This is a genomic window from Pseudomonas sp. Larv2_ips (assembly GCF_963879675.1).
In the GTDB taxonomy this organism is placed as follows: domain Bacteria; phylum Pseudomonadota; class Gammaproteobacteria; order Pseudomonadales; family Pseudomonadaceae; genus Aquipseudomonas.
Genome location: NZ_CAWOAW010000027.1, coordinates 171,160 through 228,298 on the forward strand (window position 1 = coordinate 171,160; position 57,139 = coordinate 228,298).

Genomic DNA, 57,139 nt, shown 5'->3' on the forward strand with positions numbered 1-57,139 from the left:
CTTGTCGTATTCCTTTTTACCCTTGCCCAATGCGATCTCGCACTTGACCAGGTGCTTGCTCCAGTACCACGACAGGCAGATGCAGGCATAGCCCTTCTGCTGTACAGCGGCGGCGAGCTTTTCGAGTTCGCGGGCGTTGAGCAACAGCTTGCGCGTGCGCACCGGGTCAGCAATCACGTGGGTGCTCGCGGTGGTCAGCGGGGTGATATGACTGCCGAGCAGCCATGCCTCGCCATCCTTGAGCAATACGTAGCTGTCGACCAGTTGCAGCTTGCTGGCGCGCAGACTTTTTACTTCCCAGCCGGCCAGGACCAGACCAGCCTCGAACCGATGTTCGATGAAGTAATCGTGTCGCGCCTTTTTATTTTGCGCGATGGTCCCTGTGGGGTGTTTCTTTTGTTTAGCCATAGGGGCGGCATTATAGGGAGTTGCGAGCGTGTCGGCTACGGTCAACCTGCGTGCTTGAGCGTGTTGGACGAATCCCGGACAATACCGGCAGTTCTTTGGTTTTTTTCTCTCGCGGATTGGGCTGTTCTTTCGCGATGTTTGCCTCAGCAGTGGAAATAACGCTCACATGACGACGCATATTCAACGTTCGGCTTTATTGCCTTATCCGGCGCAGGCGCTCTATGACCTGGTCAACGACGTGGCGCGTTACCCGGAATTCCTGCCATGGTGCAACACCGCCGAGGTGCTGGAGAGCAGTGATGAGCACATGGTTGCCAGTGTCGGGGTGGCGAAGGGCGGCCTTAGCCAGCATTTTGTTACACGCAATGTGTTGGTCCCTGGGCAATCCATCGAAATGAATTTGCAGGAAGGGCCGTTCACTCAGCTTCATGGGGTATGGGTGTTCAAGGCGCTGACTGACAAGGCCTGCAAGATCAGCCTGGACCTGTCCTTTGATTATGCAGGGCCGATTGTGCGGGCAACGTTGGGGCCGTTGTTCAACCAGGCGACCAATACGCTGGTGGATGCGTTCTGTCAGCGGGCCAAGCAATTGCATGGTTGAGATTGAGGTGGTGTATGCCGCCGAGGACCGCCAGGTCTTGTTGGCGGTCACGGTGCCGGCGGGCACAAGCCTGAGGGCTGCGGTGCAGGCGTCGGGTATTGCGGTGCAGTTTCCAACGGTGGTCTTGGCTGATTGCCCTTTGGGCATATTCGGCAAGGTAGTTGCGGATGCGGATATGCGCGCTGTGCAGCCGGGTGACCGTATCGAGATTTACCGGCCCTTGCTGGCAGACCCCAAGGAAGTACGCAGGCTGCGCGCAGCCAAGGCGGCGATAGCCCGGCAGAAAAACTCATAACCCTGCTAAAAAGTCAGGCAACAAAAAGCCCGGCATGCCGGGCTTTTTATCGAGCGCCGCAAACTTACTGCGGGCCGGTGTCCAGAGGCTGAGGCGTCGGGACTGGAACGGTTTGCACGCCGTCCACGTCCTTCTGGATCTGATCCAGCAAGGAGCCTGGTTTGGCCGGTACTTCTGACTTCGGCTTTTCTGCTTCCTGCGCGGGCGCAGTCACATTGGTGCCGTTGTCCTTGCCCAGCAAGGCTTCATCGCGGCTTACGCCAGGCATGAAGTCACCGGACAAGCTGACGAGCTGGTCATTGCCATTAAAGATGACACTGACGCGTTCCTGCTGGCGTTCACCGCCACCAGGCTGGATGCTGTAGAGATAATCCCAGCGATCGGCATGAAAAGTGTCGGTCAGCAGGGGGTTGCCCATAATAAACCGTACTTGCCGTCGGGTCATTCCCGGGCGTAACTGGTCTATCATGTCCTGCGTGACGACATTGCCCTGCTGGATGTCGATTTTGTAAACCCCGGGGAATGAACAACCGGCGAGTGCGAGCAGTCCCACAAGGGTGAAACTGGTTAGCAAGAGCTTGGTGTTTTGCATCGGTGGGCGACTTCCACTATCTTGGCTGGGACAACGTAAACGCCGATCATACCCGTATTAAGAGAAGCTGCGAAGCAGCATCCGCGAGAAAGCTAACCATGGTTGAAAATAGCGAACTACGCAAAGCCGGTCTTAAAGTGACTCTGCCACGAGTCAAGATTCTACAAATGCTCGATTCTGCTGAGCAGCGCCACATGAGTGCCGAGGATGTTTACAAGGCGCTGATGGAGTCTAACGAGGACGTTGGCCTGGCCACGGTTTACCGTGTGCTGACCCAGTTTGAAGCCGCAGGGCTGGTGGTTCGTCATAATTTCGACGGCGGTCATGCGGTGTTCGAATTGGCTGACGGTGGTCATCACGACCACATGGTTGACCTGGATACCAATGAGGTTATCGAGTTCACCAGTCCGGAAATCGAGAAGCTCCAGAAGGCTATCGCCGAAGAGCATGGTTTCGATTTGGTGGACCATAATCTGGTGCTGTACATCCGTAAGAAAAAGTAAAAATCGACGCAGATTTGCTCTGCAAAACGATTGAAGGCGACCCTAGGGTCGCCTTCGTGCTTTCTAAATAGAAGAAATTACCGGGTTAGGCCTTGGCTGCCACGACCATTTTCTTCGCGTGGGCCAGAGACTCTTTGGTCAGGTCGATCCCGCCAAGCATCCGCGCCACCTCTTCCACACGTTCCGACTTGTTCAGTTTGGAGACGGCCGTGTGCGTCGCATCGCTGCCGCGTACTTTGTGTACAAACAGGTGTTGATGCCCTTGAGCGGCCACTTGCGGTAAGTGAGTCACGGTCAAGACCTGGCCACGTTCGCCCAAGCGGCGCAGCAACTGGCCAACAATTTCCGCAGTCGGCCCGCCGATACCCACGTCTACTTCATCGAATACCAGTGTGGGTACCCGTGAGGTTTGGGCGGTAATGACCTGGATCGCCAGGCTGATTCGCGACAGCTCGCCGCCAGACGCCACTTTTGCCAACGCCTTGAGCGGCTGACCGGGGTTGGCGCTTACCAGCAGTTCCACCTGTTCCAGGCCGTGGGGTTGCAGCTCGTTGCTGGTGTTGGCATGCAGTTCGATGGTGAAGCGCCCGCCTGGCATGCCCAGGCGCTGAATTTCTTGTTCTACCGCTCCGGCCAGGCCTGTGGCCGCCTGCTGGCGCAGGTCGCTTAATTCGCGAGCTTTTTCATGGTAGTGGCGAGCAAAGGAGGCGAGCTCGTCACCGAGGCGCTCAATGGATTCGTCATTCGCGTTCAAGGTTTCGATTTCATCCAGCAACTTCTGCTGCATCGTCGCTACTTCGGTTGGCTGGATTCGGTGTTTGCGGGCCAGGGTGTAAATAGTGTCCAGGCGTTCTTCGATTTCCTGCAGGCGCGCTGGATCCGCGTCGAAGTGATCCAGGAAGCGATTCAGTTCGCCCACGGCCTCTTCGACCTGGATTTGTGCGCTGGTCAACAGTGTTGTGGCTTCACTTAGCGAACCGGACGCGTTGTTCACGCTGGACAGTCGATTAAGGCTGGCAGTCAATGCGTTAAGGACATTGCCCGAATCACTCTCGCTGCATTGCTCCACCACTTGGCGACAGATACCCAGCAGGGTTTCGGCATTGGTGAGGTTCTTGTGCTCCTGCTCGAGCTGCTCCAGCTCTGTTTCGCCCAGGCCCAGGCTTTCGAGTTCTTCAAGCTGATAGCTGAGTAACTGATGGCGAGCGCGCTGTTCGTCGCCAGAGTTGGATAGGCGCTCCAGTTCCTGACGAGTCTGACGCCAGCGCTGGGCGGCAAGCTGTACCTGCCGGGCCAGGTCGGTGGCGCCGGCATACTCATCGAGCAGGCGGCGATGGGTATCGGTTTTCAGCAGGGATTGGTGTTCGTGCTGGCTGTGGATATCGATCAGCAACTCGCCCAGGGCTTTCAAGTCGCCGAGAGGGCAGGGCGTGCCGTTGATATAGCCGCGCGAGCGGCCTTCCGCTGTGATGACCCGGCGCAGAATGCACGGGCCTTCATTATTAAGGTCGCGCTCGGCCAGCCAGGCTTCGGCTTCCGGAATGTCTGCGAGGTCGAAGGTCGCCAGGATATCGGCCTTGTCCGCACCGGGTCGCACCACGCCGCTGTCGGCGCGGTCGCCAAGCGTCAGGCCCAGGGCGTCGAGCATGATCGACTTGCCGGCACCGGTTTCGCCTGTGATTACGCTCATCCCGCGATCCAGTTCAAGGTCCAGATGTTCAACGATGGCGTAGTTATGTACAGACAGGTGCACGAGCATGGCGGCCGCTCCGAAGCGTTAGGTCTGGTTATTTATACAGTGTTTTGTTTGAGGCTGACAATCCTGATGCTTAGCTCGATTTGCTTGATTGCAGGAGTTTCTTAGCTCAATGAGGAATGAGTGTGCAGGAATTGATCCAGAGCACGCGAAAGACTTTTGGTAACGCCTGCGCTCTTGAACCTGGAAATTGTGGCCCCATATACCGGAACAGAAGCGCGAGTTGAGTTCGCGCATGATTTTGAAAGGAGAAATCTATGGCTGACGAACAGACGCAGGATACGCAAACTCCAGACGCCAATTCGGCTGCCGGTGATGAGCTGGCGACTCGTGTGCAAGTGCTCGAAGAGCAATTGGCTGCTGCGCAGGATCAGTCTTTGCGTGTTGCCGCCGATCTGCAGAACGTCCGCCGCCGTGCCGAGCAGGATGTCGAGAAGGCTCACAAATTCGCGTTGGAAAAATTCGCCAATGACTTGCTGCCGATTATTGACAGCCTGGAACGTGGCCTTGAGCTGTCCAACCCGGACGATGAAAACATCCGCCCGATGCGCGAAGGGATTGAGCTGACGCTGAAAATGTTCCAGGACACCCTGAAGCGTTATCAGCTGGAAGCTATCGATCCGCAAGGCGGCGAGCCGTTCAATGCAGAGCATCACCAAGCCATGGCCATGCAGGAAAGCCATGACCTGGAGCCCAACAGCGTATTGAAAGTATTCCAGAAGGGTTATCAGCTTAACGGTCGCTTGTTGCGCCCGGCGATGGTGGTGGTGAGCAAGGCTCCTGCACCTGTCGCACCTTCTATTGATGAGCAGGCTTGAAATCAGTCGTAACGGCCCCATCTATAAGTCAAGCGTTTAAGTGCTACCGCAGTTAGCCACCACTGCTGCGGCAACCAAATTAAAGTTTCGGGAGAGTAAATCATGGGCAAAATTATCGGTATCGACCTGGGGACTACCAACTCCTGCGTCTCCGTGCTGGAAAACGGCGTTGCTAAAGTTATCGAAAATGCCGAAGGCGCGCGTACCACGCCGTCGATCATTGCATACGCCAACGACGGTGAAATCCTCGTGGGTCAGTCGGCCAAGCGTCAGGCCGTGACCAATCCGCACAACACCCTGTACGCGGTGAAGCGTCTGATCGGTCGTAAGTTCGACGAAGAAGTCGTACAGAAAGACATCAAGATGGTCCCTTACAAAATCGCCAAGGCTGACAACGGTGACGCCTGGGTTGAAGTAAATGGCCAGAAAATGTCGCCGCCGCAAATCTCGGCTGAAATCTTGAAAAAGATGAAGAAAACCGCCGAAGACTACCTCGGTGAAGCAGTGACTGAAGCGGTGATCACCGTTCCGGCCTACTTCAACGACAGCCAGCGCCAGGCGACCAAAGACGCCGGCCGCATCGCGGGCCTGGATGTAAAACGTATCATCAACGAGCCAACCGCAGCCGCTCTGGCCTACGGCATGGACAAGGCCAAGGGCGACCACACCGTGATCGTTTACGACCTGGGTGGCGGTACTTTCGACGTCTCCGTGATCGAGATCGCTGAAGTTGACGGCGAGCATCAGTTTGAAGTGTTGGCCACCAACGGCGACACCTTCTTGGGCGGCGAAGACTTTGACATTCGTCTGATCGACTACCTCGTTGACGAATTCAAGAAAGAAAGCGGCATGAACCTCAAGGGTGATCCGCTGGCCATGCAGCGTCTGAAAGAAGCCGCTGAGAAAGCCAAGATCGAGCTGTCTTCCGCTCAGTCGACCGACGTGAACCTGCCGTACATCACTGCAGATGCCACCGGTCCTAAGCACTTGAACGTGAAAATCTCGCGTTCCAAGCTGGAAGCACTGGTTGAAGACCTGGTTCAACGCACCATCGAGCCTTGCCGCATCGCGCTGAAAGACTCCGGTATCGACGTTGGCTCGATCAACGACGTGATCCTGGTTGGCGGTCAGACCCGTATGCCACTGGTTCAGAAGCTGGTCACCGAGTTCTTTGGCAAAGAAGCCCGTAAGGACGTGAACCCGGACGAAGCCGTTGCCATGGGTGCTGCTATCCAAGGTGCGGTGCTGGCCGGCGACGTGAAAGACGTGTTGCTGCTGGACGTGAGCCCGCTGACTCTGGGTATCGAAACCATGGGCGGCGTGATGACTGCGCTGATCGAGAAAAACACCACGATTCCTACCAAGAAATCGCAAGTGTTCTCGACTGCCGACGACAACCAGGGCGCTGTAACCATTCACGTGCTGCAAGGTGAGCGTAAGCAAGCGGCGCAGAACAAGTCTCTGGGCAAGTTCGACCTGGCTGAGATTCCACCAGCACCACGTGGCGTGCCACAAATTGAAGTGACCTTCGACATCGACGCCAACGGCATTCTGCACGTAGGCGCCAAAGACAAGGCCACTGGCAAAGAGCAGAAGATCACGATCAAGGCCAACTCCGGTCTGTCTGATGAAGAAATTCAACAGATGATTCGTGATGCTGAAGCTAACGCTGATGCGGATGCCAAGTTTGCTGAGCTGGCCGGCGCCCGTAACCAGGGGGATGCCCTGGTTCACTCGACGCGCAAAATGATCTCCGAAGCAGGCGACAAAGTGACTGCTGAAGAGAAAACCGCAATCGAAGCGGCTGTGGTTGCCCTGGAAGCCGCCATCAAAGGCGACGACAAGGCTGCCATCGAAGCCAAGGTTGAGGAGCTGTCGAAAGTCTCCGCACCGGTTGCTCAGAAAATGTACGCCGAACAAGGCCAGCCGGCAGAAGGCGCTGCGCAGCATGCAGAGCCTGAAGCCAAGCACGACGACGTTGTCGATGCCGAGTTCGAAGAAGTTAAAGACCAGAAGTAAGTTGGTCGCCCGGTTGACCGCTATCAAGCGGTGACTGGTAGGATGTCGCCGCGCGGGAGCTTGCTCCCGCGTTGGCGTGTCTGGGGTATGCGAATTTTTACAGCATGCGACAAGGTTCGGATGCTGGCGGTGTGATCGGGAATGCTCCTGCTTCCTGGCGACAGTCACCGCGTTTTTGGCCGGGTACCTGGCTAAAAGCAGTAATGACCAGGATCGTTGAATTGACGTGAGTTGGGTCCGGGCCTGTATTGGGGCTCAACGAGTTTGGCGAGGCTCAGGAGGGTCTGGCCGAACGTCCTTAAGAGTGCAAAGACTTATGGCAAAGCGTGACTATTACGAAGTATTGGGTGTGGAGCGCGGCTCCAGCGAGGCAGACCTGAAAAAGGCTTACCGTCGCCTGGCGATGAAGCACCACCCGGACCGTAATCCGGATAGCAAAGAATCCGAAGAGCTGTTCAAAGAGGCCAATGAGGCCTACGAGTGCCTGTCTGATCCCAACAAGCGTGCGGCCTACGACCAGTATGGTCACGCAGGTGTTGACCCAAGCATGGGTGGCGGTGGTGCTGGTTTTGGTGGTCAGAACTTCTCCGATATCTTCGGCGACGTATTCAGTGACTTCTTCGGCGGAGGCCGTGGCGGCCAGCGTGGCGGCGCTCAGCGTGGCAGCGATTTGCGCTACACCCTGGAGCTGAACCTGGAAGAAGCCGTGCGTGGCACCAGCGTCAATATCCGTGTGCCGACGCTGGTCAATTGCAAACCGTGCGATGGCTCGGGCGCGAAGAAAGGCTCCTCGCCGATCACCTGCCCAACCTGCGGCGGTATTGGCCAGGTCCGTATGCAGCAGGGCTTCTTCTCGGTGCAGCAGACCTGCCCGCGTTGCCATGGCCAAGGCAAGATCATTTCCGATCCTTGCGACTCCTGCCACGGCGAAGGCCGCGTTGAAGAGTACAAGACCCTCTCGGTGAAAGTGCCGGCGGGTGTCGATACCGGTGATCGCATTCGCCTGTCGGGCGAGGGTGAGGCGGGTACTCAGGGCGGCCCTACGGGCGACCTGTATGTGGTGATCAATGTGCGCGAGCACTCGATCTTCCAGCGCGATGGCAAACACCTGTTCTGTGAAGTGCCAATCAGCTTTGTCGATGCGGCCCTGGGTGGCGAGTTGGAGATTCCGACGCTCGATGGTCGGGTCAAGCTCAAGATTCCCGAGGGCACGCAGACCGGCAAGCAGTTCCGTATTCGTGGCAAAGGCGTTGCGCCGGTGCGCGGTGGCGGTGCTGGCGACCTGATGTGTCGCGTAGCCGTGGAAACACCGGTCAACCTCGGGCGTCGTCAGCGCGAGCTGCTGGAAGAGTTCCGCAGTTCGTTGGAAGGTGATGACTCCCATTCGCCGAAAACTACCGGCTTTTTCGATGGCGTGAAGCGCTTCTTCGGCGACCTGTAAGGAAGTGAGTATGCGACGTATAGCCGTAATGGGCGCTGCCGGGCGCATGGGCAAGACGCTGGTCGAAGCGGTGCAGCAGCGCTCGCCGGCCTCCGGGCTGACGGCGGCGATTGTTCGCCCGGGCAGCACGTTGATCGGTGCGGATGCGGGTGAGCTGGCCTCGCTGGGGCGCATCGGCGTTTCGTTGTCGGGCAACCTGGAGCAGGTGGCCGACGAGTTCGACGTGCTGATCGATTTCACCCTGCCGGAGGTGATGCTGAAAAACCTGGCGTTCTGCCGCAAGGCGGGCAAAGCCATGGTGATCGGTACCACGGGCTTGAGTGCTGAGCAGAAGCAGTTGCTGGTGGAGGCGGGTAAGGTTATTCCGATCGTCTTCGCTGCCAATTTCAGTGTGGGCGTGAATCTGTCGCTCAAGTTGCTGGACCTGGCTGCTCGTGTGCTGGGTGATGAGGCGGATATCGAGATCATCGAGACCCATCATCGCCACAAGATCGACGCGCCGTCGGGTACCGCATTGCGCATGGGTGAAGCGATCGCCGATGCGTTGGGGCGTGATCTGTCGAAAGTCGCGGTGTATGGCCGTGAAGGTCATACCGGGGCGCGTGCACGTGACACCATCGGTTTCGCCACTGTGCGCGGTGGCGATGTGGTGGGTGATCACACCGTGCTGTTCGCCTCCGAAGGCGAGCGCCTGGAGATCACACACAAAGCCTCAAGCCGCATGACATTCGCCAAGGGTGCGGTACGTGCTGCCCTCTGGTTGGAAGGTCGTGAGGCGGGGCTGTACGACATGCGGGATGTGCTGGATCTGCACTAATCAGTAGCTAAAACGGGGGGTCAGGATTATCCTGAGCCCCCGTTTTTACCCGCTAAGCGACTTCCTGTCGCATTCCCCTGCCTTTAAGGCTCATTAGCGGTGGACCAAAAAAGCCTTTTTCTGTAAGCTACAGCTTTAGTGTGTCCACTAAAAGCGCGCAGAATAATTCAGTGAAGAAGCGGGGTGACGTGTCCATACGTCACTCCGCTTTTTTACAACCTGCGATCGCCCTTTCAGGCTTTATTTACGGGAGGTCTTCTTGACTAAGCCAGCCATACTCGCCCTTGCTGATGGCAGCATTTTTCGCGGCGAAGCCATTGGAGCCGACGGTCAAACCGTTGGAGAGGTAGTGTTTAACACTGCCATGACCGGCTATCAGGAAATCCTTACCGATCCTTCCTACGCCCAACAGATCGTTACCCTGACCTATCCGCACATCGGCAACACCGGTACTACACCGGAAGACGTCGAGTCTGATCGTGTGTGGTCGGCTGGCCTGGTCATTCGTGACCTGCCACTGGTTGCGAGCAACTGGCGTAACACGATGTCGCTGTCCGATTACCTGAAAGCCAACAATGTGGTGGCAATCGCCGGTATCGACACGCGCCGCCTGACACGCATCCTGCGTGAAAAAGGCTCGCAGAACGGCTGCATCATGGCGGGTGACAATATTTCCGAAGAAGCGGCGATCGCCGCAGCGCAAGGCTTCCCCGGTCTGAAAGGCATGGACCTGGCGAAAGTTGTCAGCACCAAAGAGCAGTACGAGTGGCGCTCCACTGTCTGGGATTTGAAGACCGACAGCCACGAGACCATCGCTGCAGCTGACCTGCAATACCATGTGGTCGCCTACGACTACGGGATCAAGTACAACATCCTGCGCATGCTGGTAGAGCGCGGTTGCCGCGTGACCGTAGTGCCGGCGCAAACCCCGGCCAGCGACGTGCTGGCCCTGCAGCCGGACGGTGTGTTCCTGTCCAACGGCCCGGGTGATCCCGAGCCTTGCGACTACGCCATCAAGGCGATCAAGGATGTGCTGGAAACCGAGATTCCGGTATTCGGTATCTGCCTCGGTCACCAACTGCTGGCCCTGGCCTCCGGCGCCAAGACTCTGAAAATGGGTCACGGCCACCACGGCGCCAACCACCCTGTGCAGGACCTGGACACTGGCGTTGTGATGATCACCAGCCAGAACCACGGTTTTGCGGTGGATGAAGCGACTTTGCCGGCTAACGTTCGTGCGATTCACAAGTCGCTGTTCGACGGTTCCCTTCAAGGCATCGAGCGCACTGACAAGAGCGCGTTCAGCTTCCAGGGCCACCCTGAAGCAAGCCCGGGCCCGAACGACGTAGCGCCGCTGTTCGACCGTTTCATCAATGAGATGGCCAAGCGACGCTGACTGAGCGGCTTGCGGGCGGCCCCGAATCTCGGTGGCCCCCGCAGGCTCTTCAAAGAGTGTTCAAGACGGCTTGCCGACTGACCTGCGGATTTGAGTGACAAACCCATGCCAAAACGTACAGACATAAAAAGCATCCTGATTCTCGGCGCTGGCCCGATCGTGATCGGCCAGGCCTGCGAATTCGACTACTCCGGCGCCCAGGCCTGTAAAGCCCTGCGCGAAGAGGGTTACCGCGTCATCCTGGTGAACTCCAACCCGGCCACCATCATGACCGACCCGGACATGGCCGACGCCACCTACATCGAGCCGATCAAATGGCAGACCGTTGCCAAGATCATCGAGAAAGAGCGTCCGGACGCGCTGCTGCCAACCATGGGCGGCCAGACCGCACTGAACTGCGCCCTGGACCTGGAGCGCGAAGGCGTCCTGGAAAAATTCGGCGTAGAGATGATCGGCGCCAATGCCGACACCATCGACAAGGCTGAAGACCGCTCGCGTTTCGACAAGGCCATGAAGTCCATCGGCCTGGATTGCCCGCGTTCCGGTATCGCCCACAGCATGGAAGAGGCCAATGCGGTCCTCGAGAAGCTCGGCTTCCCGTGCATCATCCGTCCGTCCTTCACCATGGGCGGCACGGGTGGCGGTATTGCCTACAACCGTGAAGAGTTCGAAGAAATCTGCGCCCGTGGTCTGGACCTGTCGCCGACCAAAGAGCTGCTGATCGACGAATCCCTGATCGGCTGGAAAGAGTACGAGATGGAGGTTGTCCGCGACAAAAAGGACAACTGCATCATCGTCTGCTCGATCGAAAACTTCGACCCGATGGGCGTGCACACCGGCGACTCGATCACCGTTGCTCCTGCGCAGACCCTGACGGACAAGGAATACCAGATCATGCGTAACGCCTCGTTGGCGGTACTGCGTGAGATCGGCGTGGAAACCGGCGGTTCCAACGTTCAGTTCGGCATCTGCCCGGACACCGGCCGTATGGTCGTGATCGAGATGAACCCGCGTGTATCGCGTTCTTCGGCGCTGGCATCGAAAGCCACCGGCTTCCCGATTGCGCGTATCGCTGCCAAGCTGGCGATCGGTTACACCCTGGACGAATTGCAAAACGAAATCACTGGCGGCGCTACGCCGGCATCTTTCGAGCCGTCCATCGACTACGTCGTGACCAAGCTGCCACGGTTTGCCTTCGAGAAATTCGCCAAGGCTGACGCTCGCCTGACCACCCAGATGAAATCCGTCGGTGAAGTCATGGCCATCGGCCGGACCTTCCAAGAGTCCCTGCAGAAAGCCCTGCGTGGCCTGGAAGTGGGTGTTTGCGGTCTGGACGAGAAGCTCGACCTGAGCAACCCGGAAAGCATGAGCGTGCTCAAGCGCGAGCTGACCGTGCCGGGTGCCGAGCGCATCTGGTACGTGGCCGATGCTTTCCGCGCCGGCATGACTGTCGAACAAATCTTCGGCATGAACATGATCGACCCGTGGTTCCTGGTGCAGATCGAAGATCTGATCAAGGAAGAAGAGAAGGTCAAGACCCTTGGTCTGTCCTCCATCGACCGCGACCTGATGTTCCGCCTCAAGCGCAAAGGTTTCTCCGATCAGCGTCTGGCCAAGCTGCTGGGTGTGACCGAGAAGAACCTGCGTACGCATCGTCACAAGCTGGATATCTTCCCGGTCTACAAGCGCGTTGACACCTGCGCGGCCGAGTTCGCCACCGACACTGCGTACCTGTACTCCACCTACGAGGAAGAGTGCGAAGCCGCGCCGTCGGGCCGCGACAAGATCATTATTCTGGGCGGCGGTCCAAACCGTATCGGCCAGGGCATCGAGTTCGACTACTGCTGCGTACACGCCGCTCTCGCCCTGCGCGAAGACGGGTACGAGACCATCATGGTCAACTGCAACCCGGAAACCGTTTCCACTGACTACGATACTTCCGACCGTCTGTACTTCGAGCCGGTAACTCTGGAAGACGTGCTGGAAATCTGCCGGGTCGAGAAGCCAAAAGGCGTGATCGTCCAGTACGGTGGTCAAACTCCGCTGAAACTGGCTCGCGCTCTGGAAGCAGCCGGCGTGCCGATCATCGGCACCAGCCCTGACGCCATCGACCGTGCCGAAGACCGTGAGCGCTTCCAGCAGATGGTTGAGCGCTTGAACCTGCGTCAGCCGCCAAACGCCACCGTGCGCAGCGAAGACGAAGCCATCCGCGCAGCCAGCAAGATCGGTTACCCGCTGGTGGTGCGTCCGTCCTACGTGCTGGGCGGCCGTGCGATGGAAATCGTCTACGAAGAAGAAGAACTCAAGCGTTACCTGCGTGATGCAGTGAAAGTGTCCAACGACAGCCCAGTGCTGCTGGATCACTTCCTCAACTGCGCCATCGAGATGGATGTGGATGCTGTCTGCGACGGCACCGACGTAGTGATTGGCGCGATCATGCAGCACATCGAACAGGCGGGCGTTCACTCCGGTGACTCCGCATGCTCGCTGCCGCCATACTCGCTGCCGGCGCACATCCAGGACGAGATGCGCGAGCAGGTCAAGAAGATGGCTCTGGAACTGGGCGTGGTCGGCCTGATGAACGTACAGTTGGCGCTGCAAGGCGAAGACATCTACGTGATCGAAGTCAACCCGCGTGCTTCGCGTACCGTGCCATTCGTTTCCAAGTGCATCGGTGTTTCCCTGGCGATGATTGCTGCCCGTGTGATGGCCGGTAAGACCTTGAAGGAAATCGGCTTCACCAAGGAAATCATTCCTAACTTCTACAGCGTGAAAGAGGCGGTGTTCCCCTTCGCCAAATTCCCTGGTGTGGACCCGATCCTGGGCCCAGAGATGAAGTCCACCGGTGAGGTGATGGGTGTGGGCGACACCTTCGGTGAAGCGTTCGCCAAAGCCCAGATGGGTGCAAGCGAAGTACTGCCGACTGGCGGTACCGCGTTCATCAGTGTGCGTGATGATGACAAACCGCTGGTTGCAGGCGTAGCCCGTGATCTGATCAACTTGGGCTTTGAAGTCGTGGCCACCGCCGGGACCGCCAAGCTGATCGAAGCTGCCGGCCTGAAAGTGCGTCGCGTGAACAAGGTGACGGAAGGCCGTCCGCACGTGGTCGACATGATCAAGAATGACGAAGTCACCCTGATCATCAACACCACCGAAGGTCGCCAGTCGATCGCGGACTCCTACTCCATTCGTCGTAATGCCTTGCAGCACAAGATTTACTGCACCACTACCATTGCTGCTGGCGAAGCCATCTGCGAAGCGCTCAAGTTCGGTCCGGAAAAGACCGTGCGTCGCTTGCAGGATCTACACGCAGGATTGAAGGCATGACCAAATACCCAATGACTGTCCAGGGCGCCAAGGCCCTGGAAGAGGAACACGCCCATCTGACCAAGGTCGTCCGTCCGAAGCTGAGCCAGGACATCGGTACGGCTCGCGAGCTGGGTGACTTGAAGGAAAACGCTGAATACCATGCTGCTCGCGAGCAGCAGGGTATGGTCGAAGCGCGGATCCGTGACATCGAAGGCCGTATGCAGAACGCGGTGATCATCGACGTCACGACCATCCCGCATACTGGCAAAGTGATTTTCGGTACCACCGTGGAAATCGCCAACGTCGAGACGGATGAGCGCGTTGTTTATCACATCGTCGGCGAGGATGAAGCTGACTTCAAACTCGGCAAGATCTCGGTTGGTTCGCCTCTTGCCCGCGCCTTGATTGCCAAGGAAGAGGGTGATGTGGTGGCGGTGAAAACACCTGGCGGCGTAATCGAGTACGAGATTGTTGAAGTTCGTCACATCTGAAAGACGGCGCCCGCTTCGTGCGGGCGCCATGCTTTGGCAGCTTGCCCAGATGCTTTGGGTGGGCGGCGTGTGGTTGTTACACATTGGTTTGCTGCCGACGCTGGGACTGATTGGCCTGGCGCCGTTGTTGATCGATGAAATCGACGGATTGCTCAGCGCGCTGCTGGTAGGTTTTGCGGCGGCGTGCGTGACGCTCCAGGTGCTGGTGCTGATCAAGGCCGAAGGCTTGGGGAGTTTGTGGCGGGATATTCGCGGCCAACTGCTGTTGATGGCGCTGTACGCATGCGCAATGTTTTGCGTGGTGCATACGTGGCTGCCGGAAGCGTTGCGCTGGCAGCTATTCAGCTATCTTGTGCTAGGGTTCTCCGGCTTGGTGCTGGTGTTGCAACCGGCGCCAGGATGGAGTGGCGGGGCGCGCGAAGCACGCCCGTGACCCTTTTATTACTTGAAGCGGTGTACGTTCGACAGTTGCTTGTTGACGCTGAAGTTCTTGCGATACAGCAGTGCCATCTTGCCAATGACCTGAACCAGATCCGCTTTGCCGACCTTGCACAGTTCTGCAACGGCGGCCAAACGCGCTTCGCGGTCAAGGATGTTGACCTTGATCTTGATCAGTTCGTGATCGCCCAATGCGCGTTCAAGTTCGGCTAACACACCTTCAGTCAAACCGTTGTCTGCCACAATCAGAACTGGTTTCAGATGGTGGCCAATGGATTTGTACTGTTTCTTCTGCTCTTGAGTGAGCGGCATAATCTGACCCCTGCGTCTGATCTTGTAAAAAGCGGCGGCCAGTTTACCCGAGCGAGTCCGGGACCGCCCAGTTAATCACGACCCGTTTTATTTTTCGAGGTGGCCCGTGGCCCGTTCCAAAACTAGCCTTAAGTGGCTGCAAGAGCATTTCAACGATCCTTACGTCAAAAAGGCGCAAAAGGACGGGTACCGTTCGCGGGCCAGCTACAAGCTCCTTGAGATCCAGGACAAGGACAAATTGATTCGCCCCGGCATGAGCGTTATTGATCTTGGCGCGGCCCCTGGTGGTTGGTCCCAGGTGACCAGTCGTCTGATTGGTGGGCAGGGCCGTTTGATTGCTTCCGACATCCTGGAAATGGACAGCATCCCGGATGTGACCTTTGTTCACGGTGACTTCACCCAGGACGCCGTGCTCGCAGAGATCCTCGAGGCGGTGGGAAATTCGCAGGTAGACCTTGTGATTTCCGACATGGCCCCCAATATGAGTGGATTACCGGCCGTCGATATGCCGCGCGCAATGTTCCTGTGTGAACTGGCGCTGGATTTGGCGGGTCGGGTGTTGCGTCCGGGTGGGGATTTTCTGGTGAAAGTCTTCCAGGGCGAAGGTTTTGACGAGTACCACAAGAACATTCGCAAGTTGTTCGACAAGGTGCAAACGCGCAAGCCAGACTCTTCTCGGGACAGGTCTCGAGAGCAATACCTGTTGTGCCGCGGCTTCCGCGGTGTTGAAGGTGCGGCGAGTGAAGAGCGTTTTTGAGGAATTCGAGGAAGGCGATAGGTTTTTTTATATCGCTTTCGTCACGAAGCTTTACGAATATTGTGTAGTCAAAGTTTCACAAAGGGTTACAGACGGCGCCTGCCAGAGTTGTAGGTAATGTAGTAAGTTAGGCCGGTGAATATCATGCGAAGCGCGCGCCAGTAGCGGAGCTTGCTTCAGAGGGTAGTTAATTGAACGATATGGCAAAGAATCTGATCCTGTGGTTGATCATCGCGGCAGTCCTGGTGACGGTGATGAACAACTTCTCCAGCCCTAACGAGCCGCAGACCCTCAACTATTCCGACTTCATCCAGCAAGTTAAGGATGGCAAGGTCGAGCGCGTAGCGGTTGATGGCTATGTGATCACCGGCAAGCGCAACGATGGCGACAGCTTCAAGACCATTCGTCCGGCTATTCAGGACAACGGTCTGATTGGCGATTTGGTGGATAACCACGTAGTCGTCGAAGGCAAGCAGCCTGAGCAGCAGAGCATCTGGACTCAACTCCTGGTGGCCAGCTTCCCGATACTGGTGATTATCGCTGTGTTCATGTTCTTCATGCGCCAGATGCAAGGCGGTGCGGGAGGCAAGGGTGGGCCGATGAGCTTCGGCAAGAGCAAGGCACGCCTGCTCTCCGAGGATCAGGTGAAGACAACCCTGGCTGACGTTGCAGGTTGCGACGAAGCCAAGGAAGATGTTGGTGAGTTGGTCGAGTTCCTGCGCGATCCGGGCAAGTTTCAACGCCTGGGTGGCCGTATTCCACGCGGCGTATTGATGGTTGGTCCTCCGGGTACCGGTAAAACCTTGCTGGCCAAGGCGATTGCCGGCGAAGCCAAAGTGCCGTTCTTCACCATTTCCGGTTCTGACTTCGTCGAAATGTTTGTTGGTGTGGGTGCCAGCCGTGTTCGCGATATGTTCGAACAGGCCAAGAAGCACGCACCGTGCATCATCTTCATTGATGAAATCGACGCTGTTGGTCGCCATCGTGGTGCTGGCATGGGCGGCGGTCACGATGAGCGTGAGCAGACCCTCAACCAGTTGCTGGTTGAGATGGACGGCTTCGAAATGAATGATGGCATCATCGTCATTGCTGCGACTAACCGCCCTGACGTATTGGACCCTGCGCTGCTGCGTCCAGGTCGTTTTGACCGTCAGGTGGTGGTTGGCCTGCCGGATATCCGCGGTCGCGAACAGATTCTGAAGGTGCACATGCGCAAAGTACCGATGGGCGACGACGTGGCGCCTGCCGTGATTGCTCGTGGCACGCCAGGTTTCTCCGGTGCAGACCTTGCCAACCTGGTGAACGAGGCTTCGTTGTTCGCTGCCCGTACCGGTAAGCGCATCGTTGAAATGAAAGAGTTCGAGCTGGCAAAAGACAAGATCATGATGGGCGCCGAGCGCAAATCCATGGTCATGTCTGAAAAAGAGAAGCAGAACACCGCTTATCACGAAGCCGGTCACGCCATTGTGGGTCGTGTTGTGCCTGAGCATGACCCGGTTTACAAAGTGTCGATCATCCCTCGTGGTCGCGCGCTGGGTGTCACCATGTTCCTGCCGGAAGAGGATCGTTACAGCCTCTCCAAGCGAGCGCTGATCAGCCAGATCTGCTCGCTGTACGGTGGCCGAATTGCTGAAGAAATGACCTTGGGCTTTGACGGTGTGACCACCGGTGCCTCCAACGACATCATGCGCGCCAGCCAGATTGCGCGAAACATGGTGACCAAGTGGGGCTTGTCGGAGAAACTTGGTCCATTGATGTATGCCGAAGAAGATGGCGAAGTGTTCCTGGGGCGTGGCGGCGGCGGTCAAAGCGCCAGCTTCTCCGGTGAGACGGCCAAGCTGATCGACTCCGAGGTGCGCAGCATCATTGACCAGTGCTACGGCACTGCCAAGCAGATCCTGACTGACAACCGCGACAAGCTGGATGCAATGGCTGATGCGCTGATGAAGTACGAGACCATTGACGCCGACCAGATCGACGATATTATGGCCGGTCGTACGCCTCGTGAGCCTCGCGACTGGGAAGGCGGTTCAGGCACCTCTGGCACCCCGCCAGTGGTTCAGAACGAACGCCCTGAAACCCCGATCGGTGGCCCTGCGGCTGACCACTAAGGTTTGAAATGACTTCTGCGTCGTCCTCCACCCGGTTGCCTTGCGGCAACCGGGTTCTTGATTTGGCCCATACACACGTCATGGGCATTCTTAATGTAACTCCTGATTCCTTTTCCGACGGCGGCCGTTTCAGTCAGCAGGACGCTGCGTTGCGTCACGCCGAGGCTATGGTGCTGGCGGGGGCAACGTTGATTGATGTTGGTGGCGAATCGACTCGCCCCGGAGCGCGTGTTGTTTCTCCCTTGGAGGAGCTGGAGCGCGTTGCACCGATAGTTGAGCGTATCGCCCGCGAGCTTGATGTGATCATCTCGGTTGATACATCCACGCCGGCAGTAATGCGTGAGACGGCGCGCCTGGGTGCGGGCCTGATCAACGATGTGCGCTCCCTACAACGAGACGGAGCTCTGGATGCCGCGGCGGCAACCGGCCTGCCGGTGTGCCTGATGCATATGCTGGGAGAGCCCGGCAACATGCAGGACAGCCCGCATTACGACGACTTGGTGAGTGAAGTGAGTGGATTTCTTGCTGAAAGGATCGCTCAGTGCGCCAAGGCGGGAATCGCTGCCGATAAGATCATCCTTGATCCCGGGTTTGGCTTTGCCAAGACGCTTCAGCACAATTTGAGCCTCTTTAAACATATGGAAGCCCTGCACGCCCTTGGTCGGCCTTTGTTGGTCGGTGTTTCGCGCAAGAGCATGATAGGGCTGGCCTTGAACCGCCCGGTAGGCGAGCGGCTGTACGGCGGTCTGGCGCTTGCTGCGCTTGCCATGACCAAAGGCGCGCGAATTTTACGCGTGCATGATGTCGCCGAGACAGTCGATGTGGTGCGTATGATTGCCGCTGTAGAATCAGCCGAATAAGAATGACGGAGCACTTATGACTAAAAAATATTTTGGCACCGACGGTATTCGCGGTCGGGTCGGTGAATTCCCGATTACTCCTGATTTCATGCTCAAGCTGGGCTGGGCGGCAGGCATGGCGTTCCGCAGCATGGGCGCTTGCCGGATTCTGGTGGGCAAGGACACCCGTATTTCGGGTTATATGTTCGAATCCGCGCTGGAGGCGGGTTTATCCGCCGCCGGTGCTGATGTGATGCTGTTGGGGCCAATGCCGACGCCTGCGATCGCTTACCTGACGCGTACCTTTCACGCTGAAGCCGGTATCGTGATCAGTGCGTCGCACAATCCCCATGATGACAATGGCATCAAATTCTTCTCGGGCCAGGGCACCAAGTTGCCGGACGAGATCGAGTTGATGATTGAAGAGTTATTGGATGCACCGATGACGGTGGTTGAGTCCAGCAAGTTGGGCAAGGTGTCGCGTATCAACGACGCATCGGGCCGTTATATCGAATTTTGCAAGAGCAGCGTGCCGAGCAGTACCAATTTTGCCGGGCTGAAGATCGTTATCGACTGTGCCCACGGTGCAACCTATAAGGTGGCTCCAAGTGTGTTCAAAGAGCTGGGTGCGGACGTGACGGTGCTGTCGGCGCAACCGAACGGCTTGAACATCAATGATAATTGCGGCTCTACCCACATGGGGCAGTTGCAGGCGGCCGTTCTGGCTGAGCATGCCGACCTGGGCATCGCCTTTGATGGCGATGGCGACCGCGTGTTGATGGTGGATCACACCGGTACCGTGGTTGATGGCGATGACCTGCTGTTTATCATTGCTCGCGACCTGCATGAGCGTAACAAGCTGCAAGGTGGTGTCGTCGGCACATTGATGAGTAATCTTGGGCTTGAGCTCGCTCTGGCTGAGCTGGGTATTCCGTTCGTACGCGCCAACGTCGGTGACCGGTATGTGATCGCCGAGCTGCTGGAGCGTAACTGGCAGGTGGGGGGTGAAAACTCCGGGCATGTTGTCTGCTTCCAGCACACCACTACGGGCGATGCCATCATTGCTGCTCTGCAAGTGTTGTTGTCGTTGCGTCGCCGTGAAGAGAGTCTCGCTCAGGCGCGACAGGCGCTGCGTAAGTGCCCGCAGGTTCTGCTCAATGTGCGTTTTGCCGGTGGCGAAAACCCGATTGAGCACCCAGCTGTCAAAGACGCATGCGAGCGCGTGACCCTGGCAATGGCGGGGCGTGGGCGGGTGCTGTTGCGCAAGTCCGGCACAGAGCCTCTGGTGCGAGTCATGGTCGAAGGTGAAGACGAAACACAGGTTCGTGGCCATGCCGAAGACCTGGCAAAACTGGTAACTGAAATTTGCGCCTGAATTCGGCTTGCCAGTGATGATGTGGTTGGGTAACATCTGCGCCCACTTTGACCGACGAGGTACAGCATGCGTCGCACTATGGTAGCTGGTAACTGGAAGATGCACGGTACCCGCGCCAGTGTCGCTGAGCTGATCAATGGCCTTCGTCACTTGGCCTTGCCTAGCGGTGTTGATGTTGCGGTTTTCCCGCCTTGCTTGCATATCAACCAGGTTGTTGATGGCTTGAAAGGTAAGTCGATTCAGGTCGGCGCGCAGAACTCTGCGGTGGAGCCCATGCAAGGTGCGTTGACCGGCGAGATTTCGCCGAGTCAGCTGGTAGATGCGGGTTGTTCCTATGTGCTTGTCGGGCACTCCGAGCGCCGTCAGATGATGGGCGAGCGTGATGGGACGCTCAATCGCAAGTTCGCAGCAGCACAGGCTTGTGGCTTGATTCCAGTGTTGTGCATAGGGGAGACCCTGGAGCAGCGTGAATCGGGCAAGACTCTTGAAGTTGTCTCGCGTCAGCTGGGCAGCATCATCGAGGAGCTGGGTGTTGGTGCGTTTGCAAAGGCAGTCATTGCTTACGAGCCGGTCTGGGCCATTGGCACCGGGCTGACTGCTACACCGCAACAGGCGCAGGATGTGCACGCAGCCATCCGCGCTCAGTTGGCGGCAGAGAATTCTGAAGTCGCGCAAGGTGTGCGGCTTCTATACGGCGGCAGCGTGAAGGCGGCCAATGCGGTCGAACTGTTCGGCATGCCGGATATCGATGGGGGGCTCATTGGTGGAGCTTCCCTGAATGCAGATGAGTTCGGTGCGATCTGTCGCGCCGCGGGAAACTGAAAAAATGCTGGAAACAGTCGTAGTCGTTTTTCATCTGTTGGCTGCCCTGGGCGTAGTTGCCCTGGTTTTGTTGCAACAGGGTAAAGGTGCGGATGCTGGTGCGTCTTTCGGTGCAGGTGCTTCAAATACTGTGTTCGGAAGCCAAGGTTCCTCTACCTTTCTTAGTAAGTTTACTGCTATACTTGCCGCCGGTTTCTTCATAACCAGCTTGGGGTTAGGTTACTTTGCTAAAGAGAAAGCTCATGTGCTGACTCAAGTAGGTCTCCCAAATCCAGCAGTGTTGGAAGTACCAAAAGCAAAACCGGCTTCTGATGATGTCCCGGTGCTTCAAGAGCAAAAGTCGGCTACTCCAGCGACTGACGTACCTCCAGCTCAAGAGCAGAAGTAAGAAGGGTTGTAAACGCTGTATTGCCGAGGTGGTGGAATTGGTAGACACGCAACCTTGAGGTGGTTGTGCCCATAGGGTGTAGGGGTTCGAGTCCCCTTCTCGGTACCAATTATCAGGAGAGCCCGCTGTTGCGGGCTTTCTTGTAGGTGGAAGGTTACATTGACCCTGTAAGGGATCGGTCGTATACTTCCGCCCCAGCTTTGTCGCGGGGTGGAGCAGTCTGGTAGCTCGTCGGGCTCATAACCCGAAGGTCGTCGGTTCAAATCCGGCCCCCGCAACCAGTTTTAGCGGAGCCCCTTTTAAGGGGCTTTTTGTTAGCTGGACACTTTCAACGCCGCTGTTCGACGGCGTTTCAAGGATGGGCGTTTCGCCCATTTTTTTATTTTGCACAGCATGCACATACATGCACGAGGGGGTTCAGGTGTCGAGCAAGCTAGAAGAGTTGCAGGCCTTGCTGGCCCCGGTGGTCGTGGCCCTAGGCTATGAATGCTGGGGTATTGAGTTTTCGGCTCAAGGTCGCCACTCAATGTTGCGCGTTTATATCGATAAAGAGGGCGGCGTGCTGGTGGACGATTGTGCCATTGTCAGCCGTCAGATCAGCGGTGTCCTGGATGTTGAAGATCCGATTTCCGTTGAATACACCCTCGAAGTTTCCTCGCCTGGCATGGAACGCCCACTGTTCACTATTGATCAGTTTGCAAAATTTGCCGGTGAACAAGTGAAGATCAAGCTGCGTTCTCCCTTTGAAGGGCGACGCAACTTTCAGGGCCTTCTGCGCGGTGTAGAAGAACAGGATGTCGTGGTGCAGGTAGAAGACCATGAATTCCTGTTGCCGATCGATATGATCGACAAGGCCAACATTATTCCCAGTTTTGACTGAGACGCGGATCCCGCGGATCCAATGGCTTGCGAAAGGCGAGGCGTACGATGAGCAAAGAAGTACTGCTGGTTGTTGAGTCGGTATCCAATGAAAAGGGCGTACCGGCAAACGTGATTTTTGAAGCGCTGGAGCTGGCCCTGGCCACTGCTACCAAAAAGCGTTTTGAAGACGAAGTTGATCTGCGTGTGGAAATCAACCGCCACACCGGTGCCTATGAGACTTTCCGTCGCTGGACGGTCGTCGAAGAAGCCGATCTTGATGATCCGGCCATCGAAACCTGGCCGAGCAAGGTTGCTGAAACGCACCCTGGCGCCAAGGTCGGTGATGTCGTCGAAGAAAAGATCGAATCGATCGAATTCGGCCGTATTGCTGCACAGACCGCTAAGCAGGTCATCGTGCAGAAGGTTCGCGAAGCTGAGCGCGCTCAAGTCGTTGACGCTTATCGCGAGCGCCTGGGTGAAATCATCTCCGGTACCGTGAAAAAAGTTACTCGCGACAACGTGATCGTTGACCTGGGCAACAACGCTGAAGCGTTGCTGGCCCGCGAAGACATCATCTCTCGCGAAACCTTCCGTGTCGGCGTGCGTCTGCGTGCGCTGCTCAAGGAAATCCGCACCGAGAACCGCGGCCCTCAGCTGATCCTGTCGCGTACCGCGCCGGAAATGCTGATCGAGCTGTTCCGTATCGAAGTGCCGGAAATTGCCGAAGGCCTGATCGAAGTCATGGCTGCGTCCCGCGACCCGGGTTCGCGCGCCAAGATCGCGGTCCGCTCCAAGGACAAACGCATCGACCCGCAGGGCGCTTGCATTGGTATGCGCGGTTCGCGCGTCCAGGCAGTGTCGGGCGAGTTGGGCGGTGAGCGTGTGGACATCGTCCTGTGGGACGATAACCCGGCGCAGTTCGTAATTAACGCCATGTCGCCGGCTGAAGTGGCGGCAATTATCGTTGACGAAGATGCCCATGCAATGGACATCGCCGTTGGCGCAGATAATCTGGCTCAGGCCATTGGTCGTGGTGGTCAGAACGTGCGTCTGGCCAGCCAACTGACCGGCTGGACCCTGAACGTGATGACCGAATCGGACATCCAGGCTAAGCAGCAAGCTGAAACCGGTGACATCCTGCGCAACTTCATCGACGAGCTGGAAGTCGACGAAGACCTGGCGCAGGTGCTGGTAGATGAAGGCTTCACCAGCCTGGAAGAGATTGCCTACGTACCGTTGGAAGAAATGCTCAACATCGACGGCTTTGACGAAGACACCGTCAACGAGCTTCGCGCTCGGGCCAAGGATCGTTTGTTGACTAAAGCCATCGCTACTGAGGAAAAGCTGGCAGACGCCCATCCGGCCGAAGACCTGCTCTCGCTTGAGGGTATGGACAAGGATTTGGCGATGGAACTGGCGGTGCGCGGCGTAATTACCCGCGAAGACCTGGCCGAGCAGTCTATTGACGATCTGCTCGACATCGACGGCATTGACGATGATCGTGCCGGCAAGTTGATCATGGCCGCCCGAGCCCATTGGTTCGAGTAACTAGGCGCGGCCTGAGGAGAGAAGTGCATGACGCAAGTCACGGTGAAACAACTGGCCGATGAGGTCAAAACACCGGTAGAGCGCCTGTTGCAGCAGATGCGTGAGGCAGGTCTGCCGCACACCGCCGCCGATGAAGGTGTGAGCGACAGTGAGAAGCAGTCTTTGCTGACTCACTTGAAGAGCAGCCACAAGGCGAAAGTGGAAGAACCGCGCAAGATTACATTGCAGCGCAAAACCACCAGCACCCTGCGTGTTGCTGGTAGCAAGAGCATCAGCGTTGAAGTACGCAAGAAGAAAGTCTTCGTACAGCGCAGCCCGGAAGAAATCGAAGCCGAGCGCAAACGCGAACTGGATGAACGTCGCGCAGTAGAGAATGCTGCTCGTCAGAAGGCTGAAGAAGAAGCCAAGCGTCGCGCCGAAGAAGAAGCGCGCCGCCAGCCTGCTGCTGCGCAACCTGCTGGTACTGACGCGGTCGCCGCTCCTGTAGCGCCTGTTGAAGCTGTGCGTGAGGCTGCTCCGGTTGCCGCTGCACCTGCTCCTGCAGCAGACGCTCGCAAGCGCGACGAGCCTCGTCGTCCGGACAAACCACGTGCCGACGATAACAATCGTCGCGGTGGTGGTGGCGATGGCGAGCGTAAAAACGCTCCACATCGTGCCTCGGTCAAAGAGAAAGCGCCTGCTCCACGCGTTGCTCCACGTACTACCGACGAAGAAAGCGATGGCTTCCGTCGTGGTGGTCGCGGCAAGGCCAAGCTGAAAAAGCGCAACGCCCACGGTTTCCAGAGCCCAACGGGCCCTGTCGTGCGTGATGTGCAGATCGGCGAGACCATCACGGTTGGCGATCTCGCCAATCAGATGTCGGTCAAGGCTGCTGAAATCATCAAGTTCATGTTCAAACTGGGTACTCCAGCGACCATCAACCAGGTACTGGACCAGGAAACTGCCCAACTGGTTGCTGAAGAGCTGGGCCACAAAGTGACCCTGGTCAGCGACACCGCCCTGGAAGATTCCCTGGCCGAGTCCCTGAAGTTTGAAGGTGAGTCGTTCTCCCGTGCGCCAGTTGTGACCGTAATGGGCCACGTTGACCACGGTAAGACCTCGCTGCTCGACTACATCCGTCGTGCCAAGGTAGCTGCTGGCGAAGCCGGCGGTATCACCCAGCACATCGGTGCATACCACGTTGAAACCGAACGCGGCATGGTCACTTTCCTCGACACCCCTGGTCACGCCGCGTTTACCGCAATGCGTGCCCGTGGTGCCAAGGCGACTGACATCGTGATTCTGGTGGTTGCAGCGGACGACGGCGTGATGCCGCAGACCATTGAAGCTGTCCAGCACGCCAAGGCCGCTGGTGTTCCACTGGTTGTTGCCGTGAACAAAATCGACAAGCCGGGCGCCGATCTCGATCGCATCCGTAGCGAGCTGTCGGTTCACGGTGTGACGTCCGAAGAGTGGGGCGGTGATACGCCGTTCGTTTCGGTCTCGGCAAAAGTCGGTACCGGTGTAGACGAACTGCTCGAAGCGGTCCTGCTGCAAGCTGAAGTGCTCGAACTGAAAGCAACGCCATCGGCCCCGGGTCGCGGTGTTGTGGTTGAATCGCGTCTCGACAAAGGTCGTGGCCCGGTTGCAACCGTTCTGGTTCAAGACGGTACGCTGCGCCAAGGCGACATGGTGCTGGTCGGTTCGAACTACGGCCGTGTACGTGCCATGCTCGACGAGAACGGCAAGCCAATCAAGGAAGCCGGTCCTTCCATCCCTGTCGAGATTCTCGGCCTGGACGGTACCCCGGACGCTGGCGATGAGATGAGCGTAGTAGCCGACGAGAAGAAAGCCCGTGAAGTGGCTCTGTTCCGTCAAGGCAAGTTCCGCGAAGTCAAACTGGCCCGTGCTCACGCCGGCAAGCTGGAAAACATCTTCGAAAACATGGGCCAGGCAGAGAAGAAGACGCTTAACATCGTCCTCAAATCTGACGTCCGTGGTTCTCTCGAAGCGTTGAACGGCGCCTTGAACGGCCTGGGTAACGACGAAGTGCAAGTGCGCGTTGTCGGTGGCGGTGTCGGTGGTATCACCGAGTCCGACGCCAACCTGGCACTGGCTTCCAACGCTGTACTGTTCGGCTTCAACGTGCGTGCCGATGCTGGCGCTCGCAAGATCGTCGAGCAGGAAGGCCTGGACATGCGTTACTACAACGTCATCTACGACATCATCGAAGACGTCAAGAAAGCCCTTACCGGTATGCTTGGCAGCGACGTTCGGGAGAATATCCTGGGTGTTGCCGAGGTGCGTGACGTGTTCCGCTCGCCGAAATTCGGCGCGATCGCCGGTTGCATGGTTATCGAAGGTGTTGTGCACCGTAACCGTCCAATCCGTGTACTGCGTGAAGACATCGTTATCTTCGAAGGCGAGCTGGAATCCCTGCGCCGCTTCAAGGATGACGCTTCCGAAGTGCGTGCCGGCATGGAATGCGGTATCGGCGTCAAGAGCTACAACGACGTCAAAGCTGGCGACAAGATCGAAGTCTACGAGAAGGTTCAGGTTGCTCGCAGCCTCTAACTCGCGCACTTCCGGAGCCACGCGGCGCGTGGGCATGCAGATGCCCCGCGCAGCGTACGGACTCTAAACGCAACGCCCGGTCTGGCTTTTGTCAGGCCGGGCGTTTGCCGCTTTCAGACCCCACGGGTTTCACCGTGTGGCAGTAACAGGTAACAAGACATGGCAAAAGAATACAGCCGTACCCAGCGTATCGGCGATCAGATGCAGCGCGAGCTGGCCCAACTGATCCGTCGCGAAGTCAAAGACCCACGCGTTGGCCTGGTCACCATCACCGCCGTTGAAGTGAGCCGCGACGTAGGTCACGCGAAGATCTTCATCACCGTGATGGGCCAGGACAGCAGCGAAGAAATCGCGCAAAGCATCAAGGTGCTCAACTCGGCTGCAGGTTTCCTGCGCATGCAGTTGGCCCGCGAAATGAAGCTGCGCAGCGTGCCTCAGTTGCACTTCCACTACGACGAAAGCGTCGTGCGTGGTGCGCACCTGTCGGCGCTGATCGAGCGCGCCGTGGCTGAAGACAGCCAGCACCCGTCCACACCTGAAGACGCCAAGGAGTAAGCGGTGGCTCAGGTCAAACGTATCCGTCGCAACGTCAGCGGCATCATTCTGCTCGACAAGCCCATTGGCTTTACCTCCAATGCTGCCTTGCAGAAAGTTCGCTGGCTGCTCAATGCCGAGAAGGCCGGGCACACCGGCAGTCTCGACCCCCTGGCCACCGGCGTGCTGCCGTTGTGCTTTGGTGAGGCGACCAAGTTCTCGCAATACCTGCTCGATTCCGACAAGGGTTACGAAACCCTGATGCAACTGGGCAAGACCACCACCACGGCCGATGCCGAGGGTGATGTTCTGCAGGTTCGTGACGTGACCGTTGGTCGTGCTGATATTGAAGCTGCTTTACCCGGTTTTCGTGGGCAAATCAGTCAGATACCGCCGATGTACTCGGCCCTCAAGCGTGATGGCCAGCCTCTGTACAAGCTGGCACGTGCGGGTGAAGTAGTGGAGCGCGAACCGCGTTCTGTTACTATTGCGCGCTTGGAATTGCTCGCCCATGAAGGCGACACTGCCCGCTTGGCCGTGGACTGCAGCAAAGGCACCTATATCCGTACCCTGGTGGAAGATATTGGTGAAAAGCTCGGTTGCGGCGCGTACGTTGCAGAATTGCGACGCACCCAGGCCGGTCCTTTCAGTCTGGCCCAGACGGTCACGCTGGAAGAGTTGGAAGCAGTACATGCCGAAGGCGGCAATGAAGCAGTTGATCGCTTCCTGATGCCATCGGACAGCGGTTTGCTGGATTGGCCATTGCTGCACTTCTCGGAGCACAGCGCGTTCTACTGGCTCAATGGCCAACCGGTACGTGCCCCGGATGCTCCGAAGTTCGGTATGGTGCGGGTACAGGATCATAACGGTCGCTTCATCGGTATCGGTGAAGTGAGCGAAGACGGGCGCATCGCGCCGCGTCGACTGATTCGGTCAGAATGACCGAACGAGTGTGGCTGTTAACAGGCACGGTCAACACTCATTTTTAGATACAGGGATTTGTCCCTGGCCTGTTGAGATCACCCTTTGGGTGGTTTCCTGAAAAAAGGATTGCCTCATGGCTCTCGACGTTCAAGAAAAAGCACAAATCGTAGCTGACTATCAGCAAGCTGTTGGTGACACTGGTTCGCCAGAAGTGCAAGTTGCACTGCTGACTCACAACATCAACAAGCTGCAAGGTCACTTCAAGGCCAACGGTAAAGATCACCACTCCCGTCGTGGTCTGATCCGCATGGTAAACCAGCGCCGTAAGCTGCTGGACTACCTGAAAGGCAAGGATCTGGGTCGTTATCAGGCTCTGATCGGTCGCCTGGGTCTGCGTCGCTAATCAGCGATTGCGCTAGAGGTTGGTTGTCTGCCGTGTGTCAGTGGGATTCCCGCTGGCCCATGGCAGGCTCCCAGCCTCAAGTTTTATCTGGATACACGTTTTACCCTGGACGAGCGTCGGGCCGATTCCCGGCATTGCCCAAGAATTTCGCAAGAAGACAAGTTCCCCAAGAGCCACAAAGAAGGTAGGACACCGTGAACCCGGTTATCAAAAAATTCCAGTTCGGTCAGTCGACCGTTACCCTCGAGACAGGCCGTATCGCCCGTCAAGCCTCCGGCGCAGTGCTGGTCACCGTTGACGACGACGTTACCGTATTGGTGACCGTTGTTGGCGCCAAGACCGCTGACCCAAGCAAAGGCTTCTTCCCTCTTTCTGTTCACTACCAGGAAAAGACTTACGCTGCCGGTAAGATCCCTGGCGGTTTCTTCAAGCGCGAAGGCCGTCCTTCCGAAAAAGAAACCCTGACTTCCCGACTGATCGACCGTCCGATCCGTCCGCTGTTCCCAGAAGGCTTCATGAACGAAGTGCAGGTTGTCTGCACCGTCGTTTCCACCAGCAAGAAGACCGATCCGGACATCGCTGCGATGATCGGTACTTCGGCTGCCCTGGCCATCTCCGGTATTCCTTTTGATGGTCCGATCGGCGCAGCTCGCGTTGCTTTCCACGAAAGCACCGGCTACCTGCTGAACCCGACTTACGAACAACAGAAAGCGTCGAGCCTGGACATGGTCGTTGCCGGTACGTCGGAAGCCGTGTTGATGGTTGAATCGGAAGCCAAAGAGCTGACCGAAGACCAGATGCTGGGCGCGGTACTGTTTGCTCACGACGAGTTCCAGGTTGTGATCAACGCTGTTAAAGAACTGGCCGCCGAAGCTGCCAAGCCGACTTGGACCTGGGCTCCACAAGCCGAAGCGACTGAACTGCTGGGTGCTATCCGCTCCGAGTTCGGCGCTGCGATCTCCGACGCCTACACCATCACCGTCAAGGCCGACCGCTACGCTCGCCTGGGCGAGCTGAAGGAACAGGTTGTGGCCAAGCTGTCCGGCGAAGAAGGCCAGCCTTCTTCCAGCGACGTCAAAGCTGCCTTCGGTGAAATCGAATACCGCACCGTTCGCGAAAACATCGTTAACGGCAAGCCGCGTATCGATGGTCGCGACACGCGCACCGTACGTCCGCTGAACATCGAAGTCGGCGTTCTGCCGAAGACCCACGGTTCGGCCTTGTTCACCCGTGGTGAAACTCAGGCTCTGGTAGTTGCAACGCTGGGTACTGCCCGTGACGCACAGCTGCTGGACACCCTGGAAGGCGAGAAAAAAGACCCGTTCATGCTGCACTACAACTTCCCTCCGTTCTCGGTAGGTGAGTGTGGTCGCATGGGTGGTGCTGGTCGTCGCGAAATCGGTCACGGCCGTCTGGCCCGTCGTTCGATTGCAGCCATGCTGCCTGCTGCCGACGTGTTCCCGTACACCATCCGTGTGGTGTCGGAAATCACCGAGTCCAACGGTTCCAGCTCCATGGCTTCGGTCTGCGGTGCTTCCCTGGCGCTGATGGACGCTGGTGTGCCGATGAAGGCACCGGTTGCCGGTATCGCCATGGGCCTGGTTAAAGAAGGCGAGAAGTTCGCCATCCTGACCGACATCCTGGGCGACGAAGACCACCTGGGCGACATGGACTTCAAAGTAGCCGGTACCGCTAAAGGTGTTACCGCGCTGCAGATGGACATCAAGATCAAGGGCATCACCGAAGAGATCATGGAAATCGCTCTGGGCCAAGCCCTGGAAGCGCGGCTGAACATCCTCGGCCAGATGAACCAGATCATTGGTCAGTCGCGCACCGAGCTGTCGGAAAATGCTCCGACCATGATCGCGATGAAAATCGACACCGACAAAATCCGTGATGTTATCGGTAAAGGCGGCGCGACCATTCGTGCGATCTGTGAAGAGACCAAGGCTTCGATCGACATCGAAGACGACGGCTCTATCAAGATCTTCGGCGAAACCAAAGAAGCTGCAGAAGCTGCACGTCAGCGCGTTCTGGGTATCACCGCAGAAGCCGAGATCGGCAAGATCTACGTCGGTAAAGTTGAACGCATCGTCGACTTCGGCGCATTCGTCAACATCCTGCCGGGCAAAGACGGTCTGGTTCACATCTCCATGCTGAGCGACGCTCGTGTTGAGAAAGTGACCGACATTCTCAAAGAAGGTCAGGAAGTGGAAGTGCTGGTACTGGACGTGGACAACCGCGGCCGTATCAAGCTGTCCATCAAGGACGTAGCAGCAGCCAAGGCTTCGGGCGTTTAATTACCCCGGCCTCATGCTGAAAAAAGGACTCTTCGGAGTCCTTTTTTTATGCGCGTGGGAAAATGCCGATAAATCAGATGCTTAGTAAATCCCAAAAGCCGCAACTTGCATGCAAGGACGGTCTGCTTCATGCAAGTTGCACGATTCCGAAGATTGGCGCTTTTTATAAGTCATTGTTTTATAAGGATTTAATTCGAAAGCGTGACTTGGCACACTGCCTGCAATAACCCTGTTAACGCTGCAGCATCAAGGTTTACCCACTGCAGACTTTCAATAAAACAGGAGTTACTCGTATGAAGAAGTTCGCTCTCGCTACTGCTACCGCTCTGACCCTGGCCATGGGTGCTAACGTGGCCTTTGCTCAGACTTCCCAAGCTCCAATGACCATGGCCGCTGGCGAAGTGACCAAAGCCAAAGAATCCACTTCGGATACTTGGATCACCACCAAAGTCAAAGCTGACCTGCTGACCGAGAAAGGCATTCCTGGTTCGGACATCAAGGTTGAAACCAACAAAGGTGTGGTTTCCCTGTCGTCGACCGTAGCGATCTCTGATTCGCAGAAAGCCACTGCAGTAGCAATCACCAAGCGCATCAAAGGTGTGACCGCTGTATCTGCTGACGGCCTGCTGGCAGGCGGCGCAACTAAAGCCGACAACGTCGACAAAACCAAAGGCGCAGCAGCTGACGCCAAGGGCGCCACTTCCGATACCTGGATCACCACCAAAGTAAAAGCTGACCTGGTAACCGAGAAAGGCATTCCTGGCACCGACATCAAAGTCGAAACCAACAAAGGCGTAGTGTCTCTGTCCTCTTCCGTCGCAGTGACTGAAGCACAGAAAACCACCGCGGTGAATATCGCCAAGAAAATCAAAGGCGTTAAAGCTGTATCGGCCGATGGCCTGAAAGCAGAGTAACGCTCCACTGTTCGTCTGAACTGAATGGCGGCGGCTTAGGGTGAGTTAGATATCCACCCAAGGCACCTCTGGAGTTCATGCGACCGACCACACGGATGTGGTCATTACAGGCCCCGGCACTTGTGTCGGGGCCTGTTCTATTCTGAGCAGAAAAAAACCCAAGTCGATTACACACAAATGTGGGAGCTGGCTGGCCCGCGATAGCATCACCTCGATTCAACTGAGTGATCCAGGTGTGTGCATCGCAGGCCAGCCAGCTCCCACGTTTGGATGGGTGTCGCTCAGGTGTTACTCAGCATCCAGATGCATTGGGGTCACCACCCGGCCATCCTTTTCCGCCTGTCCCAGGTTGGCATCAATGAAGTACACCCGGTCATCTTCCAGCTGGCCCTTGTCCACCAGGTAGTCCTTGATGGCACTGGCTCGGTCTTGCCCCAGTTGACGCAGCAGTACATCACTGGCGCCCCAGAACTTGATCAGCCCGTCACGCAGCTTCGCGGTGCGTTCATCGCTGCTCAAGTCTTTCCACTCGGCCGGCGGTTGCTGTTTCAGGCGGGTGCGGTAGATGCCTTCCAGCAATGGCGCTTTTTCCTTCTCGGGTACGACCAGCAGCGAAGCCTGGGCCGGAACCTTATCGCCACGGCGCTGCAGTATCTTGTAGTAGTTGTACTGATATTCACGTTCCAGTCGCTCGGCAGCGAGCAAGGGGCCGTCACTGCTGGCAGCCGCCGTGCCTTCGATTTCAAGACGCAGGGTAGGGCGCTCTTTGAGTGCCTTGGCCAGGGTGTCCAGCGCGCCTTGAGCGTCTTTGTTCAACTCGCTGGAGCCTGGGGCGAACGACACATTGCCCAAGTCTTCCGAGCCTCCGCCCGTCACCAGCCCACCGATGAACTTGAACGGCGCCGTCGCCGCGCGCACCACCAGGTTACGCAGGGTTTGCCAGACAATCGGCATCACACTGAATTGCGGGTTGTTCAGGTCGCCGGTGACCGGCAGTTCGATGGAGATCTTGCCGTCGGAGTCCTTGAGCAGGGCGATGGCCAGGCGAATCGGCAAATCCACGGCGTCGGCGCTGTCGACTTTCTCACCCAGTTGCAGTTGCTCAACCACCACTTTGTTTTCAGCCTTCAATTGGCCTTTGGTGATCACATAATGCAGGTCCAGGTTAAGCCTGCCCTTGCGGATGCGGAAACCGGCGAACTTGCCGGAGTACGGCGTCAACGTGGTCAACTCGACGCGTTTGAAGCTGGTGGCGATATCCAGCGCCGCCATCGGATCAAACGGGTTCACGCTGCCTTTGATGGTCACTGGCGCATAGCGATCCACCTTGCCCTTGATGTCGACGCTGGCCGGTTTGGCTTGGCGACTGTCAATGGTGCCGATCTGCCCGTTGAGCTGTTGAATGGCCGTGGCAAAGTTGGGCGTGAGGCTGAAGTCGGCAAAGTTGGCCGAGCCGTCATTGATCGCGATCTGCCCTATATGGATGCCCAGCGGCTTATCTTTGCTGGCCGCCGGCTTGGCTGCCGATTTGGCGCCACTGTCGGCCGGCTGCGGGATCAACAGGTCATCGATGTTGGTGGTGCGGTCATCATTGATCATGAAGCGCGCGTACGGTTGCAGCAGGTTGACCTTGTCGATCGACAGGCTGTCGCCGTGTAGATAATTGACACCTTCGAGCACCAGGCGCTGCCATTTGAGGAAGTCGCGGGTCTTGAGCGTGTCCAGGGTGTGCAATTGGTCGACCTGGGCGCGGCCGGTGACCTGAAGCGCCAAGGGCTCGGTGCTCTTGAGGTTCACATCCAGATTGCTGCCCAACATACCGCTGCGCAGTTCCAGCCGAATGAACGGGCTGATATAGGACTGAGCAACCCGCAGGTCGATGTCCTGGGTATTCACTTTGAGTTTGGCGCTGACCGGGTTGAGATTGACCTCGCCGGTTGCCTGGATCTTGCCTTGTTTACCCAGGCCGGAGTCGACCTTCAAGGTAAACGGGCTTTGGTTAAGGCTGTCGAAGTTCTGCACATCGACGTTCAAGGGCCCCAGTTCCAGCGCTACCGCAGGTTTGGCCTGACGGTCGGCCAGGTGCACCTGATAGTTACGCAGCTGCACATCCTTGAGCAGTACCTGCCAGGGCTTGCTAGGCGCGGCCGGTTCAGCCTTTGGCGAGTCGGCCGTCGCCGGCGCAGTGGCGGGCTCGGGCGCCTTGGCCGGTTTGCTCGGTTGGCTGGCGAACAGTTTTTGCCAGTCCAATTGCCCATCGGCTTCGCGCGCGGCCCAGGTTTCCAGCTTGTTGCTGCGAATCTTGCCGACCACCACGTGCTGCTTGGCCAGGTCCACCGTGGTGTCACTGACGTCCAAGCGTTCCAGGCGCATCAATGGGCGGCCATCGGGCGCCTTGATAGCAAACGGCGCAATGCTGGCCGCCGTGTTGGTCAGGTTCAGTTCGGTTTCTTTGGCGAGGCTGAATGTGTAGTGGGTGCTGAAATTCAGCACACCGTCTTCCAGCACAAGCGGCACGGCGTCACGGACATACGGCCACCAGGCTTTCATCTTGCCGTCGGTGACTTTCAGCGTGCCCTCGGACGTGATCGGTACCAGGCTGAAGTTGCCTTTCCAGTCGATCTGCCCACCCTCGGGGCCGGCGGCCACCAGCGTCATGTCGGCGTTGTCTTCCGGCAAGGTGCTGAGGTTTTTCAGTTCAAAGTCGAGTTTGTCGTAAAGGAATTCGATCGGTTCGCTGGGACGCAGGTCTTGAAAATGCACATAGCCGCCCGCCAGCTTGATGCTGTCGATGCGCAGCGGGAATGGCTTGGCGTTCGGGTCGGCCGGGGTCGGTTCGCTCGGCGGCAGCTTGAACAACTGCGCCAGGTTCAGCTGGCCGGACTTGTTGAACAGCAGCTCAGTCTTGGGTTGATCGAGTTGCACATCGGCCAGGTGCAGGGCACGAGTCCAGAGGCTGTCGATCTGCAGGTTGGCGTAGAGACGCTCGAAACCCACTTGCTCCTTGCCCGGTTCGCCGATTTTCAAGCCCCAGGCTGTCACTTCCAGGCTGAACGGATTGAGTTCGATACGCTCGATGCGTGCCGGCACCGTGGCGTAATGGGCCAGCTGTTGATTGGCAATACGAAGGGCGATGCCCGGCAGAATCAGAAAACCCAGCAAGCTGTACAGAGCCAGGGCGGTCAACAAGGCGCCAGCGGCGCGGATCAATCCTTTGGGCATGAGTGACGCCATCTATGTCGAACAGGAGTGCCTTGGAGTATGGCACGGGATTTCGGTTCCGAAGCACCGGGCCTCTTGGGAAAAGTACTACAGCTGCAGGATGAGGGTTTTCAACGGTGGCTGCTGGTCCTGGGAAGGGAAGTCGGCGCCCGGCGTCATGATTTGCCAATCGCGTACCGGGCGGCCGGCTTTCTCAGCGCAACGCAGCACCTGTTCGCGCCAGTCATCCATGCTGACTTTCGCCAAGTTGTTGCAGCAGATCAGCACGCCATTGTCGGCCGTCGCGAGCAGCGCAGGCTTGAGCAGGCTCTGGTAGTCACGCAACAGGTCAACGGTGCCGAAGGCGCTCTTGGCCCATGCCGGTGGGTCGAGCAATACCAGGTCATATTGGCGCTGCTCGAGGCGTGGATAGCTCGGCAGTTTCTGCCCGCGACGTTGAGTGATCGGCAAGCCCGCCAGTTGGCGAATCGCCGGGAAGTAGTCGGACTGCACGAATTCCATGGTTGGCAATTGTGGGTTGAGCAGACCGTTTTCGCGACCGACCGCCAGGTTGCCCTCGGCGAAGTCCAGGTTGCACACCTCACGCGCGCCACCGGCCGCCGCGCTCAGGCCGACGCCGCAGGTGTAGGCGAACAGGTTGAGCACGCTCTTGCCGGCGCTGTGCGCCTTGACCCAGCCGCGGGTGTTGCGCAGGTCCAGGAACAGCAGCGGGTCTTGCCCGGCGTGGCGCCCACGCACGCGATAATTGAGGCCCCATTCGTGGCCAACCAGGTCTACCAGCGCGGCAGGCTCGGCGCGGTACACCGTGTCTTCACGGTCGATGCGCGAGTTGCCACGGGAGCGATCGTTGTAGACCAGCAGCAATTCCAGGCCCATGAACTGGTTGATCAGTTGGTGCAGGTCCAAGAGGTCAGCTGTTTCCAGGGATTGATGGAAACTCTGCACCAGCAACTGTGGGCCGTAACGGTCGATAGTCAGGCCGCCGGCGCCTTCCTGGCTGCCATGAAACAAGCGGTAGCAGTCAGTGCCTTGGGCGTGCAACTCGTTGATCAGGTCTTGGCGATAATCGAGGGCGGCGCGCAGCGCCTGATTCAAGGGAGTCATGGAGCGCGCCTTGCTGTAAATGGGGCGCGGAGTTTAACAGCTATAGGCGCCGGCCTACATCAACCCCATCCGCCGATGGGCACGCTGCACCGAGCCATTGCGCATCGCCCAGCGCAGCAACGGCGCACTGCGCTTGACCCCGGCGCGGACCATTTGCCGTTGCAGCGGGCTTTGGTGTTGCCCGAGCAGGCTGCTTGCCCAGTCCGGCAGCAAGTCGATCCCCGCCTGCATCATCAGCGCGCCAAAAGGTTTGGCCAGCGTGCTGGGTGACGGTGCATTGAGCAGCAGACGCAACACTTCGCGGCTGCGCTCGTCGCACAGCAGTTGCGGACGAACGCGTGCCAGGTAATCCGAAATTTCCTGCCGTGAACGCGGAACATGCCGCGCGCCCAAGCGTTCGGCCACCAACGCAATTTCACTGTAGTAGCGGTCCTGATCCCGACCCGAAAGGCGCGGGTTGCAGTAACGCAGGTGGGCCGCGAGGAAGTTGCTGACCTCCGCCACATGCACCCACGTCAGCAGCGCCGGATCACTGGCCGCGTAAGGTCGCCCGTCCGGGGCATGCCCCGTCACTTGCAGGTGAATGGTGCGCACTTTTTCGATCAGCCATTCGGCGTCTTTGCGCGAGCCGAACGTGGTGCCGGAAATAAACTGCGAGGTGCGCCGTAAGCGCCCAAGCATGTCCTGGCGAAAATTCGAGTGGTCCCACACACCCGCCAGTGCCAGCGGGTGCAAGGCTTGCAGCATCAAGGCGCTGATGCCACCAATCAACATGCTGCTGAAATCGCCATGGACCTGCCAACTGACCGAGTCCGGCCCGAACAGGCCTGGATCGCCCTTGGGGTTTTCCAGGTCCAGCTGGCCCAGCGACAGGCCGGTGAGGCTCATCAACTGGGTTTCGATACGGTTGCGGATAAATTCCATGGCGACTCGAGGGTTCCTAGCGGTTCAGGCGTTTGTCGATCAGGCCATCCACGACGCTGGGGTCGGCCAGTGTCGAGGTGTCACCCAGGCTGTCCAGTTCATTGCAGGCGATTTTGCGCAGAATCCGCCGCATGATCTTGCCGGATCGGGTTTTCGGCAAGGCCGGCGCCCATTGGATCAGTTCCGGCTTGGCAAAGCTGCCGATTTCCTTGCTGACCAGCTCAAGCAGGTTTTTCTTCAACGCATCGCTGGGTTCAACCCCATTCATTGGGGTGACGAAGGCATAAATCCCCTGGCCTTTGACGTCGTGGGGATAGCCCACCACGGCGGCTTCGGCCACTTGGTCATGCAACACCAGCGCGCTTTCCACCTCGGCAGTGCCGATGCGGTGGCCGGACACGTTGATCACATCGTCGATGCGCCCGGTGATCCAGTAGTCACCGTCCTCATCGCGGCGTGCGCCGTCCCCCGTGAAGTAGTAGCCAGGGTAGGGTTTGAAATAGGTGTCGATCATGCGCTGCGGGTCGCCGTAGACGCTGCGAATCTGCCCCGGCCAGCTGGCCTTGATCGCCAGCACGCCACTGCCGGCGCCGCTGATTGGCTTGCCTTGCTCATCCAGCAGCACCGGCTGCACGCCAAACATCGGCTGGGTTGCGCAGCCGGGCTTGATCCGCTGGGCGCTGACCAGGGGGCTGAGCATGATGCCGCCGGTTTCGGTCTGCCACCACGTGTCGACAATCGGGCAGCGTTGTTCACCGACGGCGTTGAAGTACCAGTCCCAGGCTTCGGGGTTGATCGGCTCGCCGACACTGCCCAGCAGGCGCAGGCTGGCGCGGGAGGTATTCTCCAGTGGCCCGTGACCCTCACGCATCAGGGCGCGCAGGGCGGTGGGCGCGGTGTAGAAGATGTTCACCTGATGTTTGTCGATCACCTGCCAGAAGCGCGAGCTGTCCGGGTAGCTCGGCACGCCTTCGAACATCAGCGAGGTAGCGCCATTGGCCAGCGGGCCGTACACGATGTAGCTGTGGCCGGTCACCCAACCGACGTCGGCGGTGCACCAGAACACTTCGCCGTCGCGGTAATCGAGCACGTACTTGAAGGTCATCGCCGCTTGCAGCAGGTAGCCGCCGGTGGTGTGCAGCACGCCTTTGGGTTTGCCGGTGCTGCCGGAGGTGTAGAGGATGAACAGCGGGTCTTCGGCGTCCATGGGCTCGGGCGGGCAGTCGTCGCTGGCGGCATCCAGAGCTTGCTGGTACTTGAGATCGCGGCCTTCGTGCCAGGCAACGTCAGCGCCGGTGCGCTCCACCACCAGCACGGTGCTGACGTTCGGGCAGCTGGCCAGGGCCTGGTCGACGTTCTTTTTCAGCGCCACCGGTTTACCGCCGCGCACGCCTTCGTCGGCGGTAATCACGGTGCGGCAGTCGGCGTCGAGAATACGGTCACGCAGGGCGTCCGGTGAGAACCCGCCAAAAACCACCGAGTGCACCGCGCCAATGCGTGTGCAGGCCAGCATTGCGTAGGCGGCTTCCGGGATCATCGGCATGTAGATGCACACGCGGTCGCCTTTTTTCACGCCACGGTTTTTCAACACATTGGCCAGGCGGCTGACGTTTTGATGGAGCTGGCGGTAGGTGATTTTTGCAGACCGTGTCGGATCATCGCCTTCCCAGATGAAGGCCGTCTGGTCGGCGCGTTGCGTCAGGTGACGGTCGATGCAGTTGTAGCTGACGTTCAGTTGGCCGCCGGCAAACCATTGGGCGGCGCCGGTGTGAATGTCTGAATGCTGGACGGTGTGCCAGGGTGTGATCCAGTCGAGAAAGCTTTTGGCCTGTTCTGCCCAAAAGGTGTCGGGTTGCTCGATGGATTGGCGATAAAGGCGCTGGTAGTCGGCTTGACTGAGCTGCGCGGCCTGGCGGACGGCATCGGCGTTGGGGAATGTGCTGATATCGAACATGAGCGGTCCTTATTCTTGTTTTGGCGACAAGTCATAAAGATGCACGCAGTGGGGGGAGGGTACAAGGCCAACGTCCAAACGGACGTTGGCCTTGGTGTACCGGCTTCAGCCGCGGTGACGACCGCGGAAGTAGTTGATCAGGCCCTGGGTCGAAGCATCCTCGGCCGAGGTTTCTTCGGCACCGGTCAGGCGGTTATACACGCCTTTGCCCAGCTCTTTGCCCAATTCCACGCCCCATTGGTCGAAGGCGTTGATACCCCAGACCACGCTTTGCACAAACACCTTGTGTTCATACATAGCCACCAGTGCGCCCAGGCGACGCGGGCTGATGCGTTCAACCACGATGGTGTTGCTCGGACGGTTGCCCGGGATCACCTTGTGCGGGGCCAGCTTCTGGACTTCGGCTTCGGGGAGACCTTTCTCACGCAACTCGGCTTCGGCTTCGCTGCGGGTTTTGCCGAGCATCAGTGCCTGGCTTTGGGACAGGCAGTTGGCGAACAACCACTGATGGTGGTCGGACACCGGGTTGAAGCTGACAATCGGCACAATGAAGTCGGCCGGAATCAGTTGGGTCCCTTGGTGCAACAACTGGTGGTAGGCGTGCTGGCCGTTGCACCCTACGCCGCCCCAGATGACCGGGCCGGTATCGGTGGACACTGGCGTACCGTCCTGGCGCACACTCTTGCCGTTGGATTCCATGTCCAACTGTTGCAAGTGTTTGGTGATGTTGCGCAGGTAGTGGTCGTACGGCAGGATCGCGTGGCTCTGCGCACCCCAGAAGTTGCCGTACCACACGCCCAGCAGACCCAGCAGCACGGGCATGTTGGCTTCGAATGGGGCGTTCTGGAAATGCTGGTCCATGGTGTAGGCACCAGACAGCAGTTCCTTGAAGTTGGACATGCCGATCGCCAGGGCGATGGGCAAGCCGATGGCCGACCACAGCGAGTAACGCCCGCCGACCCAGTCCCACATCGGGAAGATGTTTTCTTCGCGGATACCGAAGGCCACGGCCGCTGCGTTGTTGCTTGAGACGGCGATGAAGTGGCGATACAGCTCGGCTTCCGAGCCACCCTGAGCCAGGTACCAGGCGCGGGCGGCCTGGGCGTTTTTCAGGGTTTCCAGGGTGTTGAAGGATTTTGACGAGACGATAAACAGCGTGGTCTCGGCGCGCAGCTTCTGGGTCAGCTCATGGAACTCGCTGCCGTCAATGTTCGCCAGGTAGTGGCAGCGCACGCCTTTGTGGGCGTAGGACAACAGCGCTTCGGAGACCAGCTCCGGGCCGAGGAACGAGCCGCCGATGCCAATGTTCACCACGTCAGTGATCGGCTTCTCGGTGTAACCGCGCCACAGGCCATCATGGATGCGGCCGACCAGGTCAGTGATCTGGTTCAGCACCTTGTGCACGTCCGGCATGATGTTCACGCCGTTGACCGACAACTTGTCGCCAACCGGGCGACGCAGTGCGGTGTGCAGGGCCGGACGGCCTTCGGAGGAGTTGACCGGCTCGCCAGCGTAGAGCGCGTTGATCGCGTCTTTAAGGCCGACTTCATTGGCCAGGTCGACGAGCAAGGCGCGCGTTTGGGCAGTGATGAGGTTTTTCGAGTAATCGAGGAAAAGCCCGCAGCTGCTCAAGGTGAATTGGGAAAAGCGCTGGGGATCGGCATTGAATGCGTCGCGCATGCTGAAATCCTGCATGGCTTGGCGATGTTTATCGAGCGCTTGCCAAGCGGGCAGAGCGGTAACGTCATGAGGAGTGCGGTAATACGCCATCGCTGCGGGTTTCCTTTTTATTACGGGGACTTGCCTTTAGGACACTTCTAAATCCGGAACGTCCAGTCTTTCATCAGGCGTTGGGTTCCGGTCAGCGCCAACAATGGCACAGGGCGTTTACATTAAACCTAGCGTGTCGATATGTCTTGGCTTTGTCTGCGCTGTAGCCGGTACTTTTTTATACCGGCACAGCGGGGAGGGCAACAGGCGCGCTTGTTTTCAAGGGAGAATATGCAGGGTCAGGCCAGGGTCAGGTGCAGGTTGTCGATCAGGCGTGTGGCGCCCACATACGCGGCCACCAGGATCACTACATCGCGATCCTCGGGCGTGGCGGGACGCAGGTGTACACCCTGGCGCACTTCCAGGTAGTCGATGCGCAATCCGGCCGCTTCGATCTGCTGGATCTGCTCGGCACGCAGTTTGGCAAAATCGTGGTCGCCTCCCTTGATGGCGGCGGCAATCTGGCTGAGGCTGCGGTACAGCACCGGCGCGATGGCGCGTTGTTCTTCGCTGAGGTAGCCGTTGCGCGAGGACAGCGCGAGGCCGTCAGCGGCACGCACAGTGGGCTCGCCGATGATCTGGATCGGCATGTTCAGGTCATGCACCATGGCGCGAATCACTGCCAGTTGCTGATAGTCCTTCTGGCCAAACACGGCCATATCCGGCTGGACCATGTTGAACAGCTTGCTGACCACCGTCGCTACCCCTTCGAAGTGCCCGGGGCGGCTGGCGCCGCAGAGGCCTTCGGACAGTTGCGGGACGCTGACGCGGGTCTGGCCGGTCATGCCGCCGGGGTACATTTCTTCGACGGTTGGCGCGAACAGCAGGTTGCAACCGGCTTGCAGCAGTTTTTCCTGATCGGCGGCCAAGGTGCGAGGGTATTTGTCCAGGTCCTCGCCGGCACCGAACTGCAACGGGTTGACGAAGATACTCGCCACCACGAAATCCGATTGCTGGGCGGCCTTGGTCACCAGGGTGGCGTGGCCGCTGTGCAGGTTGCCCATGGTGGGCACAAAGCCAATGCGCTTGCCGGCGCTGCGCGCGTGGGCGACTGCAGCGCGCAGTTCTCGTACGGTTTTAACGGTGTTCATGCAGAGAATCCGTGTTCGGCGCCTGGGAAAGTAACGGCTTTGACTTCGTCGACGTAAGCGCTCAACGCGGCCTGGATGCTGTCTTTACCTGCCATGAAGTTTTTCACGAACTTGGGGGCTCGCCCGGTCAGCGACAGGCCGAGCATGTCATGCAAGACCAGAACCTGGCCGTCGGTGGCAGAGCCCGCGCCGATGCCGATTACCGGCACTTTGACCGCCTGGGTGATCTCTGCCGCCAATTCGCTCGGCACGCATTCCAGTAGGATCATCGCGGCACCGGCTTGTTCCAGGGCAATGGCATCGGCGCGCATCTGACGCGCCTGGGCTTCATTGCGGCCTTGTACCTTGTAACCGCCGAGGATGTTCACCGACTGTGGCGTCAGGCCCATGTGCACGCATACCGGCACACCGCGCTCGGCGAGCAGTCGGATCGACTCGGCGAGCCATACGGCGCCTTCGACCTTGATCATGTGCGCGCCGGCCTGCATCAGTTTGCCGGCGTTCTGAAAGGTCTGTTCCAGCGTGGCGTAACCCATGAACGGCAGGTCGGCGATGATGAAGGCACCCTCATTGCCGCGCTTGACGCTGGCAGTGTGGTAGGCGAGTTCATCTGTGGTGACGGGCAGGGTGCTGTCATTCCCTTGAAGAACCATGCCCAGCGAGTCGCCGATCAACAGCACTTCAACACCGGCCTGGCAACTGGCGTGGGCGAAGGTGGCGTCGTAGCACGTCAGCATGGTGATTTTTTCACCTTTGAGCTTGAGGCTCTGCAAGGTGGTCAGGGTAATGTCTGGCATGAAAAGGGTCCTCGTTCAGGCGCTTGGAAACAGCGAGTAACGCGCGTGAGTCTTCGTTTATACAGGCGCACTGTCTTGAGAGCAGTGCTTATAAGGCCTGGATTGCGCCCTTCAGCGCCGCGTTGGCGGCAGCGGGACGCCTATAGTCGTGATGAGGACTCGGGAAGTCAATTGGATGTGTTACCGCATTGTTACGATGGCGGTGTTACCGCTGTTACTGACGCGTTTCAGCACGTTGAAGACCACTTTTGACGGCCTGTGAGATCAAATGTGGGAGACGCTTGCTCGCGAATGCGCTGGGTCAGTCAGTGCTTGTAGCGACGGGTTCACCGCATTGGCGAGCAAGCTGCTCCCACGCGGACTGCATCAGGCGCTAGAGAGGCGTTCCAGGCCGACAAACGGGCAGGCCTTCAACAGCTCCGCGAGGGTTCGGCCGTCGGGCAGTTGCAACTCAGCGGGGGCCAGTTCGGCCAGCGGGTACAACACGAACGCGCGCAGGTGCATCTGGTAGTGAGGCACTTTGAGGCGCGGCTCGTCGATCAAGCGATCGCCAAACAGCAGGATATCCAGGTCCAGCGTACGCGGGCCCCAACGCTCGAGACGTTCGCGGCCCTGGCCGTTTTCGATGGCTTGCAGTGCATCGAGCAGCGCCAGTGGCGCAAGGCTACTGTCCAGGACCGCGACCGCATTGGTATAGCGCGGCTGACCGGGGAGCAGGGAGTCACTCTGATAGAAGTCGGACACACCGACGAGGGCGGTGCCTGGCAATAGCGCCAACGCCGCAATGGCGCTGAGCAGTTGCTGGTCCGGGGCAGCGAGGTTGCTGCCCATACCGATGTAGATACGTTCCACGTTTATTCGCCTGCAGCGCCCGAGGCATCGGCAGACGTGCGTTTGCGCTTGCTGGAGCTGCGACGACGCTTCTTCGGCCCATCGCTGGCGCCATCACCTTTGCTGCCAAGGTCACGAATCATGTCGCGGCGCTGGCTGTCGTTGGCGTCCTGGTAGTCGGTCCACCATTCGCCCAGGCCGTCGGTTTGCTCGCCGGCGCTTTCGCGCAGCAGCAGGAAGTCGTAGCCAGCACGGAAGCGCGGGTTGTCCAGCAGCAGGTCGGCGCGTTTGCCGCTGCGCCGTGGCAGGCGCTCCTGCATGTCCCAGATCTCGCGGATCGGCAGGGTGAAACGTTTTGGAATGGCGATGCGTTGGCATTGCTCGGCGATCAGCTCGTGCGCAGCTTCCTGCATGGCAGGAATCGGCGGCATGCCACGGTCCTGCAGGCGCAGTACGCGTTTGGGCAGGGCCGGCCACAACAGGGCGGCAAACAGGAACGCCGGGGTCACCGGTTTGTTCTGTTTGATGCGCAGATCGGTATTGATCAAGGCTTCGCTGATCAGCGTGTGGGTGTACGTCGGGTTGTATTCCAGAGCCTCGGCGCTGGCCGGGAACAATGGATCGAACAACTGCAGGTCGACGAGCATTTCGAACGTGTCGGCGGCGTACCCCGAGAGGAACAGCTTGAGCACTTCTTCGAACAGGCGTGCCGAAGGGATTTCCCGCAGCATGGGCGCCAGTTCGCGAATCGGCGCGGCCGTGTGTTTCTCGATACCGAAATTCAGCTTGGCGGCAAAACGCACCGCTCGCAGCATGCGCACCGGGTCTTCCTGGTAGCGCTGCGTCGGGTCGCCGATCAAACGGATCAGGTTGTTGCGAATGTCGTGTACGCCATTGGCGTAATCGAGGATGCGCTCGCTGACCGGATCGTAATACAAGGCGTTGATGGTGAAGTCGCGGCGTTGCGCGTCTTCTTCCAGGGTGCCGTAGACGTTGTCGCGCAGGATGCGGCCGCTCTCGTTGCGGGAAGACTGGTTGGTGTCTTCCTCTTCATCGTTTTGCGGGTGGCCGGCGCGGAACGTGGCGACCTCGATGATTTCGCGGCCAAAGTGGATATGCACCAATTTGAAGCGGCGACCGATGATTCGCGCGTTGCGAAATTCGGCACGCACTTGCTCGGGCGTGGCGCTGGTGGCGACGTCGAAATCCTTGGGCGTGATATTGAGCAACATGTCACGTACACAGCCACCCACCAGATAAGCCTGGTAGCCGGCGTTCTGCAAACGTTCGACGATGTTCACCGCATAGCGGCTGAATTGAGCACGCTGCAATGAATGCTGATTGCTGTTAAGCACTTCAGGCGTGCTGCGAATGTGTTGCGTACGACGCAAGGGAGAACGGAATGACTGGAACAACTTCTTCAGCATGGGATGCACTGTTTGAAGGAATGTTCGGCCATAACGAAGAATGACCGCATGATGGGCCGGGATTCTAGCATTTAGTCGAGGGATGGTGTAGGAACAAGCTGCAGGCCTTGCGCCATAAGCTTAAAAGAAAGGGGAACCGGCCAAATGCCGGAAACTACAAGGGGAGCCGAAGCTCCCCCAGAAGTAGTTGCGTGCTCTATTTTTATTATTGATTTCGGGCTTCTTGTTTTTGTTGATCGCCCTCGCCATGAAGCTTCACCTTCATGACACTCCCAATCGGGAGCCAAGAGCAAACGGATTGCTTTGGTCGCTGTGTTGCTGATCTACGATCCAACCAGTTCAGGCTCTGCCTTAGGGCAGTTTTTGTTGTTCTCGGCCTGGTTGCGGGGCAAGCCCCAAATGCAACGCCTCTCCAAAAGAATCAGTTAGCTGCGCCTCCGCCGTGTTGTTTTTATTGTGCGTGAGTCGATACGTCTTATTTTTATTGTCTGGTACTAAGCTTGTTATTGTTTTTGTACTAAGCATATAGCAGGGTGCGTGCCAACTTTTGTGCCGCCTAGCAAAACCGGGGAGTTGAGGCGCTTTCGGGGTTTTTGGGGGCGAAAAAAAGCCGGGGCTTCGTTACCGTAAGCCCCGGCTTTTGTTACGTGAAAATTCAGCGGTAACAGTTTTTTCACATCTGAGGGTGTTACCTGTGGGGGCGCACCCTTAACTCTCGCTGGCCACGCCGGTCTTGCGTCGCGGAATGCCCAGGCGCTGGCGGCGCTCCCACAGGCACTTGCGGCTCACGCCCAGCTTGCGCGCCAGCTCGGTCTCGGTCATGTGGTCCTGGTGCTCAAGAACGAAGTGCTGGAAGTAATCTTCCAGTGACAGATCTTCCGTCGGCTCGTGGCTGGTATTGCTACCGCCGCCCTGTTGTGGGGCCAGGCCGATGAAATCGTCGTCTTCCAGGTCACTCAGCTCGATGTCGATGCCCAGCAGCTCGGCAGAAATCTCCGGGCTCTCCGACAGAATGACCGCGCGCTCGACCGCGTTCTCAAGCTCTCGCACGTTACCCGGCCACGAGTAGTGACGAATCGCCTGCTCGGCGTCCGGGGCAAACTTGAGGTCGGTACGGTTGATCCGTGCGCTCTGGCGCAGCAGGAAGGCGCTGGCGATTTCGTTGACGTCGGCGCCACGCTCACGCAGGGCCGGCAGCTTGAGGGCGATCACGTGCAGGCGGTAATACAAGTCTTCACGGAACTGGCCGATCTTGGCCAGGCTCTTGAGGTCGCGGTGGGTCGCTGCGATCAGGCGAACATCGACCTTTTGCGATTGCACCGAACCTACGCGGCGGATTTCGCCTTCCTGCAACACGCGCAGCAAGCGTGCCTGGGCTTCCAGCGGCAGTTCGCCGATTTCGTCGAGGAACAAAGTGCCGCCGTCCGCCGCTTCGACCAGGCCCGCACGCCCGGCGCTGGCGCCGGTAAATGCGCCTTTCTCGTGGCCGAACAGTTCGGACTCGATCAGTGATTCAGGGATCGCCGCGCAGTTCACCGAGATCATCGGCGCCTTGGCGCGCTTGGACAGGTTGTGCAGGGCACGGGCGACCAGCTCTTTACCGGTGCCCGACTCGCCCTGAATCAATACATTGGAGTCGGTGGGCGCGACTTTGCGAATTTTGCTGTACAGGTCCTGCATCGGTGGGCAGGAGCCGATAATGCCGATTTCGCCGTTGCTGTTGTTGACGCCCGGCTTGTCCGCACCGTTGGCGGTCTTGCCGGCGGGGCGCTGTTCGGCGGGCGCGCTGCTGGCCGACTGACGGTCGCGCAGAATGCGGGCCACGGCCTGCAGCATTTCGTCGTGGTCGAAAGGCTTGGCGATGTAATCCACCGCGCCCATCTTCATCGAGTCCACCGCCGAACGCAGGCTGGCGTAACTGGTCATGATCAGCACCGGAGTGCCCTGGCCAAGCTTGATCAGCTCGGTGCCTGGGGCGCCCGGCAAACGCAGGTCGCTGACAATCAGGTCGAACGTGGGAATGCTGAATCGCTCTTGGGCTTCCTGCACCGAGCCGGCTTCGCTGACCTGGTACTGATTACGTTCAAGCAGGCGACGCAAGGCAGAGCGGATAATTGTTTCGTCTTCGACGATCAAAATGTGCGGCATTGATTCAATTCTCTCGACGGTCTCAGTTCACAGCGGACGTCGCTTCGACATGACGCGGCAAGGTCACCCGAATACGGGTGCCGCGTTGGCTTTCGGTGTCAGCCGGGCTGTCGATGGTGATTTGTCCATAATGCTCTTCAACGATGGAATAGACCAGTGCAAGGCCCAGACCGGTACCTTCACCCGGGTCCTTGGTGGTGAAGAAAGGTTCGAACAATCGGTCCATGATGTTCTGTGGAATACCGCTGCCTTCGTCCTCCACGATCAGATCGACCGTGTGCTCGAAAGCCTCGCTCTTGACGCGTACCGCGCTGTGCGGCGGGGAAGCGTCACGGGCGTTGGACAGCAAGTTGATCAACACCTGCGCCAAGCGTTGGGAATCGCCGTCGACCCAGTGGTCCGGGTCGCACAGATTGAAGAACTGTACTTCGAAATTGCGCCGGTTCAAGGCCAGCAGCCCTATGGCATCCTGCGCAACTTCGGCCAGGCACACGGCCTCGTCCTGATTCTGATGAGCGCCGGCATGGGCGAAGCTCATCAACGACTGCACGATGCGGAAAACGCGCTTGGTCTGCTCAAGGATTTGCCCGCTGATTTCGGTGATTTCGCCGTCCTCTTCGCGCTCTTCCCGCAGGTTCTGCGCCAGGCAGGCGATACCGGTGATCGGGTTGCCAATCTCGTGGGCCACGCCTGCCGCCAAACGACCAATGCTGGCCAGGCGCTCGGAGTGCACCAGCTTGTCTTCCAGCATTTGCGTGTCGGTCAAGTCTTCGACCAGCAGCACCAGGCCGCTGTTGCCGGGTGCCAGGGGTTCGTCGATCGCCGCTTTGTGCAGGTTGAGCCACCGCGTCTGGCCGTCGAGTGCCAAGTGCTGCTTGTGCAAATGCTCGTCGGGCAGGTTGATAAAGCCTTGCAGCAGTTCCTTCCACGGATCGCCCAAGGTGTTCAGGCGCGAACCCACTACCCGCTGGGCGGCGATGCCGGTCAATTCTTCCATGGCCTTGTTCCACATCAGGATCTCTTGATCCTTGGCCAGGGAGCACACGCCCATCGGCAGCTCCTGCAGGGTCTGGCGGTGGTAGCGGCGCAGCGCATCGAGTTCGGCGGCAAGGCCGGTGAGGCGCGAGTGGTAATCCTCCAGCCGGCTCTCGATGAAATGGATGTCTTCGGTGACGTAGTTTTCGCCGCCAGCCTTGTAGGGCAAGAACGTTTCGACCATGTCTTGGGACACACTGGGCCCCATCAGGCCGGACAGGTTGGCCTCGATACGGTCACGCAAGCGCCGCAGCGCATACGGGCGGCGCTCGTCGAACGGCAGGTAGAGGTCGCGCAGGGCCTGTTCGACTTCCTTTTGCGCGGCTTTCGCACCCAGCGGCTTGGCCAGTTGCGTGGCGAACTCCTGGGGCGAGGCGGCGTGCAGCTCGCGGCGTTGCGGGCGGCGCACGTTGTCCACCGCGCAGGCTTCGGCGGCGCTGGTTTCTTCGGGGCTGGCGTTGGTGAACAGCGAGATCAAGGTGAACATCAAGACGTTGGCAGCCAATGAAGCGATGGCGGCCATGTGCCAACTGGTGTCGTCCAGCACGTAAATCATGTTCAGCAACGGAATGTAGAAACCCTGCAGGTTGCCGACCAGCGGCAGCAGCATGGTAACGATCCACACCAGAATCCCCGCCAGCAGACCGGCGATAAAGCCGCGGCGATTAGCGGTCGGCCAATACAGCACCGACAACACGCCCGGCAGGAACTGCAAGGTGGCAACGAACGCAACAATGCCGAGGTTGGCCAGGTCTTGCCCGGCGCCCAGCAACAGGTAGAAGCCATAGCCGGCCATGATGATCGCGACAATCAGCGCGCGGCGGGTCCACTTCAGCCAGCGGTAGATGTTGCCTTCGGCTGGCGGCTGATACAGCGGCAGCACCAGGTGGTTGAGCGCCATGCCCGACAACGCGAGCGTGGTGACGATGATCAAGCCGCTGGCCGCCGACAAACCGCCGACATACGCCAGCAACGCCAGGGATTTGCTGTTGGCGGCAATACCGACGCCAAGGGTGAAGTATTCCGGGTTGGTGGTTGCGCCCAGCTTGAGGCCGGCCCACAGGATCAGCGGCACCGCCAGGCTCATCAGCAGCAGGAACAGCGGCAGGCCCCAGCTGGCGCTGACCAATGAGCGCGGGTTGAGGTTCTCGGTGAAGGTCATGTGGTACATGTGCGGCATCACGATCGCCGAGGCGAAGAACACCAGCAACAGCGTGCGCCATGGGCCTTCCTGCAACGGTGTGTGCAGGGCGGCGAGGGCGGTCTGGTTTTGCAGCAGCCACAGCTCCAGCTGTTGCGGGCCGTCGAACACGCCATACAGCGCATACAAGCCGACGCCGCCGATGGCGATCAGCTTGATCACCGACTCAAAGGCAATCGCAAACACCAGGCCCTCGTGTTTTTCACGGGTGGCGATATGGCGTGAGCCGAAGAAAATCGTGAACAGCGTGATCAACGCGCAAAAGGCCAGCGCGACGCGATGCTGCACCGGCTCACGGGTCAAGATGCTGATGGAATCCGCCACGGCCTGGATCTGCAGGGCCAGCAGCGGCAATACGCCGAGCAACATGAAAATCGTGGTCAGCGCGCCGGCCCAGGTGCTGCGAAAACGGAAGGCAAACAGGTCCGCCAGGGATGACAGCTGGTAGGTGCGGGTGATTTTCAGGATCGGGTACAGCAACACCGGCGCCAGCAGGAATGCGCCGGACACCCCAAGGTAGCTGGACAGGAAGCCGTAGCCGTACTGATAGGCCAGGCCCACGGTGCCATAAAACGCCCAGGCGCTGGCGTAAACGCCCAGGGACAAGGTGTAGGTCAACGGATGGCGAATGATCGCCCGCGGAATCATTCCGCGCTCACTGATCCAGGCCACGGCGAACAGCGCGGCCAGGTAGGCGGCGCTGATCAGCAGCATCTGGGTGAGGCTAAAGCTCATCGGCATCTTTTTGGCTCTGCAGGATGAAGGTCACGACGATCAGGATCAGCCACAGCAGATAAGGGCGATACCAGGCGCCCGTGGCGTCGATCCACCAATCCATGATGGCGGGGGAAAACAGGTAGATCCCGACGACCAGCAGCAGGACCAATCGATAGATGTACATGTTGGCCTCTGTTTAAAAAACTGCGGCGATGGTAACGGATGGCTGGCAAGCTGCAAGCGCCTTCAGCTCAATTGCGCTTCGGCCAGCGTGAGTGTGCGCGGGATCAGGGTTGCATCCCAGTGCGCAATGCCCCAATCGAGCAGCTCCCGTGGGCTGGCGTGCAGCAGTTCAGCGCCGGCGGGCTGGCCGAGGGCGCGCAATGCCCTTAGCAGCAAAGGCGTGGCTTGGTCCGGTGTCAACGGCGCAGAACGGTAGGTTTTGCCCAACTTGTTACCGTCCGGCTGCACGATCAACGGCACGTGCAGGTAGCGCGGCTGGCGCAGGCCCAGCAGTTCTTGCAGGTAGAGCTGGCGTGGCGTGGAATCGAGCAGGTCGGCACCGCGCACGATGTCGGTCACACCTTGCCAGGCGTCGTCGAGCACGACGGCCAATTGATAGGCATACAAGCCGTCGCGGCGACGGATGACGAAATCGCCTACATCGCGCCCCAGGTGCTGTCGGAATTCACCCTGTACGCGGTCGGTAAAGTGGCATTCCAGCTCGGGCACGCGCAGGCGGATGGCCGCGTCTTGCTGATCGTGCCCGGCATTGCGGCATAAACCCGGGTAAATTCCGTGGTAGGGCTCCAGCTGTTTGCGCGAGCACGTGCAGGCGTAGGCCAGGCCGTGGTTGAACAGGCCGTCGAGGACTTTGGCGTAGGCATCATGCCGCTCGCTTTGTCGGACCAGTTCGCCATCCCACTCAAAGCCGTAGCTTTCCAGGGCGTGCAGGATCGCCGTCTGGGCGCCGGGTTCTTCACGCGGTGGGTCGAGGTCTTCCATGCGCATCAGCCAGCGGCCTTGGTTGGCGCGGGCATCGAGGTAGGAAGCGAGGGCTGCAACCAGCGAGCCGAAATGCAAATGGCCGCTGGGCGTGGGGGCGAAACGCCCGATATAGGTAGAGGCTGTCATGGGCCGGATACTACTGGAAAATCGGTAAACGCCAGAAACAAAAATGGGGCGTTTGCACGCCCCATTCGTTCAGCTCGGCAGGATTACTTGCCGACCTGTTTTTCCTTGATTTCAGCCAAGGTCTTGCAGTCTACGCACAGGTCCGCGGTTGGGCGGGCTTCCAGGCGGCGAATACCAATCTCGACGCCGCAGGATTCGCACCAGCCATATTCCTCGTCTTCGATCAGTTGCAGCGTTTTGTCGATTTTCTTGATCAGCTTGCGTTCACGATCACGGGCGCGCAGTTCGAGGGCGAATTCCTCTTCCTGGCTGGCACGGTCTGCCGGGTCCGGGAAGTTGGCGGCTTCGTCCTTCATGTGGTCAACGGTGCGGTCGACCTCTTGCATCAAGTCCTGCTTCCACTTTTGCAGGATCTTGGTGAAGTGCTGGCGCATGGGCTTGCCCATGTACTCCTCACCTTTCGTTTCGACGTAAGGTGTGAAGCCACTGAGGCTCTGCTGCTGTTGCTTTGCTTGGGTGGACATGAATAGACCGCCTCTCACTCTTCTAATCCATTGCGCAGGATTGCAACGTCACCGACACCTGCCGGCCCTGCGGCTGCAAGCGGGCGAACTTACCAGATAGATTCGGGGTGCGCCACTCCCGGTTGTCGAGGCCCAACTTGGCGGGGGTGCAAACTGCAACAGCCCGCCATGGCTGGGTATAGCGTGTCTCGAATGTTGATTTTAGTCGTTTTGCAAGCGCTTGCTCGGTTCGTCATGGACGGCCGAGCAGGCAATAGAGCATGTTTTACCGCGAGGGTTCGGTAGAATCCTGATTTTGTCCTCACCGTTAAGGAAGGCTAATGGCTCAGCCCTACAGTGCGCGCAGTCGCGCCATCGAACCTTTTCATGTCATGGCGCTGCTGGCGCGAGCCAATGAGCTGCAGGCAGCCGGCCATGATGTGATCCACCTGGAGATCGGCGAGCCGGATTTCACCACGGCCGAGCCCATCATCCAGGCCGGCCAGGCGGCGTTGGCCAACGGCAAGACCCGCTACACCGCAGCGCGCGGGTTGCCGGAGTTGCGTGAGGCCATCAGCGGTTTCTACCAGCAGCGCTACGGGCTGAACATTGATCCTGAACGCATTCTGATCACTCCCGGTGGTTCCGGTGCGTTGCTGCTGGCGAGCAGCCTGCTGGTCGATCCGGGCAAACATTGGTTGCTCGCCGACCCAGGCTATCCGTGCAACCGACATTTTCTGCGCTTGGTGGAAGGCGCGGCGCAGCTGGTGCCGGTTGGCCCGGACGTGCGCTACCAATTGACTGCCGAGCTGGTGGCCAAACACTGGGACCAGGACAGCGTGGGCGCGTTGGTCGCGTCTCCGGCCAACCCCACCGGCACGATCCTTACACGCGACGAGTTGGCGGGGTTGTCCAGTGCAATCAAGGCGCGCGACGGCCACTTGGTGGTGGATGAGATCTATCACGGCCTCACGTACGGCACCGATGCCGCCAGCGTGCTGGAAGTGGACAACGACGCGTTCGTCCTGAATAGTTTTTCGAAGTATTTCGGCATGACCGGCTGGCGCCTCGGTTGGCTAGTGGCGCCGCCCGCGGCGGTGGGTGAATTGGAAAAGCTTGCGCAAAACCTCTACATCAGCGCGCCGAGCATGGCCCAGTACGCGGCACTGGCGTGTTTTACCCCGCAAACGTTGAGCATTCTGGAGCAGCGCCGCGCTGAATTCGGTCGCCGTCGGGATTTCCTGCTGCCCGCCCTGCGTGAACTAGGATTCGGTATCGCCGTTGAGCCGGAAGGGGCGTTCTATTTGTATGCCGATATCAGCGCGTTCGGCGGTGATGCCTTCGCGTTCTGTCGGCATTTCCTCGAAACCGAACACGTGGCGTTTACGCCTGGGCTGGATTTTGGCCGCTATCAAGCCGGCCACCATGTGCGTTTTGCCTACACGCAAAACATCGATCGGCTACAACAGGCGGTAGAGCGTATCGCCCGTGGTTTGCGGAGCTGGCAAGGCTGATGCGTTTTCATCCTCCTCTCGAAGAAGCGCGGCTTATCCGCCGCTACAAGCGTTTTCTCACCGATATCGAGACCGTTACCGGCGAGTTGCTGACGATTCACTGCCCGAATACCGGCTCGATGCTCAATTGCATGGTGGAAGGTGGCCAGGTCTGGTTCAGTCGCTCTTCGGACCCCAAGCGCAAGTTGCCCGGCACCTGGGAAATTGCCGAAACGCCGCAGGGCCGATTGGCGTGCGTCAACACGGCGCGCGCCAACCAATTGGTCGAGGAGGCATTGCGCGCCGGGGTCATCACTGAGCTCAACGGGTTTACCGCCTTGAAGCGCGAAGTGCCTTATGGCCAGGAGAAAAGCCGCATCGATTTTCGTCTCGATTACACGCAAGGCGCGGCGTTTGTCGAAGTCAAAAGTGTCACCCTGGGCTTTGATGGCACGGCGGTAGCAGCCTTTCCCGATGCGGTAACGCAGCGCGGCGCCAAGCACCTGCGCGAGTTGGCGCACCTGGCGCGTGACGGGGTGCGGGCGGTGCAGTTGTATTGCGTGAACCTGTCGGGAATAGAGGCAGTACGCCCAGCGGTTGAAATCGACGCCGGTTACGCTGCGGCATTGCGGGAGGCCAAGGCCGCCGGTGTGGAGGTGTTGGCCTACGGTGTTCGCGTCACGCCTGAGGAAATTGTTGTGGAACGTCGTTTGGACGTACTGATCAGCGACTAGAGTTGCACCCACAGGCCCTGTGCGTCTTCGCGGCCGGGCAGGGCGGTGAGGCTCTGGCCCGCGCAGGGACCGGCGATGCACTCGCCGCTTTCGATCAGGAACAGCGCGCCGTGAGTGGCGCACTGGATCAGGCTGGCGCTGGTGTCGAGGAACTGATCGGGTTGCCATTCCAGCGCGATGCCGCGATGGGGGCAACGGTTGATATAGAAGTAGGCGACGCCGTCCCGGCGCACGGCCAGCAGTTTGCAACCGTCGATCTCAAAGCCGAGGCTGCTGTTGGCTGCAAGAGCGTCGGAGGTGCAGAGAAACTTCATTTCAATCCTTAAGTGCCTTGACGTTCAAATGCAAACAATTATCAAATGCCGGCTTCGCCCCGCCCCTGGAAGGAAACCCTGTCATGCGTCTGAGTACCAGCGCTATTGCGTTTGTTGCCTCACTGCTGGTCCACCATGGGGCGCAAGCCTCTGAACTGCCGCAACGCTGGGTGAGTGCCGGTGGAGCGCTATCGGAATGGGTGACAGCCCTGGGCGGCGAATCGAAACTGGTGGGCGTGGATACTACCAGCCAGCACCCGCAATCGCTGAAGGCCTTGCCGAGCATAGGTTACCAGCGCCAGTTGTCGGCGGAGGGCATTCTTAGCCTGCGCCCGCAAGTACTGGTCGGCACCGAGGAAATGGGGCCGCCGCCGGTACTGGCGCAGATTCGCGGCGCCGGCGTGCAGGTCGAAATGTTTTCGGCCGAGCCGGACCTCCCGACCCTGAAAGGCAACTTGCAGCACCTTGGCAAGTTGCTGGGCAGCGAGGCTAAAGCCAACGAATTGTTTACTGGATATGAACAAGCGCTCGAGCAGCAGAAGCGCTGGGTCACTCAGGCCCAGGCCACGCAAAAAGCCCCGGGTGTGCTGTTGGTGCTCGGTCATGCAGGCGGCAAGCCGCTGATCGCAGGTAAAGACACCGCCGCCGACTGGCTGTTACAGCAGGCGGGCGGGCGCAACTTGGCCACCCATACCGGCTACAAACCTTTTTCGGTGGAGTCGTTGGCGGGACTGAGCCCTGATGTGCTGGTATTCGCTGACCGCGCCTTGACCGGCGATGCCGCGCGCGCGGCTCTGTTTAAGGAAAACCCGATTTTGGCCTCAACGCCGGCGGCCAAAAATGGCCGCGTAGTTGAGCTGGACCCCACCCTGCTGGTGGGCGGCCTGGGCCCGCGTGTGCCGCAAAGCCTGGTGCAACTGTCTGCCGGGTTCTATCCGTCCCAGGCTAAACCTGCTCCATGACCACTCTGGTTAAGCCGAAAACGCTGTTTGTCGGGCTGGCGCTGTTGTGTGTATTGGCGATCTGGCTCTCATTAGCCTTGGGGCCGGTCAGCCTGCCGTTGCTGGATACACTCAGGGCCGCGTTGCGCTTGATGGGCGTGCCGATTGCAGCCGACGGCCTGGAGCAGGCCGAATTGATCCTGGGGCAGATTCGCCTGCCGCGCACATTGCTTGGCCTGGCGGTCGGCGGCGTGCTGGCGTTGTCGGGCGTGGCGATGCAGGGTCTGTTTCGTAACCCGCTGGCGGATCCCGGGCTGGTCGGGGTGTCGAGTGGCGCGGCGCTGGGGGCGGCGATTGCAATTGTCGGTGGCTCGTTTTTTGGCGGGCTGCCGGACGCGTTCGGACCTTACCTGCTGTCGCTGTGTGCGTTTCTCGGTGGTTTGGGAGTGACTGCCCTGGTTTATCGCCTGGGGCGCCGTAACGGCCAGACCAATGTTGCGACGATGTTGCTTGCCGGCATCGCGCTCACGGCCCTCGCCAGCTCGGCGGTCGGGCTGTTTACCTATTTGGCCGACGACGCCACCCTGCGCACCCTGACTTTTTGGAACCTGGGCAGTCTCAATGGCGCGAGCTACTCGCGGTTATGGCCGTTGCTGCTGGTGAGCGCTGGTGTCGCGCTCTGGTTGCCGCGCCGCGCCAAGGCGCTGAATGCATTGTTGCTAGGCGAGTCCGAGGCCAGTCACCTGGGAATTGATGTGGAAGGGCTCAAGCGTGAGCTGGTGTTCTGCACCGCCCTGGGTGTAGGGGCGGCAGTGGCGGCGGCGGGGATGATCGGGTTTGTCGGGCTGGTGGTACCGCACTTGGTGCGGCTGCTGGCGGGGCCCGACCATCGAGTGCTGTTGCCCGCCTCGGTGCTGGCCGGCGCGAGTTTGCTGCTGTTTGCGGATTTGGTGGCGCGCCTGGCCCTGGCACCTGCGGAGTTGCCGATCGGCATTGTGACGGCGTTTATCGGTGCGCCGTTTTTTCTTTATCTGTTGTTGCGAGGACGCGCCTGATGCTGCGAGTGGAAGCGCTGCAGATCCGGCGTGGTCGCAAGACTGTATTGGCCGATGTCAGCCTGGACCTGTTGCCGGGCCAGGTACTTGGCGTGCTGGGCCCTAATGGTGCTGGCAAAAGCACCTTGCTCAGCGCGCTGTGCGGTGAGCTGCACCCTGATCAGGGCAAGGTGTGGCTGGATCAGCAGGCGCTCAAGAGCTGGACCGGCCCGCAGCGTGCCCAGCGCTTGGCGGTGTTGCCGCAAACCTCGACCCTGGATTTTGCGTTTCGCGTGGAAGAAGTTGTCGGCATGGGGCGTTTGCCGCATCAGACCGGGCGCGTGCGTGATGACGAGATCATCCGTGCGGCCTTGCAGGCGGCGGACATCGGCCATTTGAGCGGCCGCAGCTACCTGGCGTTGTCTGGCGGGGAGCGCCAACGTGTGCACCTGGCGCGGGTATTGGCGCAACTATGGCCGGGCGAGGCGGGACAGACGTTGCTGCTGGATGAGCCGACGTCGATGCTTGACCCTCTGCATCAGCACACGACGTTGCAGGCTATTCGCAGTTTTGCCGATCGAGGCGCGGCCGTACTGGTGATCCTCCATGACCTGAATCTGGCAGCGCGTTACTGTGATCGCATTCTGCTGCTGGAAGGCGGGCGTCCGCACGCCTTGGATACGCCCGCAAACGTCTTGCGACCTGAACCGCTCAAAGCGGTGTTTGGGCTGGATGTGTTGGTGCAGCCGCACCCGGAGCGTGGGCATCCGTTGATTATCGCGCGCTGAGACTCGCGGCTTTATAGGCGTTTTACAGGCAAAAAAAGACCCGGCAAGAGCCGGGTCAAATAACCGTGATTAGCCTGATGAGGAGATAATCTGAGAGTCCGAACCAATGGTCTTTCAGTTATCGGCTGATCTCGCGACCAGTTGTGATAATCATAACGATTCTCATTTGAGAGTCAACATTTGTTTTTGCTCGACCTGCGGAATTTCTCAAACAGGCGTTCGTAATGCCCGTAAACGTTGAGTTTTATCGCTGAGCTAATTCTTCTGACGTGCCGAAATCGCATCCAGCTGGCGGTTCAGCGCTTCCTTTCGCTCCGCGGGAATGTCGTTCCAGTGCACATCCATCAATGCGCCTTCAATGGCATACAGCAATACTTTCGAGGCCCGGAATCCGCGAGTTCGCACTGCCCGGTAGGCATCGACCGCTCCCAGGCGGCGCAAGTCGGACGCGC

The 57,139-nt window shown here is 58.9% G+C and carries 50 protein-coding genes and 2 tRNA genes (2 of these 52 running past the window's edge); 32 read left to right on the plus strand and 20 right to left on the minus strand.

Features of this window, described 5'->3' with window-relative positions; genetic code table 11:
- Positions 1–408: the 5' portion of an SsrA-binding protein SmpB gene (gene smpB, locus AACV02_RS17740; protein ID WP_003176160.1), read on the minus strand. It extends 75 nt beyond the left edge of the window; only the first 408 of its 483 coding nucleotides appear in the window; it begins with the start codon at positions 406–408; its stop codon lies beyond the left edge, outside the window.
- A 166-nt stretch (positions 409–574) separates the two neighbouring features.
- On the opposite strand from smpB, the gene AACV02_RS17745 reads away from it, so the two are divergent.
- Together AACV02_RS17745 and AACV02_RS17750 are read left to right on the plus strand one after the other, a co-directional pair.
- Complete coding sequence (locus AACV02_RS17745; RefSeq protein ID WP_106579268.1) at positions 575–1,009, plus strand: type II toxin-antitoxin system RatA family toxin; 435 nt, start codon at positions 575–577, stop codon at positions 1,007–1,009.
- Positions 1,002–1,304, plus strand: coding sequence for an RnfH family protein (locus AACV02_RS17750; RefSeq protein ID WP_106579267.1), 303 nt, complete (start codon positions 1,002–1,004; stop codon positions 1,302–1,304). Before AACV02_RS17745 ends, AACV02_RS17750 begins: the two co-directional genes overlap by 8 nt.
- A 64-nt stretch (positions 1,305–1,368) precedes the next feature.
- Here the strand turns inward: AACV02_RS17750 and AACV02_RS17755 are convergent, their stop codons facing one another.
- Complete coding sequence (locus AACV02_RS17755) at positions 1,369–1,896, minus strand: outer membrane protein assembly factor BamE (RefSeq protein WP_106579266.1); 528 nt, start codon at positions 1,894–1,896, stop codon at positions 1,369–1,371.
- A gap of 98 nt (positions 1,897–1,994) precedes the next feature.
- Here AACV02_RS17755 and fur point away from each other — a divergent pair, with 98 nt between their 5' ends.
- The gene (fur, locus tag AACV02_RS17760) at positions 1,995–2,399 is read left to right on the plus strand and encodes a ferric iron uptake transcriptional regulator (RefSeq protein WP_024077449.1); all 405 of its coding nucleotides are present in this window, start codon (positions 1,995–1,997) and stop codon (positions 2,397–2,399) included.
- Positions 2,400–2,484: 85 nt separating this feature from the next.
- Here the strand turns inward: fur and recN are convergent, their stop codons facing one another.
- Positions 2,485–4,158 (minus strand): DNA repair protein RecN, encoded by a 1,674-nt coding sequence (recN, locus tag AACV02_RS17765; RefSeq protein ID WP_119741040.1) that lies wholly within the window; start codon positions 4,156–4,158, stop codon positions 2,485–2,487.
- A gap of 254 nt (positions 4,159–4,412) precedes the next feature.
- Between recN and grpE the strand changes: the two genes are divergently transcribed.
- The 8 genes from grpE to AACV02_RS17805 all read left to right on the plus strand — a co-directional run bounded on the left by grpE (position 4,413) and on the right by AACV02_RS17805 (position 14,879).
- Positions 4,413–4,973 carry a nucleotide exchange factor GrpE gene (gene grpE, locus AACV02_RS17770; RefSeq protein WP_017139264.1) on the plus strand — a complete coding sequence of 187 codons (561 nt, stop codon included), beginning with the start codon at positions 4,413–4,415 and terminating at the stop codon, positions 4,971–4,973.
- A gap of 102 nt (positions 4,974–5,075) precedes the next feature.
- Positions 5,076–6,992: a molecular chaperone DnaK gene (dnaK, locus tag AACV02_RS17775; RefSeq protein ID WP_106579264.1), complete on the plus strand. Its 1,917-nt coding sequence runs from the start codon at positions 5,076–5,078 to the stop codon at positions 6,990–6,992.
- A gap of 316 nt (positions 6,993–7,308) precedes the next feature.
- Positions 7,309–8,433 carry a molecular chaperone DnaJ gene (gene dnaJ / locus AACV02_RS17780; RefSeq protein WP_119741042.1) on the plus strand — a complete coding sequence of 375 codons (1,125 nt, stop codon included), beginning with the start codon at positions 7,309–7,311 and terminating at the stop codon, positions 8,431–8,433.
- A gap of 10 nt (positions 8,434–8,443) precedes the next feature.
- A complete protein-coding gene (gene dapB, locus AACV02_RS17785; RefSeq protein ID WP_106579262.1) occupies positions 8,444–9,250 on the plus strand; it encodes a 4-hydroxy-tetrahydrodipicolinate reductase in 807 nt (268 codons plus the stop codon).
- A gap of 259 nt (positions 9,251–9,509) precedes the next feature.
- On the plus strand, positions 9,510–10,646 hold the full coding sequence (gene carA, locus AACV02_RS17790) for a glutamine-hydrolyzing carbamoyl-phosphate synthase small subunit (RefSeq protein WP_106579261.1): 1,137 nt from the start codon (positions 9,510–9,512) through the stop codon (positions 10,644–10,646).
- Positions 10,647–10,751: 105 nt separating this feature from the next.
- On the plus strand, positions 10,752–13,973 hold the full coding sequence (gene carB, locus AACV02_RS17795; protein ID WP_106579260.1) for a carbamoyl-phosphate synthase large subunit: 3,222 nt from the start codon (positions 10,752–10,754) through the stop codon (positions 13,971–13,973).
- Entirely contained in the window at positions 13,970–14,446 is a 477-nt protein-coding gene (gene greA / locus AACV02_RS17800) for a transcription elongation factor GreA (RefSeq protein WP_083356716.1), read from the plus strand. Before carB ends, greA begins: the two co-directional genes overlap by 4 nt.
- A gap of 28 nt (positions 14,447–14,474) precedes the next feature.
- On the plus strand, positions 14,475–14,879 hold the full coding sequence (locus tag AACV02_RS17805; protein ID WP_106579259.1) for an MFS transporter: 405 nt from the start codon (positions 14,475–14,477) through the stop codon (positions 14,877–14,879).
- An 8-nt stretch (positions 14,880–14,887) separates the two neighbouring features.
- Here AACV02_RS17805 and AACV02_RS17810 read toward each other — a convergent pair whose 3' ends face one another.
- Positions 14,888–15,196 carry a YhbY family RNA-binding protein gene (locus AACV02_RS17810; protein ID WP_106579258.1) on the minus strand — a complete coding sequence of 103 codons (309 nt, stop codon included), beginning with the start codon at positions 15,194–15,196 and terminating at the stop codon, positions 14,888–14,890.
- A 106-nt stretch (positions 15,197–15,302) separates the two neighbouring features.
- Here AACV02_RS17810 and rlmE point away from each other — a divergent pair, with 106 nt between their 5' ends.
- From rlmE to AACV02_RS17890, 16 genes are all read left to right on the plus strand, one after another.
- A complete protein-coding gene (gene rlmE, locus AACV02_RS17815) occupies positions 15,303–15,953 on the plus strand; it encodes a 23S rRNA (uridine(2552)-2'-O)-methyltransferase RlmE (protein ID WP_034117848.1) in 651 nt (216 codons plus the stop codon).
- Positions 15,954–16,153: 200 nt separating this feature from the next.
- Positions 16,154–18,064, plus strand: a complete 1,911-nt coding sequence (ftsH, locus tag AACV02_RS17820) for an ATP-dependent zinc metalloprotease FtsH (RefSeq protein WP_119741044.1) — start codon at positions 16,154–16,156, stop codon at positions 18,062–18,064.
- Between the two features lie 8 nt (positions 18,065–18,072).
- Complete coding sequence (gene folP / locus AACV02_RS17825; RefSeq protein ID WP_119741046.1) at positions 18,073–18,924, plus strand: dihydropteroate synthase; 852 nt, start codon at positions 18,073–18,075, stop codon at positions 18,922–18,924.
- Between the two features lie 16 nt (positions 18,925–18,940).
- Complete coding sequence (glmM, locus tag AACV02_RS17830; protein WP_106579255.1) at positions 18,941–20,278, plus strand: phosphoglucosamine mutase; 1,338 nt, start codon at positions 18,941–18,943, stop codon at positions 20,276–20,278.
- A gap of 66 nt (positions 20,279–20,344) precedes the next feature.
- Positions 20,345–21,100 carry a triose-phosphate isomerase gene (gene tpiA, locus AACV02_RS17835; RefSeq protein ID WP_003194193.1) on the plus strand — a complete coding sequence of 252 codons (756 nt, stop codon included), beginning with the start codon at positions 20,345–20,347 and terminating at the stop codon, positions 21,098–21,100.
- A 4-nt stretch (positions 21,101–21,104) separates the two neighbouring features.
- On the plus strand, positions 21,105–21,488 hold the full coding sequence (gene secG / locus AACV02_RS17840) for a preprotein translocase subunit SecG (RefSeq protein WP_010206600.1): 384 nt from the start codon (positions 21,105–21,107) through the stop codon (positions 21,486–21,488).
- A 22-nt stretch (positions 21,489–21,510) separates the two neighbouring features.
- A tRNA-Leu gene (locus AACV02_RS17845) sits at positions 21,511–21,596 on the plus strand.
- A gap of 96 nt (positions 21,597–21,692) precedes the next feature.
- A tRNA-Met gene (locus AACV02_RS17850) sits at positions 21,693–21,769 on the plus strand.
- Positions 21,770–21,909: 140 nt separating this feature from the next.
- Positions 21,910–22,368, plus strand: coding sequence for a ribosome maturation factor RimP (rimP, locus tag AACV02_RS17855; protein WP_003235029.1), 459 nt, complete (start codon positions 21,910–21,912; stop codon positions 22,366–22,368).
- Between the two features lie 47 nt (positions 22,369–22,415).
- Complete coding sequence (nusA, locus tag AACV02_RS17860) at positions 22,416–23,897, plus strand: transcription termination factor NusA (protein WP_008057419.1); 1,482 nt, start codon at positions 22,416–22,418, stop codon at positions 23,895–23,897.
- Between the two features lie 27 nt (positions 23,898–23,924).
- Positions 23,925–26,450: a translation initiation factor IF-2 gene (gene infB, locus AACV02_RS17865; RefSeq protein ID WP_106579254.1), complete on the plus strand. Its 2,526-nt coding sequence runs from the start codon at positions 23,925–23,927 to the stop codon at positions 26,448–26,450.
- 159 nt (positions 26,451–26,609) lie between these two features.
- The gene (rbfA, locus tag AACV02_RS17870; RefSeq protein WP_016973761.1) at positions 26,610–27,005 is read left to right on the plus strand and encodes a 30S ribosome-binding factor RbfA; all 396 of its coding nucleotides are present in this window, start codon (positions 26,610–26,612) and stop codon (positions 27,003–27,005) included.
- A gap of 3 nt (positions 27,006–27,008) precedes the next feature.
- Positions 27,009–27,926, plus strand: a complete 918-nt coding sequence (truB, locus tag AACV02_RS17875; RefSeq protein ID WP_106579253.1) for a tRNA pseudouridine(55) synthase TruB — start codon at positions 27,009–27,011, stop codon at positions 27,924–27,926.
- Between the two features lie 115 nt (positions 27,927–28,041).
- On the plus strand, positions 28,042–28,311 hold the full coding sequence (gene rpsO, locus AACV02_RS17880) for a 30S ribosomal protein S15 (RefSeq protein WP_003176135.1): 270 nt from the start codon (positions 28,042–28,044) through the stop codon (positions 28,309–28,311).
- 194 nt (positions 28,312–28,505) lie between these two features.
- Positions 28,506–30,611, plus strand: a complete 2,106-nt coding sequence (pnp, locus tag AACV02_RS17885; protein ID WP_119741048.1) for a polyribonucleotide nucleotidyltransferase — start codon at positions 28,506–28,508, stop codon at positions 30,609–30,611.
- Positions 30,612–30,904: 293 nt separating this feature from the next.
- Complete coding sequence (locus AACV02_RS17890; RefSeq protein ID WP_119741050.1) at positions 30,905–31,525, plus strand: BON domain-containing protein; 621 nt, start codon at positions 30,905–30,907, stop codon at positions 31,523–31,525.
- Positions 31,526–31,813: 288 nt separating this feature from the next.
- Here the strand turns inward: AACV02_RS17890 and AACV02_RS17895 are convergent, their stop codons facing one another.
- The 14 genes from AACV02_RS17895 to dksA form a co-directional block, all read right to left on the minus strand.
- Complete coding sequence (locus AACV02_RS17895; protein WP_119741055.1) at positions 31,814–34,747, minus strand: DUF748 domain-containing protein; 2,934 nt, start codon at positions 34,745–34,747, stop codon at positions 31,814–31,816.
- A gap of 87 nt (positions 34,748–34,834) precedes the next feature.
- A complete protein-coding gene (locus AACV02_RS17900; protein ID WP_119741057.1) occupies positions 34,835–35,851 on the minus strand; it encodes a class I SAM-dependent rRNA methyltransferase in 1,017 nt (338 codons plus the stop codon).
- Between the two features lie 54 nt (positions 35,852–35,905).
- Positions 35,906–36,775: an oxygenase MpaB family protein gene (locus AACV02_RS17905; RefSeq protein ID WP_119741059.1), complete on the minus strand. Its 870-nt coding sequence runs from the start codon at positions 36,773–36,775 to the stop codon at positions 35,906–35,908.
- A 16-nt stretch (positions 36,776–36,791) separates the two neighbouring features.
- Positions 36,792–38,729: an acetate--CoA ligase gene (acs, locus tag AACV02_RS17910; protein ID WP_119741061.1), complete on the minus strand. Its 1,938-nt coding sequence runs from the start codon at positions 38,727–38,729 to the stop codon at positions 36,792–36,794.
- A 105-nt stretch (positions 38,730–38,834) separates the two neighbouring features.
- Positions 38,835–40,499 (minus strand): glucose-6-phosphate isomerase, encoded by a 1,665-nt coding sequence (pgi, locus tag AACV02_RS17915; RefSeq protein ID WP_119741064.1) that lies wholly within the window; start codon positions 40,497–40,499, stop codon positions 38,835–38,837.
- Between the two features lie 239 nt (positions 40,500–40,738).
- Positions 40,739–41,590 carry a pantoate--beta-alanine ligase gene (gene panC / locus AACV02_RS17920; RefSeq protein WP_119741066.1) on the minus strand — a complete coding sequence of 284 codons (852 nt, stop codon included), beginning with the start codon at positions 41,588–41,590 and terminating at the stop codon, positions 40,739–40,741.
- Positions 41,587–42,387, minus strand: a complete 801-nt coding sequence (gene panB, locus AACV02_RS17925) for a 3-methyl-2-oxobutanoate hydroxymethyltransferase (RefSeq protein WP_106579244.1) — start codon at positions 42,385–42,387, stop codon at positions 41,587–41,589. Before panB ends, panC begins: the two co-directional genes overlap by 4 nt.
- A 366-nt stretch (positions 42,388–42,753) precedes the next feature.
- Positions 42,754–43,239 (minus strand): 2-amino-4-hydroxy-6-hydroxymethyldihydropteridine diphosphokinase, encoded by a 486-nt coding sequence (folK, locus tag AACV02_RS17930; RefSeq protein ID WP_119741068.1) that lies wholly within the window; start codon positions 43,237–43,239, stop codon positions 42,754–42,756.
- 2 nt (positions 43,240–43,241) lie between these two features.
- Positions 43,242–44,645, minus strand: a complete 1,404-nt coding sequence (locus AACV02_RS17935) for a polynucleotide adenylyltransferase PcnB (protein WP_106579242.1) — start codon at positions 44,643–44,645, stop codon at positions 43,242–43,244.
- A 708-nt stretch (positions 44,646–45,353) separates the two neighbouring features.
- Positions 45,354–46,793, minus strand: a complete 1,440-nt coding sequence (locus AACV02_RS17940; protein ID WP_106579241.1) for a sigma-54-dependent transcriptional regulator — start codon at positions 46,791–46,793, stop codon at positions 45,354–45,356.
- Between the two features lie 22 nt (positions 46,794–46,815).
- On the minus strand, positions 46,816–49,770 hold the full coding sequence (locus AACV02_RS17945; protein ID WP_177413703.1) for a sensor histidine kinase: 2,955 nt from the start codon (positions 49,768–49,770) through the stop codon (positions 46,816–46,818).
- Positions 49,754–49,930: a hypothetical protein gene (locus AACV02_RS17950; RefSeq protein WP_003176118.1), complete on the minus strand. Its 177-nt coding sequence runs from the start codon at positions 49,928–49,930 to the stop codon at positions 49,754–49,756. Before AACV02_RS17950 ends, AACV02_RS17945 begins: the two co-directional genes overlap by 17 nt.
- Before the next feature lie 62 nt (positions 49,931–49,992).
- Positions 49,993–50,880, minus strand: coding sequence for a tRNA glutamyl-Q(34) synthetase GluQRS (gene gluQRS, locus AACV02_RS17955; protein WP_119741073.1), 888 nt, complete (start codon positions 50,878–50,880; stop codon positions 49,993–49,995).
- Between the two features lie 83 nt (positions 50,881–50,963).
- On the minus strand, positions 50,964–51,404 hold the full coding sequence (gene dksA, locus AACV02_RS17960) for an RNA polymerase-binding protein DksA (RefSeq protein WP_034100675.1): 441 nt from the start codon (positions 51,402–51,404) through the stop codon (positions 50,964–50,966).
- Between the two features lie 320 nt (positions 51,405–51,724).
- On the opposite strand from dksA, the gene AACV02_RS17965 reads away from it, so the two are divergent.
- Both AACV02_RS17965 and sfsA read left to right on the plus strand, forming a co-directional pair.
- A complete protein-coding gene (locus tag AACV02_RS17965; protein WP_119741075.1) occupies positions 51,725–52,897 on the plus strand; it encodes a pyridoxal phosphate-dependent aminotransferase in 1,173 nt (390 codons plus the stop codon).
- Positions 52,897–53,610 carry a DNA/RNA nuclease SfsA gene (gene sfsA, locus AACV02_RS17970; RefSeq protein WP_119741077.1) on the plus strand — a complete coding sequence of 238 codons (714 nt, stop codon included), beginning with the start codon at positions 52,897–52,899 and terminating at the stop codon, positions 53,608–53,610. The genes AACV02_RS17965 and sfsA overlap by 1 nt, the downstream gene beginning before the upstream one ends.
- Here sfsA and AACV02_RS17975 read toward each other — a convergent pair.
- On the minus strand, positions 53,607–53,924 hold the full coding sequence (locus AACV02_RS17975) for a Rieske (2Fe-2S) protein (RefSeq protein ID WP_119741079.1): 318 nt from the start codon (positions 53,922–53,924) through the stop codon (positions 53,607–53,609). The genes sfsA and AACV02_RS17975 overlap by 4 nt on opposite strands.
- A gap of 83 nt (positions 53,925–54,007) precedes the next feature.
- On the opposite strand from AACV02_RS17975, the gene AACV02_RS17980 reads away from it, so the two are divergent.
- Genes AACV02_RS17980 through AACV02_RS17990 form a run of 3 tightly spaced genes read left to right on the plus strand, consistent with a single transcriptional unit; the run spans position 54,008 to position 56,687 of the window.
- Positions 54,008–54,886 (plus strand): heme/hemin ABC transporter substrate-binding protein, encoded by an 879-nt coding sequence (locus AACV02_RS17980; RefSeq protein ID WP_119741080.1) that lies wholly within the window; start codon positions 54,008–54,010, stop codon positions 54,884–54,886.
- Positions 54,883–55,920, plus strand: a complete 1,038-nt coding sequence (locus tag AACV02_RS17985) for a FecCD family ABC transporter permease (protein WP_106579234.1) — start codon at positions 54,883–54,885, stop codon at positions 55,918–55,920. Before AACV02_RS17980 ends, AACV02_RS17985 begins: the two co-directional genes overlap by 4 nt.
- The gene (locus tag AACV02_RS17990) at positions 55,920–56,687 is read left to right on the plus strand and encodes a heme ABC transporter ATP-binding protein (protein ID WP_106579233.1); all 768 of its coding nucleotides are present in this window, start codon (positions 55,920–55,922) and stop codon (positions 56,685–56,687) included. The genes AACV02_RS17985 and AACV02_RS17990 overlap by 1 nt, the downstream gene beginning before the upstream one ends.
- A gap of 255 nt (positions 56,688–56,942) precedes the next feature.
- Here the strand turns inward: AACV02_RS17990 and AACV02_RS17995 are convergent, their stop codons facing one another.
- Positions 56,943–57,139 carry the 3' portion of a TfoX/Sxy family protein gene (locus AACV02_RS17995; RefSeq protein WP_010562703.1) on the minus strand. 76 nt of this gene lie beyond the right edge of the window, so 197 of the gene's 273 nt are visible here — the last part of the coding sequence; the start codon falls outside the window, past its right edge — the gene reads right to left on this strand; its stop codon occupies positions 56,943–56,945.

What these genes read in the sequence shown, in the direction of transcription:
- AACV02_RS17895 (WP_119741055.1), bottom strand. Translation starts at nt 34,747, where the DNA reads ATGCCCAAAGGATTGATCCGCGCCGCTGGCGCCTTGTTGACCGCCCTG.
- carB (WP_106579260.1), top strand. Translation starts at nt 10,752, where the DNA reads ATGCCAAAACGTACAGACATAAAAAGCATCCTGATTCTCGGCGCTGGC.
- recN (WP_119741040.1), bottom strand. Translation starts at nt 4,158, where the DNA reads ATGCTCGTGCACCTGTCTGTACATAACTACGCCATCGTTGAACATCTG.
- nusA (WP_008057419.1), top strand. Translation starts at nt 22,416, where the DNA reads ATGAGCAAAGAAGTACTGCTGGTTGTTGAGTCGGTATCCAATGAAAAG.
- glmM (WP_106579255.1), top strand. Translation starts at nt 18,941, where the DNA reads ATGACTAAAAAATATTTTGGCACCGACGGTATTCGCGGTCGGGTCGGT.
- panB (WP_106579244.1), bottom strand. Translation starts at nt 42,387, where the DNA reads ATGCCAGACATTACCCTGACCACCTTGCAGAGCCTCAAGCTCAAAGGT.
- dksA (WP_034100675.1), bottom strand. Translation starts at nt 51,404, where the DNA reads ATGTCCACCCAAGCAAAGCAACAGCAGCAGAGCCTCAGTGGCTTCACA.
- AACV02_RS17805 (WP_106579259.1), top strand. Translation starts at nt 14,475, where the DNA reads ATGCTTTGGCAGCTTGCCCAGATGCTTTGGGTGGGCGGCGTGTGGTTG.
- grpE (WP_017139264.1), top strand. Translation starts at nt 4,413, where the DNA reads ATGGCTGACGAACAGACGCAGGATACGCAAACTCCAGACGCCAATTCG.
- AACV02_RS17975 (WP_119741079.1), bottom strand. Translation starts at nt 53,924, where the DNA reads ATGAAGTTTCTCTGCACCTCCGACGCTCTTGCAGCCAACAGCAGCCTC.
- AACV02_RS17750 (WP_106579267.1), top strand. Translation starts at nt 1,002, where the DNA reads ATGGTTGAGATTGAGGTGGTGTATGCCGCCGAGGACCGCCAGGTCTTG.
- AACV02_RS17935 (WP_106579242.1), bottom strand. Translation starts at nt 44,645, where the DNA reads ATGCTGAAGAAGTTGTTCCAGTCATTCCGTTCTCCCTTGCGTCGTACG.
- AACV02_RS17745 (WP_106579268.1), top strand. Translation starts at nt 575, where the DNA reads ATGACGACGCATATTCAACGTTCGGCTTTATTGCCTTATCCGGCGCAG.
- panC (WP_119741066.1), bottom strand. Translation starts at nt 41,590, where the DNA reads ATGAACACCGTTAAAACCGTACGAGAACTGCGCGCTGCAGTCGCCCAC.
- pgi (WP_119741064.1), bottom strand. Translation starts at nt 40,499, where the DNA reads ATGGCGTATTACCGCACTCCTCATGACGTTACCGCTCTGCCCGCTTGG.
- dapB (WP_106579262.1), top strand. Translation starts at nt 8,444, where the DNA reads ATGCGACGTATAGCCGTAATGGGCGCTGCCGGGCGCATGGGCAAGACG.
- AACV02_RS17755 (WP_106579266.1), bottom strand. Translation starts at nt 1,896, where the DNA reads ATGCAAAACACCAAGCTCTTGCTAACCAGTTTCACCCTTGTGGGACTG.
- dnaK (WP_106579264.1), top strand. Translation starts at nt 5,076, where the DNA reads ATGGGCAAAATTATCGGTATCGACCTGGGGACTACCAACTCCTGCGTC.
- gluQRS (WP_119741073.1), bottom strand. Translation starts at nt 50,880, where the DNA reads ATGACAGCCTCTACCTATATCGGGCGTTTCGCCCCCACGCCCAGCGGC.
- secG (WP_010206600.1), top strand. Translation starts at nt 21,105, where the DNA reads ATGCTGGAAACAGTCGTAGTCGTTTTTCATCTGTTGGCTGCCCTGGGC.
- rpsO (WP_003176135.1), top strand. Translation starts at nt 28,042, where the DNA reads ATGGCTCTCGACGTTCAAGAAAAAGCACAAATCGTAGCTGACTATCAG.
- AACV02_RS17950 (WP_003176118.1), bottom strand. Translation starts at nt 49,930, where the DNA reads ATGTACATCTATCGATTGGTCCTGCTGCTGGTCGTCGGGATCTACCTG.
- ftsH (WP_119741044.1), top strand. Translation starts at nt 16,154, where the DNA reads ATGGCAAAGAATCTGATCCTGTGGTTGATCATCGCGGCAGTCCTGGTG.
- AACV02_RS17940 (WP_106579241.1), bottom strand. Translation starts at nt 46,793, where the DNA reads ATGCCGCACATTTTGATCGTCGAAGACGAAACAATTATCCGCTCTGCC.
- AACV02_RS17965 (WP_119741075.1), top strand. Translation starts at nt 51,725, where the DNA reads ATGGCTCAGCCCTACAGTGCGCGCAGTCGCGCCATCGAACCTTTTCAT.
- AACV02_RS17945 (WP_177413703.1), bottom strand. Translation starts at nt 49,770, where the DNA reads ATGCCGATGAGCTTTAGCCTCACCCAGATGCTGCTGATCAGCGCCGCC.
- AACV02_RS17990 (WP_106579233.1), top strand. Translation starts at nt 55,920, where the DNA reads ATGCTGCGAGTGGAAGCGCTGCAGATCCGGCGTGGTCGCAAGACTGTA.
- AACV02_RS17905 (WP_119741059.1), bottom strand. Translation starts at nt 36,775, where the DNA reads ATGGAATTTATCCGCAACCGTATCGAAACCCAGTTGATGAGCCTCACC.
- AACV02_RS17900 (WP_119741057.1), bottom strand. Translation starts at nt 35,851, where the DNA reads ATGACTCCCTTGAATCAGGCGCTGCGCGCCGCCCTCGATTATCGCCAA.
- dnaJ (WP_119741042.1), top strand. Translation starts at nt 7,309, where the DNA reads ATGGCAAAGCGTGACTATTACGAAGTATTGGGTGTGGAGCGCGGCTCC.
- tpiA (WP_003194193.1), top strand. Translation starts at nt 20,345, where the DNA reads ATGCGTCGCACTATGGTAGCTGGTAACTGGAAGATGCACGGTACCCGC.
- folP (WP_119741046.1), top strand. Translation starts at nt 18,073, where the DNA reads ATGACTTCTGCGTCGTCCTCCACCCGGTTGCCTTGCGGCAACCGGGTT.
- AACV02_RS17985 (WP_106579234.1), top strand. Translation starts at nt 54,883, where the DNA reads ATGACCACTCTGGTTAAGCCGAAAACGCTGTTTGTCGGGCTGGCGCTG.
- infB (WP_106579254.1), top strand. Translation starts at nt 23,925, where the DNA reads ATGACGCAAGTCACGGTGAAACAACTGGCCGATGAGGTCAAAACACCG.
- rbfA (WP_016973761.1), top strand. Translation starts at nt 26,610, where the DNA reads ATGGCAAAAGAATACAGCCGTACCCAGCGTATCGGCGATCAGATGCAG.
- AACV02_RS17980 (WP_119741080.1), top strand. Translation starts at nt 54,008, where the DNA reads ATGCGTCTGAGTACCAGCGCTATTGCGTTTGTTGCCTCACTGCTGGTC.
- greA (WP_083356716.1), top strand. Translation starts at nt 13,970, where the DNA reads ATGACCAAATACCCAATGACTGTCCAGGGCGCCAAGGCCCTGGAAGAG.
- AACV02_RS17810 (WP_106579258.1), bottom strand. Translation starts at nt 15,196, where the DNA reads ATGCCGCTCACTCAAGAGCAGAAGAAACAGTACAAATCCATTGGCCAC.
- acs (WP_119741061.1), bottom strand. Translation starts at nt 38,729, where the DNA reads ATGTTCGATATCAGCACATTCCCCAACGCCGATGCCGTCCGCCAGGCC.
- AACV02_RS17890 (WP_119741050.1), top strand. Translation starts at nt 30,905, where the DNA reads ATGAAGAAGTTCGCTCTCGCTACTGCTACCGCTCTGACCCTGGCCATG.
- sfsA (WP_119741077.1), top strand. Translation starts at nt 52,897, where the DNA reads ATGCGTTTTCATCCTCCTCTCGAAGAAGCGCGGCTTATCCGCCGCTAC.
- fur (WP_024077449.1), top strand. Translation starts at nt 1,995, where the DNA reads ATGGTTGAAAATAGCGAACTACGCAAAGCCGGTCTTAAAGTGACTCTG.